General features: G+C 47.1%; 49 protein-coding genes, 2 tRNA genes, 3 rRNA genes and 1 pseudogene (2 of these 55 cut by a window edge). 37 read left to right on the top strand and 18 right to left on the bottom strand.

The genetic code is table 11. The annotated features are described in order from the left end of the window. Positions 1–679: the final stretch of an inorganic phosphate transporter gene (locus tag K4H25_RS12595; protein WP_221020830.1), read on the top strand. It extends 905 nt beyond the left edge of the window; the window shows 679 of its 1,584 coding nt (coding positions 906–1,584); its start codon lies beyond the left edge, outside the window; it ends in the stop codon at positions 677–679. A 359-nt stretch (positions 680–1,038) separates the two neighbouring features. On the opposite strand, the gene guaB is transcribed toward K4H25_RS12595, so the two are convergent. Next, positions 1,039–2,505 carry an IMP dehydrogenase gene (gene guaB / locus K4H25_RS12590; protein WP_173531869.1) on the bottom strand — a complete coding sequence of 489 codons (1,467 nt, stop codon included), beginning with the start codon at positions 2,503–2,505 and terminating at the stop codon, positions 1,039–1,041. A 266-nt stretch (positions 2,506–2,771) separates the two neighbouring features. Between guaB and K4H25_RS12585 the strand changes: the two genes are divergently transcribed. The 7 genes and pseudogenes from K4H25_RS12585 to K4H25_RS12555 all read left to right on the top strand — a co-directional run bounded on the left by K4H25_RS12585 (position 2,772) and on the right by K4H25_RS12555 (position 8,662). Beyond that, positions 2,772–4,220 carry a sensor domain-containing diguanylate cyclase gene (locus tag K4H25_RS12585; protein WP_221020829.1) on the top strand — a complete coding sequence of 483 codons (1,449 nt, stop codon included), beginning with the start codon at positions 2,772–2,774 and terminating at the stop codon, positions 4,218–4,220. Between the two features lie 145 nt (positions 4,221–4,365). Beyond that, positions 4,366–4,662 carry a hypothetical protein gene (locus K4H25_RS12580; protein WP_221020828.1) on the top strand — a complete coding sequence of 99 codons (297 nt, stop codon included), beginning with the start codon at positions 4,366–4,368 and terminating at the stop codon, positions 4,660–4,662. 279 nt (positions 4,663–4,941) lie between these two features. Continuing rightward, positions 4,942–6,117 (top strand): patatin-like phospholipase family protein, encoded by a 1,176-nt coding sequence (locus K4H25_RS12575; protein ID WP_221020827.1) that lies wholly within the window; start codon positions 4,942–4,944, stop codon positions 6,115–6,117. 28 nt (positions 6,118–6,145) lie between these two features. Continuing rightward, complete coding sequence (locus K4H25_RS12570) at positions 6,146–6,664, top strand: disulfide bond formation protein B (RefSeq protein ID WP_221020826.1); 519 nt, start codon at positions 6,146–6,148, stop codon at positions 6,662–6,664. Between the two features lies 1 nt (position 6,665). Further along, positions 6,666–7,166 (top strand): annotated as a pseudogene (locus K4H25_RS12565) (LysR family transcriptional regulator); the annotation flags it as partial. A gap of 68 nt (positions 7,167–7,234) precedes the next feature. Continuing rightward, positions 7,235–8,167, top strand: coding sequence for an IS5 family transposase (locus K4H25_RS12560; RefSeq protein WP_221020333.1), 933 nt, complete (start codon positions 7,235–7,237; stop codon positions 8,165–8,167). An 18-nt stretch (positions 8,168–8,185) separates the two neighbouring features. Beyond that, positions 8,186–8,662: a LysR substrate-binding domain-containing protein gene (locus K4H25_RS12555; RefSeq protein ID WP_255587621.1), complete on the top strand. Its 477-nt coding sequence runs from the start codon at positions 8,186–8,188 to the stop codon at positions 8,660–8,662. Positions 8,663–8,706: 44 nt separating this feature from the next. Here K4H25_RS12555 and K4H25_RS12550 read toward each other — a convergent pair whose 3' ends face one another. Next, on the bottom strand, positions 8,707–9,468 hold the full coding sequence (locus K4H25_RS12550) for an SPOR domain-containing protein (RefSeq protein WP_221020825.1): 762 nt from the start codon (positions 9,466–9,468) through the stop codon (positions 8,707–8,709). Between the two features lie 268 nt (positions 9,469–9,736). On the opposite strand from K4H25_RS12550, the gene ndk reads away from it, so the two are divergent. The 15 genes from ndk (at position 9,737) to K4H25_RS12475 (ending at position 25,312) form a co-directional block, all read left to right on the top strand. Further along, positions 9,737–10,162, top strand: a complete 426-nt coding sequence (gene ndk, locus K4H25_RS12545) for a nucleoside-diphosphate kinase (protein ID WP_173531864.1) — start codon at positions 9,737–9,739, stop codon at positions 10,160–10,162. 98 nt (positions 10,163–10,260) lie between these two features. Beyond that, positions 10,261–11,394 carry a dual-specificity RNA methyltransferase RlmN gene (gene rlmN / locus K4H25_RS12540; protein ID WP_221020824.1) on the top strand — a complete coding sequence of 378 codons (1,134 nt, stop codon included), beginning with the start codon at positions 10,261–10,263 and terminating at the stop codon, positions 11,392–11,394. Then, positions 11,391–12,125, top strand: a complete 735-nt coding sequence (pilW, locus tag K4H25_RS12535) for a type IV pilus biogenesis/stability protein PilW (RefSeq protein ID WP_221020823.1) — start codon at positions 11,391–11,393, stop codon at positions 12,123–12,125. Before rlmN ends, pilW begins: the two co-directional genes overlap by 4 nt. Continuing rightward, complete coding sequence (locus tag K4H25_RS12530) at positions 12,118–13,014, top strand: RodZ domain-containing protein (protein ID WP_221020822.1); 897 nt, start codon at positions 12,118–12,120, stop codon at positions 13,012–13,014. Before pilW ends, K4H25_RS12530 begins: the two co-directional genes overlap by 8 nt. A 4-nt stretch (positions 13,015–13,018) precedes the next feature. Then, positions 13,019–14,293 (top strand): flavodoxin-dependent (E)-4-hydroxy-3-methylbut-2-enyl-diphosphate synthase, encoded by a 1,275-nt coding sequence (gene ispG / locus K4H25_RS12525; protein WP_221020821.1) that lies wholly within the window; start codon positions 13,019–13,021, stop codon positions 14,291–14,293. Between the two features lie 82 nt (positions 14,294–14,375). Further along, complete coding sequence (gene hisS / locus K4H25_RS12520) at positions 14,376–15,644, top strand: histidine--tRNA ligase (protein ID WP_221020820.1); 1,269 nt, start codon at positions 14,376–14,378, stop codon at positions 15,642–15,644. Positions 15,645–15,662: 18 nt separating this feature from the next. Then, a complete protein-coding gene (locus tag K4H25_RS12515; RefSeq protein WP_221020819.1) occupies positions 15,663–16,292 on the top strand; it encodes a YfgM family protein in 630 nt (209 codons plus the stop codon). A 2-nt stretch (positions 16,293–16,294) separates the two neighbouring features. After that, positions 16,295–17,419, top strand: coding sequence for an outer membrane protein assembly factor BamB (gene bamB / locus K4H25_RS12510; protein ID WP_221020818.1), 1,125 nt, complete (start codon positions 16,295–16,297; stop codon positions 17,417–17,419). 60 nt (positions 17,420–17,479) lie between these two features. Continuing rightward, entirely contained in the window at positions 17,480–18,859 is a 1,380-nt protein-coding gene (gene der / locus K4H25_RS12505; protein WP_173531856.1) for a ribosome biogenesis GTPase Der, read from the top strand. A gap of 104 nt (positions 18,860–18,963) precedes the next feature. Beyond that, positions 18,964–19,215, top strand: a complete 252-nt coding sequence (gene hfq, locus K4H25_RS12500; protein WP_173531855.1) for an RNA chaperone Hfq — start codon at positions 18,964–18,966, stop codon at positions 19,213–19,215. A gap of 91 nt (positions 19,216–19,306) precedes the next feature. Then, positions 19,307–20,413: a GTPase HflX gene (gene hflX, locus K4H25_RS12495; RefSeq protein ID WP_221020817.1), complete on the top strand. Its 1,107-nt coding sequence runs from the start codon at positions 19,307–19,309 to the stop codon at positions 20,411–20,413. Beyond that, positions 20,410–21,597, top strand: a complete 1,188-nt coding sequence (gene hflK / locus K4H25_RS12490; RefSeq protein ID WP_221020816.1) for an FtsH protease activity modulator HflK — start codon at positions 20,410–20,412, stop codon at positions 21,595–21,597. Before hflX ends, hflK begins: the two co-directional genes overlap by 4 nt. A gap of 12 nt (positions 21,598–21,609) precedes the next feature. Continuing rightward, entirely contained in the window at positions 21,610–22,488 is an 879-nt protein-coding gene (gene hflC, locus K4H25_RS12485) for a protease modulator HflC (RefSeq protein WP_221020815.1), read from the top strand. A gap of 266 nt (positions 22,489–22,754) precedes the next feature. Beyond that, the gene (locus tag K4H25_RS12480) at positions 22,755–23,900 is read left to right on the top strand and encodes an ATP phosphoribosyltransferase regulatory subunit (RefSeq protein WP_221020814.1); all 1,146 of its coding nucleotides are present in this window, start codon (positions 22,755–22,757) and stop codon (positions 23,898–23,900) included. A gap of 116 nt (positions 23,901–24,016) precedes the next feature. After that, the gene (locus tag K4H25_RS12475; RefSeq protein WP_173531850.1) at positions 24,017–25,312 is read left to right on the top strand and encodes an adenylosuccinate synthase; all 1,296 of its coding nucleotides are present in this window, start codon (positions 24,017–24,019) and stop codon (positions 25,310–25,312) included. Positions 25,313–25,517: 205 nt separating this feature from the next. Here K4H25_RS12475 and K4H25_RS12470 read toward each other — a convergent pair whose 3' ends face one another. The 3 genes from K4H25_RS12470 to alaS form a co-directional block, all read right to left on the bottom strand. Further along, the gene (locus K4H25_RS12470; RefSeq protein WP_221020813.1) at positions 25,518–25,742 is read right to left on the bottom strand and encodes a DUF1653 domain-containing protein; all 225 of its coding nucleotides are present in this window, start codon (positions 25,740–25,742) and stop codon (positions 25,518–25,520) included. Between the two features lie 97 nt (positions 25,743–25,839). After that, complete coding sequence (locus K4H25_RS12465; protein ID WP_221020812.1) at positions 25,840–26,826, bottom strand: S66 family peptidase; 987 nt, start codon at positions 26,824–26,826, stop codon at positions 25,840–25,842. 203 nt (positions 26,827–27,029) lie between these two features. Further along, the gene (gene alaS / locus K4H25_RS12460) at positions 27,030–29,645 is read right to left on the bottom strand and encodes an alanine--tRNA ligase (RefSeq protein WP_221020811.1); all 2,616 of its coding nucleotides are present in this window, start codon (positions 29,643–29,645) and stop codon (positions 27,030–27,032) included. A 365-nt stretch (positions 29,646–30,010) separates the two neighbouring features. Between alaS and K4H25_RS12455 the strand changes: the two genes are divergently transcribed. Next, positions 30,011–30,454: a glycine zipper 2TM domain-containing protein gene (locus K4H25_RS12455; protein WP_221020810.1), complete on the top strand. Its 444-nt coding sequence runs from the start codon at positions 30,011–30,013 to the stop codon at positions 30,452–30,454. 102 nt (positions 30,455–30,556) lie between these two features. Here the strand turns inward: K4H25_RS12455 and K4H25_RS12450 are convergent, their stop codons facing one another. After that, the gene (locus K4H25_RS12450; RefSeq protein WP_221020809.1) at positions 30,557–31,912 is read right to left on the bottom strand and encodes a sodium-dependent transporter; all 1,356 of its coding nucleotides are present in this window, start codon (positions 31,910–31,912) and stop codon (positions 30,557–30,559) included. 278 nt (positions 31,913–32,190) lie between these two features. On the opposite strand from K4H25_RS12450, the gene K4H25_RS12445 reads away from it, so the two are divergent. The 6 genes from K4H25_RS12445 (at position 32,191) to rrf (ending at position 38,789) form a co-directional block, all read left to right on the top strand. Then, complete coding sequence (locus K4H25_RS12445; protein WP_221020808.1) at positions 32,191–33,036, top strand: PA4780 family RIO1-like protein kinase; 846 nt, start codon at positions 32,191–32,193, stop codon at positions 33,034–33,036. Positions 33,037–33,420: 384 nt separating this feature from the next. Further along, positions 33,421–34,954 (top strand): 16S ribosomal RNA (locus tag K4H25_RS12440). Positions 34,955–35,018: 64 nt separating this feature from the next. Beyond that, a tRNA-Ile gene (locus tag K4H25_RS12435) sits at positions 35,019–35,095 on the top strand. A 7-nt stretch (positions 35,096–35,102) separates the two neighbouring features. Beyond that, positions 35,103–35,178: transfer RNA gene (locus K4H25_RS12430), tRNA-Ala, on the top strand. Between the two features lie 377 nt (positions 35,179–35,555). Beyond that, positions 35,556–38,448: ribosomal RNA gene (locus tag K4H25_RS12425) — 23S ribosomal RNA — on the top strand. 227 nt (positions 38,449–38,675) lie between these two features. Then, a 5S ribosomal RNA gene (rrf, locus tag K4H25_RS12420) occupies positions 38,676–38,789 on the top strand. Together the 16S, 23S and 5S rRNA genes with 2 tRNA genes alongside form the textbook arrangement of a ribosomal RNA operon. A gap of 59 nt (positions 38,790–38,848) precedes the next feature. On the opposite strand, the gene K4H25_RS12415 is transcribed toward rrf, so the two are convergent. The 4 genes from K4H25_RS12415 to tsaB form a co-directional block, all read right to left on the bottom strand. After that, complete coding sequence (locus K4H25_RS12415) at positions 38,849–39,886, bottom strand: YeiH family protein (protein ID WP_221020807.1); 1,038 nt, start codon at positions 39,884–39,886, stop codon at positions 38,849–38,851. A 139-nt stretch (positions 39,887–40,025) separates the two neighbouring features. Further along, a complete protein-coding gene (locus K4H25_RS12410) occupies positions 40,026–40,886 on the bottom strand; it encodes a uracil-DNA glycosylase (RefSeq protein ID WP_221020806.1) in 861 nt (286 codons plus the stop codon). Next, positions 40,883–41,326, bottom strand: coding sequence for a ribosomal protein S18-alanine N-acetyltransferase (gene rimI / locus K4H25_RS12405; RefSeq protein WP_221020805.1), 444 nt, complete (start codon positions 41,324–41,326; stop codon positions 40,883–40,885). The genes K4H25_RS12410 and rimI overlap by 4 nt, the downstream gene beginning before the upstream one ends. Further along, complete coding sequence (gene tsaB, locus K4H25_RS12400) at positions 41,326–42,006, bottom strand: tRNA (adenosine(37)-N6)-threonylcarbamoyltransferase complex dimerization subunit type 1 TsaB (RefSeq protein ID WP_221020804.1); 681 nt, start codon at positions 42,004–42,006, stop codon at positions 41,326–41,328. The genes rimI and tsaB overlap by 1 nt, the downstream gene beginning before the upstream one ends. Before the next feature lie 95 nt (positions 42,007–42,101). Between tsaB and K4H25_RS12395 the strand changes: the two genes are divergently transcribed. The 4 genes from K4H25_RS12395 (at position 42,102) to K4H25_RS12380 (ending at position 46,866) form a co-directional block, all read left to right on the top strand. After that, on the top strand, positions 42,102–43,889 hold the full coding sequence (locus K4H25_RS12395) for an extracellular solute-binding protein (protein ID WP_221020803.1): 1,788 nt from the start codon (positions 42,102–42,104) through the stop codon (positions 43,887–43,889). Positions 43,890–44,053: 164 nt separating this feature from the next. Beyond that, positions 44,054–44,749 carry a M24 family metallopeptidase gene (locus tag K4H25_RS12390; protein WP_255587608.1) on the top strand — a complete coding sequence of 232 codons (696 nt, stop codon included), beginning with the start codon at positions 44,054–44,056 and terminating at the stop codon, positions 44,747–44,749. Between the two features lie 18 nt (positions 44,750–44,767). Beyond that, on the top strand, positions 44,768–45,835 hold the full coding sequence (locus K4H25_RS12385; protein ID WP_221020801.1) for an ABC transporter permease subunit: 1,068 nt from the start codon (positions 44,768–44,770) through the stop codon (positions 45,833–45,835). Continuing rightward, positions 45,832–46,866: an ABC transporter permease gene (locus tag K4H25_RS12380; protein WP_221020800.1), complete on the top strand. Its 1,035-nt coding sequence runs from the start codon at positions 45,832–45,834 to the stop codon at positions 46,864–46,866. The genes K4H25_RS12385 and K4H25_RS12380 overlap by 4 nt, the downstream gene beginning before the upstream one ends. 68 nt (positions 46,867–46,934) lie before the next feature. On the opposite strand, the gene K4H25_RS12375 is transcribed toward K4H25_RS12380, so the two are convergent. Further along, entirely contained in the window at positions 46,935–47,633 is a 699-nt protein-coding gene (locus tag K4H25_RS12375; protein ID WP_221020799.1) for a pirin family protein, read from the bottom strand. Between the two features lie 108 nt (positions 47,634–47,741). Here K4H25_RS12375 and K4H25_RS12370 point away from each other — a divergent pair, with 108 nt between their 5' ends. Further along, entirely contained in the window at positions 47,742–48,662 is a 921-nt protein-coding gene (locus K4H25_RS12370) for a LysR family transcriptional regulator (RefSeq protein ID WP_221020798.1), read from the top strand. A 24-nt stretch (positions 48,663–48,686) separates the two neighbouring features. On the opposite strand, the gene K4H25_RS12365 is transcribed toward K4H25_RS12370, so the two are convergent. The 5 genes from K4H25_RS12365 to K4H25_RS12345 all read right to left on the bottom strand — a co-directional run bounded on the left by K4H25_RS12365 (position 48,687) and on the right by K4H25_RS12345 (position 53,855). Beyond that, on the bottom strand, positions 48,687–50,282 hold the full coding sequence (locus tag K4H25_RS12365) for a GGDEF domain-containing protein (protein WP_221020797.1): 1,596 nt from the start codon (positions 50,280–50,282) through the stop codon (positions 48,687–48,689). Further along, positions 50,279–51,754, bottom strand: coding sequence for a tetratricopeptide repeat protein (locus K4H25_RS12360; RefSeq protein ID WP_221020796.1), 1,476 nt, complete (start codon positions 51,752–51,754; stop codon positions 50,279–50,281). Before K4H25_RS12360 ends, K4H25_RS12365 begins: the two co-directional genes overlap by 4 nt. Positions 51,755–52,048: 294 nt before the next feature. Continuing rightward, positions 52,049–52,612, bottom strand: a complete 564-nt coding sequence (locus tag K4H25_RS12355; RefSeq protein WP_221020795.1) for a YceI family protein — start codon at positions 52,610–52,612, stop codon at positions 52,049–52,051. A 105-nt stretch (positions 52,613–52,717) separates the two neighbouring features. Next, positions 52,718–53,272: a YceI family protein gene (locus K4H25_RS12350; protein WP_221020794.1), complete on the bottom strand. Its 555-nt coding sequence runs from the start codon at positions 53,270–53,272 to the stop codon at positions 52,718–52,720. A 31-nt stretch (positions 53,273–53,303) separates the two neighbouring features. After that, positions 53,304–53,855 (bottom strand): cytochrome b, encoded by a 552-nt coding sequence (locus K4H25_RS12345; protein WP_221020793.1) that lies wholly within the window; start codon positions 53,853–53,855, stop codon positions 53,304–53,306. A gap of 258 nt (positions 53,856–54,113) precedes the next feature. Here K4H25_RS12345 and K4H25_RS12340 point away from each other — a divergent pair, with 258 nt between their 5' ends. Beyond that, complete coding sequence (locus tag K4H25_RS12340) at positions 54,114–54,761, top strand: carbonic anhydrase (protein WP_221020792.1); 648 nt, start codon at positions 54,114–54,116, stop codon at positions 54,759–54,761. 94 nt (positions 54,762–54,855) lie between these two features. Here the strand turns inward: K4H25_RS12340 and K4H25_RS12335 are convergent, their stop codons facing one another. Further along, positions 54,856–55,653, bottom strand: a complete 798-nt coding sequence (locus tag K4H25_RS12335) for a Cof-type HAD-IIB family hydrolase (RefSeq protein WP_221020791.1) — start codon at positions 55,651–55,653, stop codon at positions 54,856–54,858. A 149-nt stretch (positions 55,654–55,802) separates the two neighbouring features. Here K4H25_RS12335 and K4H25_RS12330 point away from each other — a divergent pair, with 149 nt between their 5' ends. Continuing rightward, entirely contained in the window at positions 55,803–56,969 is a 1,167-nt protein-coding gene (locus K4H25_RS12330) for a BaiN/RdsA family NAD(P)/FAD-dependent oxidoreductase (protein WP_221020790.1), read from the top strand. A 688-nt stretch (positions 56,970–57,657) separates the two neighbouring features. On the opposite strand, the gene dapB is transcribed toward K4H25_RS12330, so the two are convergent. Continuing rightward, positions 57,658–57,671, bottom strand: partial view of a 4-hydroxy-tetrahydrodipicolinate reductase gene (gene dapB / locus K4H25_RS12325; protein WP_221020789.1) — the final stretch only. The gene runs 787 nt beyond the window's last position; the window shows 14 of its 801 coding nt (coding positions 788–801); its start codon lies off the right edge, out of view; its stop codon occupies positions 57,658–57,660.

Genomic DNA, 57,671 nt, shown 5'->3' with positions numbered 1-57,671 from the left:
CCATGGCGCCAATGATGTGGCCAATGCAATTGGCCCTTTAGCCGCAATTAATGATGCGCTCATTAGTAGTGGCACTAGTTTGCAAGACAGTGCCAGTATTCCACTGTGGATTATGGTGATTGGTGCGATGGGTATTGCACTTGGTTTGGCGTTGTATGGGCCTAAGGTGATTCGTACTGTTGGTTCGGAAATTACTGAGCTCGATCAAATGCGGGCTTTCTGTATTGCGATGGCGGCAACGATTACGGTGATTTTTGCCAGCCAATTGGGTTTGCCCGTGAGTTCGACGCATATTGCGGTTGGTGGTGTGTTTGGCGTTGGTTTCTTGCGTGAATACCTAAAGGCCAACCATGCGCGTACGCTGGATGAAATCAAGGCGCATCATCCGGAAGGCGATGAGACTGCGATAGATACGTTCTTGCTGCGTTTTAATAAAGCCGGCTTAAAAGAAAAAGCCTTGATGTTGCAAGAGCTGAAGCAGCAAGCTAAATCGCAACTTGATCCGGCGCATTTTTCTAAAATGGAGCGTAAAGGCTTGAAAAAAGTCTATCGCCAAGAACTCGTGAAGCGCTCGCAAATCATGAAGATCGCTGCAGCATGGATTGTAACGCTACCGATTTCGGCATTGCTGTCGGCGATGTTGTTCTTTATGTTGCGGGGCATGTTGATGCCGGCTTAAGCCACTCGATGCAAACAGCGCCAGCAATTGTCTGGCGCTTTTTTATTGGTTTCGATTTAGTTATTGCTTGTGTAAATGCTTAAGAGAATCATTTTTGACTCTTTGTAGAATTTGCTTAGCCAGTGAAGCATTGCAGTTGTTGGTCAGCCAGCGCTTACCAGTTCCAGTCCGTTATTTGTGAGCAATTGTCCATTGCCTTTTATCGCTCGGCACTCAGTGGATTTTGTTTATTGCACATTGGGTATTGCTTGGTAGTCTTTATTGCATAATGGCTGTATCTATATACTGATGGCGCTAATTGTTTAAGCGTAAAAAAACCGCTGACGTGTCAGCGGTTTTTTTATCCAAACATTCCAAGATTAATCTTGATGGTAGTTTGGGGCTTCTTTGGTGATTTGCACGTCATGAACGTGTGATTCACGGATACCGGCTGAAGTGATTTGTACAAATTCAGCTTTGGCGTGAACATCGTCAATCGTTGCGCAACCTAGATAGCCCATTGATGAGCGTAGACCGCCAACCAATTGGTGAATCACGGCAGACAATGGACCTTTGTACGGAACGCGGCCTTCGATGCCTTCGGGTACCAATTTATCGGCATCCGCGGTTTTGTCTTGGAAGTAACGATCAGATGAGCCGTTCGCGCCAGACATTGCACCGAGTGAGCCCATACCACGGTAGCTCTTGTATGAGCGGCCTTGGTAGAGTTCAACTTCGCCGGGTGCTTCTTCGGTACCACCGAATAAACCACCCAACATCACCATGTGCGCACCAGCGGCGATGGCTTTAGCGATGTCACCCGAGAAGCGAATGCCGCCGTCAGCGATCAAAGGTACGCCGGTGCCTGCGAGGGCTTCAGCCACATTGGCTACCGCAGAAATTTGCGGTACGCCAACGCCAGCCACGATACGGGTGGTGCAAATTGAGCCTGGGCCGATACCGACTTTAACAGCATCTGCGCCCGCTTCAACCAAAGCTAAAGCCGCAGCAGCAGTGGCAATATTGCCGCCGATGACTTGAACGTGTGGGAAGTTGGTTTTAACCCAACGCACGCGATCCAGTACGCCTTGGCTGTGGCCGTGTGCGGTATCCACCACGATCACGTCAACGCCAGCTTCGACCAGCAATTTAACGCGCTCGTCAGTACCAGCGCCAACGCCAACGGCGGCACCAACACGTAAACGACCTTGTTCATCTTTGGCAGCCAGTGGGTGCTCGCTGGTTTTGATGATGTCTTTTACGGTGATGAGGCCTTTAAGGCGGAATGCGTCGTCGATAACCAGAACGCGTTCAAGACGGTGTTCGTGCATTAAAGCGCGAGCGTCATCGATGCTGGTGCCTTCGCGAACAGTAATCAAGCGCGCTTTTGGCGTCATGATTGATGAAACTGGAACGTCAAGACGCGTTTCAAAACGAATATCGCGGTTGGTGACGATGCCAACGAGCAAACCTTGGTCAATGACCGGCAAGCCCGAGATTTTGTGTTGTTGTGTGAGTTGCAATACATCACGAACCAACATGTCGGGAGCAACGGTGATCGGGTCTTTTACAATCCCTGATTCATACCGTTTTACCTTGGCGACTTCTTGTGCCTGACGCGCTGGGGTCATGTTTTTATGCAAGATACCGATGCCGCCTTCTTGTGCCATTGCAATGGCCAATGGGGCTTCGGTAACGGTATCCATCGCAGCGGAAACCAGCGGCAAATTCAGGCGGATATTGCGCGTGAATTGCGTCGCCAGCGAAACATCGCGCGGCATAACATTGGAATGAGCGGGTACAAGCAAAACGTCGTCGAACGTAAGGGCTTTTTGCACGATGCGCATGAGTAGAATCCTTTTCGCCAAAAAAGCATTATACCGAAACCATGATGTCACGCCTATTGCATTAGTTATGAAAAGGGTGACTGCTGCGCAATGCGGCGTGGGTTTCGCGTGTTGTTTTCATCGAAATTAAAAATTTTCTGTGTAAATTACTGTTGCCACTTTCTTAGTGTGTAATCATTGCATTGGGAGTACAGAGAATCAAGCGCTCAATTGAGTATCTGTCGTCCATATAAAAATAATCATGCAAAAAAACCAAAGGGGGCGGTGTGCCGAGTTTTCCAAAGCGTTTGCGATTGTTGCTGTTGGTGGCGGTGTTGTTAATTGTGGGGTTTTTAACCACCAGTATTGCTAGTTATTTGGTGTCGCGTGATGCGGTTCGTGAAGGCATTGTGGGTACGGCATTGCCGTTGACTGGTGACAGTATTTATTCTGAGATTCAAAAAGATATTTTGCGGCCAGTGTTTATTTCATCGCAAATGGCACACGATACCTTTGTGCGGGACTGGCTGTTAAATGGAGAGAAAGATCCTGAACAATTGACGCGATATTTAAGTGAGGTTAAAGCCAAGAACGGGACGTTTACCAGTTTTTTGGTTTCAGAGAAAAGTCGTAATTATTACCATAGCAGTGGTGTGTTAAAAAAAATTCAATCGGACGATGCACGTGATGCTTGGTATTTTCGCGTTCGCGAAATGAATAAACCGTTTGAAACTAACGTGGATCCCGATTGGGCAAATCGGGCTAAAATAACGATTTTTATTAATTATCAAATTTTTGATTATCAAAATCGATTTATTGGTACCACAGGCGTTGGTTTAACTTTGGATACGATGAGTCGATTATTAAAAACGTACGAGACTCGTTTTCAGCGCAATATTTATTTTGTGAATGAATTAGGTCAAGTGGTTTTAACCGGTAATTCAGCACAAGGTCGAAACTCAATTTTATCGCACGAAGGAATTAGTAGCATTGCAGCGAAAATTTTAAATCATCAATTAAAACCAACGCAGTTAAGTTATCAGCTTAAAGGGCAGTTGATTCAAGTGAATAGCCGGTTTATTCCTGAATTGGGGTGGTATTTAATTGTTGAGCAAAATGAAACGGCTGATTTGCGTCCAGTGCAGCATATGTTTCAGCTTAATTTATTGATTTCTGCACTGATTACTTTATTGGTGTTGTGTATTGCCATTTATAGTATTAATCGAAATCAGCGAAGCTTGGAGGCATTGGCTTCTACCGATGGCTTAACGCAGTTATTAAATCGGCAGGCTTTTGAGGTGGTATTGGGGCAAAAAATTACTGAGTTGACGCGCCGCCCGCGTCCACTATCGGGTATTTTGATTGATATTGACTATTTTAAATTAATTAATGATGAATTTGGTCATCTGATCGGAGATGATGTGTTGCGCAAAGTGGCGGATATTTTGCGGCACACGGTGCGTACTGGCGATACATTGGCGCGTTGGGGCGGGGAAGAATTCATTATTTTATTGGATGATTGCCCGAGGGCGAAGGCGTTGGAGTTGGCTGAACGTTTGCGTTTGGCTGTAGCCAATTATGATTTTGCATTGCCGCGACACTCCCCCGTGACGATGAGCTTGGGCGTGGTTCAATTGCAAGCTGGCGAAACTGAGACTGAATTTTTCCAGCGAGCTGACTTATTACTCTACGCAGCAAAATCAGCAGGCCGAAATTGCGTGATGGCCGATGCTTAGTGGACTCGTTTTGGTGTATTAATAGTTGGCCAGAAAAAGTTTGATATGACTATTTCTTGCTAGCTATTTATGATTCATATTGTAATTGTCAATTTTCGTTCAATTTTGCGAAAACGATCAGCATTTGCAATTTAAGGAGTTTTAAATGCCAACATATCAGTTTTTTAAAAGAAATATCGAGGCGAAGAGTGAAATTCGCTATTTGCCTACCGATCAAGATCAATTTTTTGCCAATAAAGAGCTGTTGCTTGCTCAAGGGTTTGAAGTTGATGGCTATATAATATATGCCGCTAATGAAAATGATGCAATTTCAGTTTTTAATTGTGATATACCTTATGCGCAAATAGAGGTATACAATCCAAATGCGGCTAATGATCTTTCCCATTTATTCGAGGTTGTCATCAAATGGATTAGTAGCCTAGCGAGTAAATTTAAAAAATAATTATCAGTATATCGATATAAATTTTCTCATATATATCAGATAATAAATTAAAAATCGGCCGCTAAAAATTTTATTGAAATTTTTTATAATCCGCTTCGGCCGACTAGTTTTGGAATTTTTCTCAGCAATGCTTTGGCTTGAGGGAATGTTGCGGATGGCTTTAGCTGTTTGATGTTTTAAGGTATCGACCAATGAGCGCAGTGCTTTTAGCGAAGCATGCTGATTGTCGTTGCTGTTCTCGGTGATTGTTGATCGGTTGCTTGGCAGGAGATCTCAGCGATGAAAGCGATTCTCTCAAACACGTCGAACACGGCACTTATTTTGTCCGGTGGTGGCGCGCGGGCGGCTTATCAAGTCGGTGTGTTACTGGCGATAGCTAAAATATTGCCACGCGGTAGTCCAAATCCATTTCCGATTATCTGCGGTACTTCAGCGGGGGCGATCAATGCCGCAGCGATGGCGGTAGGGGCGGGAGATTTTCATCGTGCGGTGCTGCAATTGGCGCGGATGTGGCAAGGTTTGCAGGGTGAATCGATTTATATGGCTGATTTGCCGTATTTAAGTAAAACGGCAGCGCATTGGTTGTTGGCTTTATTGTGTGGTGGTTTGGGCCAGCGAAATCCGCGGGCCTTTTTGGATAATGCCCCTTTGCGTGCTTTATTGACTCGTGAAGTGGATTTTAGCCAAATTGAACAGCATATCCAGAGTGGTGCTTTACGTGCGGTGGCGATTTCGGCGTTGGGTTATAGCAGTGGGCAGTCGGTGTCTTTTTTTCAAGGTGCGGATGATCTGTCTGTTTGGTCGAGAGCGAAGCGAGTAGGGGTACGTACTGAGCTCAATGTCTCGCATTTAATGGCTTCTAGCGCTATACCACTTATTTTTCCGGCCGAGCATATTCATCGTGAGTATTTTGGTGATGGCTCGGTTCGGCAAATCGCCCCTTTGAGTCCGGCGATTCATTTGGGCGCTCGACGCGTGTTAGTCATAGGGGTCGCGCCGCACTCCGATGATGGTCCTGCGCGGCAGCATAGCCCGTCTTATCCCACCTTGGCGCAAGTGACAGGGCAGCTGTTTAATAGTGTGTTTCTCGATAGTTTGGATACCGATTTGGAGCGGATGACGCGAATTAATCGAACCTTGTCTTATGTGCCGCTGGAGGCTCGGCGTACGGGGCAGCTAGAACTGCACCCGATTGAGGTACTAAGTATTTCTCCATCCAAGCCGCTAGAAAAATTAACTTTAAGTTTTAGCCGGGATTTTCCATTGGGAATGCGATTTTTATTGGGCGGATTGGGGGCTTTTCGACGGCAGGGTTCGGTGGTGGCGAGTTATTTATTATTTAGTCAGGCGTATTTGCGGCAGTTGATTCGATTGGGCTATCGAGATGCGATGGATAAAGAAGCTGAGCTGAGTGTTTTTTTGGCTGCAAATTCTAAGGCAAGCAGCGTAGAATAGTTATTTTCTATCTTGTCGGAGTTTGGGCATGGCTTTGTTGCGTTGGCGTGTGGGGTTTTTTGCTCTGTTTTTGCTCTGTGTCGGCATGATGGGGTTTGCACTTTATCACCAGTTTTATCAGTGGCTTATGCCATGTTTACTTTGTGTTTACGAACGCTTATTGGTTATTACATTGGGTTTGCTGAGTTTGCTTGCTGCAATCTGGCAGCCGACTACAAGGCGCGGGGTAATGTGGTTTTCTGGCGTTTATGCTGCAGTGGCATTATGGGGTGCAGGAATCACCGTGTGGCATTTAATGCTGCAATATGCGCCGGCTGAAACGGGGGTTAATTGTGCGTCTAGTTTGCCATTTCCGATTGATTTAAATGCTTTACCTGCTTGGATTTCGGCGGTGATTCGTCCAGTTGGTGATTGCTCGGTCGTGGATTTTTCTTTGTTTGGCATGTCGATGCCATTTTGGCTGCTGGTGGCCTTTGTCGGCTTTTTAGTGCCTTTGTCGTATTTGGCTAAAATCCGTTTGCTTGAAATTCGTCGCCGAGGTCTTTGAGATGACATTGACTGAATTACGTTACATCGTTGCTGTGGCGCGTGAGCGTCACTTTGGGCGCGCAGCCAATAGCTGTTTTGTATCGCAGCCTACCTTGTCGGTCGCCGTGAAAAAGTTAGAAGAAGAGTTGGGTGTAGTGCTGTTTGAGCGCGCAGCCGGTGAGGTTACGGTAACGCCAAGCGGCGAGCGCATCGTTGAGCAGGCGCAGCGCGTGCTTGAGGAAGTGTCGATGGTGAAGCAGCTGGCCGAGCAGGGTAAAGATCCGCTGGCTGGGGCTTTACGCTTAGGCGTGATTTACACCATTGGGCCGTATTTATTGCCGCATTTGATTCCACAGTTGCGCCGTATCGCACCGCAAATGCAGTTGTTACTCGAAGAAGATTACACCGTGCGTTTGGCCGAAATGCTCAAGCAAGGTGAGATTGATCTGGCGATTTTGGCTGAGCCTTTTCACGAAGGGGGTATTTCTACCCAAGCTTTGTATGACGAAGATTTTGTCGTGGCAACGGGCTTTGTTGCACAAATCAGCGGCGCAATGCTGCTGGTAGAATAGCGATATAGAATAGCGATATGAGCAAACCAGCACCCCACAAATACAAAACCACCAACTGGCCAAGCTATCACGCAGCTTTGAAATCGCGTGGCGCATTAATGATTTGGCTTGATCCAGCGCTGAAATGGGCTGCTGAGCCCACTGGCAAGCGCGGACGAAACCCCACTTTTAGCGATGCTGCCATTCAATTCTGCCTCACCATCAAATGCCTGTTTGGCCTCGCATTGCGCCAAGCAACCGGCATGGTTGAAAGCCTACTTCGGCTCGCCAACTTAGATTGGAACGTTCCTGATTCGAGCACGATCTCTCGTCGACAAAAAACGCTGAAAGTCACGATTCCGGCCCGTCAAAGTCAGGGTGGACTGCATTTACTCGTCGATAGCACAGGCATCAAAATGCTCGGTGAAGGTGAATGGAAAACCAAAAAACACGGCGCTGAATATCGTAGGCAGTGGCGTAAAGTTCACCTCGGCATTGATGCCGAAACCCTTGAAATTCGTGCCATCGAGGTCACCGATAACAAAACAGGTGATGCGCCCATTTTGCCGGAATTGATGAATCAGATTCCCGAGTCTGAACAGATTGCGGCGATTTACGGTGATGGCGCTTACGACACCAAAGAATGCCACAATGCCATTGCGGCAAGAGGTGCGGCAGCGATTATTCCTACACGGAAAAATGCACAATTTCGGAAAGAAAATACGGCCGGAGCGAGAGCGCGGAATGACATCTTACGGGCGACCAAATACTTGGGTAGGGCCATCTGGAAAAAATGGTCTGGGTATCATCGACGTAGCTTGGTAGAAACCAAAATGCAATGCTTCAAACTATTGGGTGAACGAGTGATGGCGCGGGACTTTGATCGTCAGGTGGCTGAGTTGCAAGTGCGTGCAGCGATCTTAAATCGCTTCACGCAACTGGGTACGCCAATGACGGTAAGAGTGGGATAAATCCGTCTGGGGTTAGGGGTGACTTACCCTCTAGTTGATTTGTGCAACAAAGCCGTGGCAACGCCTAAAGGGCATGAGTGGGAATTGCTCGATTCGGTGTCGTCCGAGCAATTATCCGATGAAAATGTATTGTTATTGTCGCCGGGCAATTGTTTTCGCGATCAAGTTTTGCAAACCTGCTCCGATTTAAATCGCGAAAGTATGTCAGTGGGGAGTTTGCAGCGGACATTGCAAGGCTCGTCATTAACGACGATTCGGCATATGGTCGCCGGTGGTATTGGTGTAACCGTGCTGCCTGCGACTTCGGTGAGTGTGGCTGATGAAGCTTTGCTGACCTTACGCCCTTTTGCCGAGCCAGTGCCGTCACGGCGTGTGATCTTAGCTTGGCGGCGTAATTTTCCACGGCAGGCGGCAATCGAAGCGGTACGACAAGCTTTGCTGCAATCGGATTTAGAGCCGATTCATCGTTTACCGAATGCGCCGATCAATTCATAGTCTGTGATAAATAGAAATCCACGCTAGCCGGTTTTTTTGTCGCGTTATTGCGTTCTTAGTACCGGCTCAATGCCAAGCTGCCGCAGTTTTTTAACGGCGATCTCGGCTTGTGATTTGCTCTTAAATGGGCCAATTTGTACTCGAGTTTCTAGGTAAGCCGGAATGCCGGCGGTTTGTAGTTGCACGAGTAGTTTTTCGGCGTTATTAGCGTGCAAAAAGACGCCAGCTTGAACGCTATAGCCTTGCTGCCCTGTGGTTGCTGCAGGGTAGTTATTGCTCGGTTTCACGGGCTGGCGAGTGGCTATTGGCGTTGGTACATTGGGCGTTGGTGCATTCATTAGCGGTATTGGCAACGAATCCGACTTGGGCTCACTGCGCGTTTGCTCTGCCACCACGGTGCGCTGTGTCGTTGCGCTTGGCTTGGGGGCTGGATTGCTAATGGCTTGAATCGGTGTTTGATTGTGACTGAGACTTGAGTTCGGACTCGGACTCGGACTCGGACTCGGACTCGGACTCGGACTTGGGGCGAGGGTTGGCAGGCTTGCCACTTCACTGCTGATGCTCGGGTTGGGCGCTGTCGATTCGATCTCGGATGCCACAGTCAGTGGCGTGAGGATTTTTGCTGTTCCCACATCACTGGCGATTTTAACTTCAGGCACGGCATTTTTTTGTTCTTGATCAAACCATGCGATGGCCGCAAGTACAATGCCGATCAATGCGGCTGCGATGCCCAGTCGCCACAAGAGTTGGGTTTTTAATTGCTGCTGTTCTTTTTGCTGCAAGATGGGGTCAAGTCCATCACTCATCTGTCAGGTGCTCGCTATGGTGTTATACTGTTGGGCTATTTGCCTCAGGTTTAAGGCTTCAAGTCTGTTGCTCAAATTCCCTGTGTTGCGGCTAGGTGGATACGATGTGATCCATCTTTTGTGTTGCCGCTAGTTATGGGGGCTTTAATAGGACTTGAATTCAGTCTTCGTGAAATAAATATAATTCGCACGAGGCTAGCTTAAATTACATTATGCTGCAAAGTTTCTTTCGTTAAATTGAAAATAACGACTCACACTGGAGATAAAAATGGCTGTTGAACGTACCCTATCGATTATTAAACCTGACGCTGTTGCAAAAAATGTCATTGGTAAAATTTATGATCGTTTTGAAACTGCGGGTTTAAAAATCGCTGCGGCGAAACTAAAGCACCTAACACGTGCCGAAGCTGAAGGCTTTTACGCGGTACATAAAGAGCGTCCTTTCTTTGGCGCTTTGGTTGAATTCATGATTTCAGGTCCAGTCATGATTCAAGTGCTTGAAGGCGAAAATGCGATGAAATTGAATCGCGATTTGATGGGCGCAACCAATCCAAAAGATGCTGCTGCCGGTACGATTCGTGCAGACTTTGCCGATAGTATTGATGCAAATGCAGTACACGGTTCAGATAGCTTGGAAAATGCCGCCATCGAAATCGCTTATTTTTTCGATGCAGCTGAAGTGTACGCACGTTAAGTTTTAGCTTGTAAGTAGTGGTGGTAAAGACGCTCGCTTGGCTAGCTAAGCGGGCGTCACTGATGAAATAAATGGCGTAAGCCTTGGTGGATAAAGACATGGCAATAAATTTGTTGGATTACGATGCGGAGCGTCTAGGCCAATTGATGGTACAACTCGGAGAAAAACCGTTTCGTGCCAAGCAACTGATGAAGTGGATTCATCAGCGTGGCGTAGCGGATTTCGATGCGATGAGTGATATCGCTAAATCGTTTCGGCAAAAATTAGCTGCCGATGCCTGTATTGCACCACCGGCAATGATGGCCGAACAAATTGCCAAAGATGGCACCCGCAAATGGTTGTTGGATGTGGGCACGGGCAACGGGGTTGAAGCGGTGTTTATTCCCGAAGATGACCGCGGTACTTTATGTGTTTCCAGTCAGGTTGGTTGTGCGCTCGATTGCACTTTTTGCTCGACGGCACGCCAAGGATTTAACCGTAATTTATCGACTGCAGAAATTATTGGTCAGTTATGGTGGGCCAATCGCCGCCTCTCTTTTGATGCGGCGCGCGTCGGTACTGCAACTAATGACGATACACGGATTGTATCGAATGTGGTCATGATGGGCATGGGTGAACCACTGGCCAATTATGATAATGTGGTTGCTGCGATGCGTTTGATGTTAGATGACAATGCGTATGGCTTGTCACGTCGCCGCGTTACCTTATCGACCTCAGGCATGGTGCCGCAAATGGATAAGCTGCGCGAAGATTGTCCTGTTGCGCTGGCCGTGAGTTTGCATGCGCCGAACGATACGATTCGCGATGAGATTGTGCCGATTAATAAAAAGTATCCGCTCAAACAATTGATGGATGCGTGTAATCGTTATCTAGAAAAAGCACCGCGTGATTTTATTACTTTTGAATATGTGATGCTTGATGGTATCAATGATAAGCCTGAGCATGCGCATCAATTGGCGGCATTGGCGCGATCGACTTCGTGTAAGTTTAATTTGATTCCGTTTAATCCGTTTCCGAATGCCGGTTATCAGCGTTCAAGCCGTGAAGCGATTCATCGCTTCCGCGATATTTTATTGCAAGCGGGTTACATCGTTACCGTGCGTAAAACGCGTGGCGATGATATTGATGCCGCTTGTGGGCAATTGGCGGGGCAGGTTTTGGATAAAACCCGCCGCACCGAAAAAATGCTCGAAACTCGGCCGATTATTTTTAAAACAGGAGGCGATGCGTGAAAAATACTTTATTGCTAGTGGCGTTGTGTCTTGGCCTAAGTCATTTTGCACTGGCGAATGAAGATTCTCGCGCAAGCGTTAGGACGCGACTCGCGTCCGAATATTATAAAGTTGGGCAATATCCCATTGCTGTGGATGAGGCAAAAAAAGCCATTGCCGCCGATGCCAAATATGTTTTGGCTTACAATGTGATGGCTTTGTCGTATTGGGCTTTGGGCGATAAAACGACTGCGGCAGATATTTTTAAGCAGGCTTTGAAAATCGAGCCGAGTAATTCAGATGTGAACCACAATTACGCGAATTTTCTTTGCGCTAATGGTCAGGTTCAGCAAGCTGAGACCCATTTTAATACCGCGCTGAGCGATCCTTTGTATCCAACGCCAGAAAACACCATGATGGCGGCGGCCAATTGCGCTTTAAGTAATCAAGATAATGCGTTGGCTGCGCAGTGGTATAAAAAAATCCTGATACAAAGACCAAATTATTTACAAGCTAAATTTCAGCTGAGTAATTTAATGTTAAAGTCGGGGGACTTGCCTGAGGCAAAGCGTTTGTTTGTTGATCTATATCGATCAAGCAAACCGACACCCGTTGAATTGCTATGGCTGGGTGTGAGAGTTGAGCGTGCCATTGGCAATAAAACCGCCGAGCAACGCTATGCCAAAGAATTACTCAGCGCTTTCCCCGATTCAGTAGAAGCCACTAAGTTACAGATTGGAAAATATGACTGATCAGTTTGAATCTTCATCGACTGCAAGCTTGTTACCTGCAGGTCGACAATTACGCAATGCACGAGAAGCTTTAGAATTAAGTCCAGAGCAGGTTGCTAATCAATTAAAACTTGCGGTGCGCCAAGTGCTGGCGATTGAGCAAGAAGCCTTTGATGAATTGCCAAGCAATTTATTTATCCGAGGTTTTGTGCGTAATTATGCGCGGCTGGTGCATTTAGACCCTGAGCCTTTGCTTGAATATTTGGCGCAGGTGTTGCCTACAGAGCAAGTTCCGACCACTTTACTCGATGCGCCTTTGGAAACCAATAGCACGATTCCATTTAAAAATAAGCGTCGGCGTCAACCATCGGCGATGGTATTGATGGGCGTCTTGGGCTTGGCATTGGGTGTGGGCGGCGTATTTTGGTATTTGCAGCAACCGGCTCATCCTGAGTTGGCTTTGCCAGAGATGGAAAGTCAGCCGATTGTGGATGTGACTCCGGCGTCAGCAGTACAAGAAGAAGTTGTTGTATTGGCCAGTGCTGCTAGCGCGATTGCGCCTGTGGCCAGTTCACCTCAGCTTGCTGCCTCCTTGCCCGTTGCCAGCGCACCACAGATTAAAAAAGCGGTTTCGGTGCTTGCGAGTACAGCATCGGCAGTGGCAGAAGCGCATGCAATTAAAATTACCTCGCAGACCGATAGCTGGGTGCAAATTGTGGATGCCAATGGCAATAAAGTGTTGTCCGAGATTATTCGTCCGGGTTACGAGCGCGTTGTGGCCGGTGTGCCGCCTTATCGCGTTAAGGTCGGTAACGCCCCAAAAACCCAATTGTATTTTAATGGTCAAAATGTGGATTTGAGTGTTTATCTCAAGCCCGGTTCTGATGTGGTTAATATGGAATTGAAATAATCGTATGTCGAGCCTGATTACACGTCGTAAAACCCGTCAAGTTCAAGTCGGCCATGTTTGGGTCGGTAGTGATCATCCTGTCGTCGTGCAGTCGATGACCAATACCGATACCGCTGATGCTGAAGGCACGGCAAGACAGATTTTTGAATTGTGGCGCGCCGGTTCTGAGGTGGTACGTATCACCGTGAATAGCCCAGAAGCCGCAGCACAAGTGGCCAATATTAAAACCAAGCTAGAGAACTGGGGCTGTAAAGTTCCGTTGGTGGGCGACTTTCATTACAATGGCGATCGCTTATTGCGTGATTATCCAGACTGCGCGCAGGCCTTGGCGAAGTACCGGATTAATCCGGGTAATGTGGGTAAAGGCAGTAAACGCGACGAAAAATTTGCGTCGATGATTGAAAAAGCTATCGAGTACAAAAAAGCGGTGCGCATTGGCGTGAATTGGGGATCGCTCGATCAAAGCATTGCGGCGCGGATGATGGACGAAAATAGCAAGCGCTCACAACCATTGAGTGCCGATGCGGTAATGCGCGAAGCCTTGATTGTGTCGGCGCTCGAATCGGCTGAACAAGCTGTGAAGTGGGGCTTATCACCCGATCAAATTTTACTGTCGTGCAAAGTGTCCCATGTGCAAGATTTGATCGCGGTATACCGCGATTTGGGTGCGCGCTGTGATTACCCATTGCATTTGGGTTTGACTGAAGCGGGCATGGGTAGCAAAGGGATTGTGGCATCGAGTGCCGCTTTGGCGATTTTGATGCAAGAAGGGATTGGTGACACGATCCGGATTTCGTTGACGCCAGAGCCCAATGGCGATCGCACTAAAGAAGTGATTGTGGCGCAAGAATTATTGCAAACCATGGGTTTGCGTAGTTTTACGCCCTTGGTCACGGCTTGCCCAGGATGTGGCCGTACCACGTCAACCGTGTTTCAAGAGTTGGCACAAGACATTCAAAGCTTTTTGCGTGAAAAAATGCCGGTGTGGCGTAAAGACTATCCGGGTGTTGAAGAGATGAAGGTCGCGGTCATGGGCTGTGTAGTCAATGGTCCGGGTGAATCTAAGCTGGCCGACATTGGGATTAGTTTGCCGGGTACCGGTGAAGTGCCGGTGTGTCCGGTTTACATCGATGGCGAAAAAGACGTCACGCTCAAGGGTGATAATGTGGCCGTTGAGTTTCAGGCCATTGTTGAGCGTTATGTGATGACGCATTACGCTGTGGGTGGATCAAAACGGCGTGAACAGGTCGCAAAAATTATTCCATTAACTTCAATTTGAACGGGTATTGCTCCGTAGCCATATTATTTATTGGGCTGCAATCAAATACCCTTTCTTGATTTAATTTAAAGTTTATAAAAATATGGCTCAAACCATCCAAGGTATTCGCGGCATGAATGATGTGCTGCCGCAAGAATCAAGTCGCTGGCAGTTTTTTGAACAAGTAACTCGAGAATGGTTAGCCGCTTATGGCTATAGCCAGATTCGGATGCCGATTGTTGAATCAACACATTTATTTATTCGTGGTGTTGGTGAGCATACCGATATCGTTGAAAAAGAAATGTACGCCTTTGAAGACAGCCTTAACGGTGAAAAACTGACGTTGCGCCCAGAAGGGACCGCCGGTTGCGTACGAGCCTGCATTGAACACGGCTTACTTTACAATCAAACTCAGCGTCTTTGGTACACCGGCCCAATGTTCCGTCATGAGCGTCCACAAAAGGGACGCTATCGTCAGTTTCACCAAATGGGTATTGAGGCATTTGGTTTTTCAACGCCGGATGTCGATGCCGAAGTGATTGTGATGCTGGCCGATTTATGGCCACGTCTTGGTTTGAAGGGAATGAGTTTAGAGCTCAATTCTTTGGGTGATATTGCAGAGCGCGCGGCGCATCGCGCCCAGTTGATTCAATATTTGGAAGGGTATATCGATATCCTTGATGAAGACAGCAAGCGCCGGCTCTATACCAACCCATTGCGTGTTTTGGATACCAAAAATCCAGCCTTGCAAGAAATGGCTGAAAATGCGCCGCAACTGATCGACTTTTTGGGTGAAGAATCAAAAGCACACTTTGATACCGTCAAAGCCTTGCTTGACGATGCGGGGATTGCCTATACCTTAAATCCACGTTTAGTGCGTGGCCTTGATTATTACAATTGTACCGTTTTTGAATGGACGACAACCCAATTGGGCGCACAAAGTACCGTGGCTGCTGGTGGTCGTTATGATGGTTTGGTTGAACAATTAGGTGGAAAACCTTGTCCAGCGGTTGGTTTTGCGATTGGTATTGAGCGCTTAATGTTGCTATTGGAAATCAACGAAGTAGCGATTCCAGCCCAGTTGCCAGATGCTTACGTGGTGCATCAAGGCGAAGCCGCGGCGAGAAATGCATTTACCGTGGCGCGTCAATTGCGCGCAGCAGGCTTGAATGTCATTTATCATGGCGGCAGTGGTAGTTTTAAATCGCAATTTAAAAAAGCCGATCAATCTGGTGCGCGTTTTGCCGTGGTGATTGGTGAAGGTGAAGTGGCGTCACAGACCGTTAATTTAAAAACACTGACTGGCGAGCAGCAAGGCAAACAAGAAATCGTGCCGCAAGATCAGTTAGCACAAGTGATTCGCAGTATTTAATTTATTCAGGGGATAACCATGGCCGCATTTGATTTACAAGAACAAGAACAAATCGCCACCATGAAAGACTGGTGGCAAAACTGGGGTAAATGGTTGGCACTTGGGATCGTGGCATTTTTGATTTCGTTTGCCGCTTGGAAAGGCTGGCAAGGTTGGCAAAAGCAGCAGATTGCCAAGGCCGCTGAAGTGTATGCGCAAATTGAAAACAATTTGACTGACGATGGCAAGTTTAAAGCCGGTGTTTTGCTATTGAAAAATGAGTACAGCAAAACGCCTTATGCGCCTCGTGCCGCTTTAATTGCCGCTAAATTGAATTATCTCAAGGGTGATGCAGCGGCTTCACGCGCTGAATTGACTTGGGTGATTGATCATAGTCAGGAGGCGGCATTACGCGATACAGCGCGCTTGCGATTAGCCAGTATTTTGGCCGAAGAGAAAAAGTATCCAGAAGCTTTGGCACTATTGAAAACACCAGAAGAAGAGGGTTTTTCTCCGCTTTACGCCGAGCTGCGCGGTGATATTTTGCAAATGCAAGGCCAAACTGCGGCTGCCGCTGATGCCTATCGCCAAGCTATTGCCAAGCTACCAAAAGACGCACCGAATTTGAAATTGGTAGAAATTAAGTTGGATGTATTGGGAGATAAGTAAGCATGAAATGCCTTCGTCCATTATTGCTACTCAGCGTCTTTAGCATTAGTGCTTGTAGTACTACCAGTAATGCGCCTGAACCTGCCCAGTTGCCTGTGGTTACAAGCACCGCAAATCCCAAAATTGATTGGAAATCCTCTGTAGGCGGAAAAACTGAATATCGTTTTCAGCCTGCTTTTAATGGTGAATTGATTGCTGCTGTGGGCGGTAATAATGAATTGGCGTTGTTTGAGCGCGCGAATGGCAAAAAACGTTGGCAAATTAAAATTGCGCAACCCGTTGCTGGCGGTGTTGGTATATCGGGTGGTGTGATTGCGGTTGGTAGCAGCAATGGCGATGTGTTGACCTATGATTTAAGCGGTCAAGCGATTTGGTCGGCTAAAGTCACGAGTGAGGTGATTTCAGCGCCTGTTGTGAGTGATGACTTGGTCATTGTGCGCTCAGGCGATGGCAAAGTCAGTGCTTTTTCGGCTGATAAAGGCGAATTAAAATGGATTTATCAGCGACCACAACCGGCTTTGTTGTTACGTAATTATGCGCCTCCAGTCGTTGCTGATGGCGTGGTGTATGTAGGGCAGGCAGCAGGGCGTTTAACGGCGATTTCGATCGCAGATGGTCGCGTGTTGTGGGAGGCTCCAGTGGCGTTGCCGCGTGGTGCGAGTGAGCTCGAGCGAGTGACTGATATTGTTGCGCCACCCGTAGTGCGTGGCGATATGGTTTGTGCCGTGGCTTTCCAAGGGCGTGTTGCTTGTCTAGGCGCTAAGCAAGGCAATTTGCTATGGACGCGTGAAATTTCCAGCTGGACGGGCTTAGCGATTGATAGCCAAAACGTGTATGTTACCGACGCCAAGGGGCAAATTAATGCCTTTGAACGCACAACAGGCCGCAGTATTTGGCGCCAAGATTTATTAGCTAACCGCTTAATTTCTGCACCAGCGATTTTGGCTGGCAATATTTTAGTCGGTGATTTAGATGGTTATATCCATGTTGTAAACCCAGAAGATGGTCGCTTTGTTGGGCAATTGCCTACCGATGGTGGCCGCATTTATTTAGCACCGCAATCTGATAGTTCGCAAGCGATTGTTCAGACCGGAAAAGGCAGTATTTATCTGCTCAGCACTCAGTAATACCCATCGACATTAGGGCGGCGCAGTTGCACCGTCATATGGATGGAATAAGGAATTGAATTGAAACCAACTATTGCCCTCGTCGGGCGCCCCAATGTGGGCAAATCAACACTATTTAATCGTTTAACCAAAACTCGTGATGCTTTGGTAGCCGATCAGCCTGGCCTGACGCGTGATCGTCACTATGGGCATGGTAAAGTTGGAGAGAAACCTTACTTGGTAATCGATACCGGTGGATTTGAACCGGTCATTGATGAAGGTATTATGTTTGAAATGGCTAAGCAAACCTTGCAAGCCATTGATGAAGCCGATGCCATCGTGTTTATTGTTGACGGGCGTAATGGCTTAACACCACAAGACAAAATGATTGCCAATCGTTTGCGTCAAGGTGATCGTCCTGTATGGGTGGCGGTCAATAAAATTGAAGGCATGAATAGTGCGGTGATGACCGCCGAGTTTCATGAGTTCGGTTTAGGTGACCCAGTTGCGATTTCTGCTTCGCATGGTGAGGGCGTTCGTCACCTGATTAATGAGATCTTGGAAGGTTTCCCAGATCCTGAGCCAGAAGAAGAACAAACCCACCCTAAATTTGCCATCGTCGGTCGTCCAAACGTGGGCAAATCAACCTTGGTGAACGCCATTCTTGGTGAAGAGCGCGTGATTGCTTTTGATGCGCCAGGTACAACTCGTGATTCAGTGGCTATTGATTTTGAACGAAATGGCTCCAACTATACGGTAATCGATACTGCGGGTGTGCGTCGCCGCGGTAAGGTGACCGATATGATTGAAAAGTTTTCGGTCATTAAAACCATGCAAGCGATTGAAGATTGCAATGTGGTGATTTTAGTATTGGATGCAACGCAAGATGTATCGGATCAAGACGGTAAGATTGCTGGCTTTGTATTAGAGTCTGGCCGCGCTTTGGTTGTCGCCATTAATAAATGGGACTCGGCGAACTTAGAGCAACGTGAAATTATTAAACGCGATATGGCGCGTAAGCTCGCCTTCCTTGATTTTGCGAAATATCACTATATTTCTGCTTTACAAGGTAGCGGTGTAGGCGATTTGTTTGGTTCAATTAATCAAGCCTATGACGCGGCGATGATTAAGATTCCTACGCCAAAACTCACGCGTGCCTTGCAGCTGGCGATGGAACGTCAACAACCGCCATTGGCCGGTAAGATTCGTCCAAAAATGCGTTATGCTCACCAAGGTGGTAGTAATCCGCCAGTTGTGATTATTCACGGTAACGCTTTGGAAGCAGTTCATGCATCATATTGGCGTTATTTAGAGCATTTCTTTATTAAAACCTTTAAATTGCAAGGTACACCTTTGCGGGTTCAGTTTAAAAAGACCGATAATCCATTTGAAGGCAAAGAAGCGCCAAATCGTGGACGTCGTGGCCCACAAAGCGCAAAAAATGCACTAAAAAAGCGCTAAAAATTGCGTTATAGTACTAAGCTGCCAATAATTGTATTGTCGGTGTAAGATGTTCCAAGCGAAACCGTACAGACGGAAAACTAATAACAAGTCGGAGAATAATAATGAGTGCTAAGGGACAAATGCTGCAAGATCCGTTTTTAAATATCTTGCGTAAAGAACACGTGCCCGTTTCAATCTACTTGGTCAATGGCATTAAATTGCAAGGGCAAATTGAATCATTTGATCAGTACGTTGTATTGCTTCGCAATACGGTGACTCAAATGGTTTATAAGCATGCCATTTCAACGGTTGTTCCTTCTCGTGCGGTGAATGTGCCGCATGATAATCCTGCCGCAGCCAGTGCAGAAAGCTAATTAGATCGAGCATTCGTTAGCCCCGAAGGCTTCGCTTTTCGGGGTTTTATCTTGCGCGGCGTTTTGTTTTTCTGGAAGTAAAGAGGTATGCATGTTTGAACGCCATCAGGGCGGTGATGAAGCAATTTTGGTTTGTCTGGATTTTGGCGAAGCTGATTTTGCCGACAGCCAAGAAGAATTCATCGAATTAGTAAAGTCTGCTGGAGTTCATCCACTGGCGGTTATTCAAGGTAAGCGTCAGCGGCCTGACCCGGCTTATTTTTGTGGCAGTGGCAAAGCGGATGAAATTGCTGAGGCGGTTTTAGCGCATGATGCTGGATTGGTGATTTTTAATCATCAATTATCTCCTGGCCAAGAGCGAAACCTTGAAAGTAAAGTCAAGTGTCGAGTGCTCGATCGTACCACCTTGATTTTGGATATTTTTGCGCAACGTGCGCGAACTTCTGAAGGTAAGCTCCAAGTCGAGTTAGCGCAGTTAGCGCACATCCAAACGCGATTAATTCGCGGCTGGACTCATCTGGAACGACAAAAGGGTGGGGTGGGTTTACGTGGGCCGGGTGAAACGCAGCTTGAAACCGATCGGCGTTTAATTGGTATTCGGGTTAAGCGCCTGAAAGATCAGTTGCAGATTGTGCAAAAGCAGCGTGCGACACAAAGAAAGCGGCGAGATCGTTCAGGGCAGTTCACTGTTTCCATCGTCGGCTATACCAATGCTGGAAAATCAACGCTATTTAATGCGTTAACCAAAGCGAAGCTCTACGCAGCAGATCAATTGTTTGCGACGCTTGATACCACCAGCCGCAAGCTATACATCGACGCGGATCATTCGGTGGTGATTTCCGATACCGTTGGTTTTATTCGCGATTTGCCTCACACCTTGGTGGCGGCATTTCGTGCAACGTTAGAAGAAACAATCGAAGCGGATGTGTTATTGCATGTGGTTGATATCAATCACCCAATGCGTGATTTGCAAATTAGTGAAGTGAATAAAGTATTAACTGAAATTGGTGCGGAACATATACCGCAGTTGATGGTCTTTAATAAGATTGATCAGCGTGATTTGGCTGCCGAAGTTGAACGTGACGAATATGGTAGTATTCGCAGCGTTAAATTAAGCGCCTTGCGTGGCGAAGGATTAAATCTTTTGCGCGAAGCACTGGTTGAAGCGATGAATCAAACCGTTAAGGAAGATAAATGAGTCAAAATGATCCGCAATGGGGTGGTGACCGAAATAAAAAAGGTGGACCACCGAATTTGGATGAGATTTTTCGTAATATCATCAATAAAATCAATGCTTTGCTCGGTAATAAAATCCCTCAAAATAATGCGCCAGTGAATCAATCATCTGGCTCTGGTGCGACTGGGGTATTTGTGGTCTTGGGTGCTTTGTTGGCTTTGTGGCTGGCATCGGGTACTTATATGGTCGACGAGCGTGAAGATGCAGTTGTAACTCGCTTTGGTAAGTATGTTGAAACCGTGGTTAATCCTGGTTTGCACTGGCATTTGCCGTATCCGATTGAATCGCGCGAATTGGTGAATATGACCGAAATTCGCAGTCTTGATGTCGGTGTTCGTGGCGATGCGGGTTCAAATAGTGAAGCCTCTTTGATGCTGACCTCTGACCAGAACATTATCCAGATTCAATTGGAAGTTCAGTACACCCTCAATTCAGCGAAAGACTTCTTGTTTGACAATCGTTTTATCGACGGCGGTCGTGATGTTGTAAAGCAAACGGCAGAATCAGCCATTCGTGAAGTAGTCGGCCGCAATAAAGTCGATTACGTGCTCAATGAAGGTCGTGGCAAGATTGCAGAAGACACCAAAGAAATTATGCAGTCGCTGCTGAACCGCTATGGCACAGGGATGACGATTGCACGGGTGAATATTTCAGATGTGCAACCGCCAGAGCAAGTACAAGCTGCTTTTGCCGATGCGGTTAAAGCTCGTCAGGACAAATCGCGCTTGATTAACGAAGGCACTGCTTACGCCAACGATGTGATTCCAAAAGCCAGCGGTATGGCTGCGCGTTTGAATGAAGAAGCCGAAGGCTATCGTGAGCAAATCGTTGCCCGAGCAGAAGGTGATGCCTCTCGCTTTAAACAAATCGCCGCTGAATATGTGAAATCACCGCAAGTTACACGTGATCGTATGTATTTAGATGCAATGCAAAGCATGTACCAAAACACAACCAAAGTGTTGGTAGATCAAAAGGCCGGTGGTAGTTTGTTGTATCTGCCTTTGGATAAATTGATGCAAATGAATGGTGCAGCAACGGCCAATGTCGACGCAGCCAAACCAGCGGCAACGTCTTCGGCTCCTGTCGCTGTTAATTCTGAAACTCCAGCGAATCGCGTTAATCGCGGTGAGCGTGACGGTCGTTAAGGAGGAAGGCAAATGAATCGTATTCTTCCTGTGTTATCAGCGGTAATGCTGGTGTTATTTTTAGCTTCATTGTGTTTGTTTACTGTAGATCAACGTCAGTACGCCGTGATTTTCCAGTTTTCTGAAGCTAAACGGGTCATTAAAGATCCTGGCATTCATTTCAAATTACCTTTTGTACAAGATGTTCGTTATTTTGATAAGCGCATTCAAACCATCGATGAGAACATGCCTGCACGGATTCAAACCATTGAAAAAATGAATGTGAATGTCAATAGCTATATCAAATACCAGATTTTCGATGTAGAGAAATACTACAAAGCAGTCGGTATGGATGAGCGAAAAGCGGTGGATCGTCTTCGCAATACCGTTAACAACATGCTTCGCGATGAATTTGGTAAGCACACCGTACAAGATGTGATTTCCGGCAAGCGCGATAAGGTGATGGAATATGTTGGCAAAGTCGCCAATATTGATGCCGAGCGTATCGGTATCCGTGTCATTGATGTGCGTATCAAGCAAGTTGATTTTGAGCCAAGCACTTTAAACTCCGTGTATGAGCGGATGCAGTCTGAGCGTAAAGCAGTGGCCAATCAATTACGTGCTGAAGGTAGTGCTGACGCTGAAAAAATTAAAGCCGATGCTGATAAACAACGCGAAGTCATCATGGCAGATGCGTATAATAAGGCGCAGCAACTTAAGGGTGCTGGTGATGCTAAGGCGGCAGCGATATACTCGGATGCTTATGGCACAACCCCTGAGTTCTATGCTTTTTATAAGAGCCTAGATGCTTATAAACAAAGTTTTGGTAAGAAAAGCGACTTAATGGTGGTTGATCCAAGTTCGGACTTTTTCAAATATATGAAAAACCCACGTGCTGGATCAGGCAAATAAGTTAGTTGTGTAACGGTTGTTGTTTTATTAGGGCTTGGGGCTAATACCTTTTAAAGGTATTATGCCCTTTGCCTTGTCTGCCATTGGGTGTGCAAGTGGATTAAAAATTGCCGCCATGAGTGATCGCCAAATAGCAATTTTGGATTTCGCTTGCTAATGGTTGGCGTATTGATTTCGCTGGTGGTGTAGTAGGTATTGCTACCCACATCTTGTTTTACGCCCGCTCTGTGGGGATACCACAGGCGGGCATTTGATTTGTCTGGACTATGCGCAACTGGATCCTACCCGAATACATTTCCGATGTACTCCCTATGGAGTCGCGTCAACTTGAGACACTACGTCGTTCCTTACTCGATCTATATGCTCGGTATGGCTATGAGCAAGTTGAGCCACCGCTGGTTGAGTATGTCGAATCACTCTTTACTCAAGACGATAGCGCGCTCGATTTAAAAACCTTTAAATTGGTCGATGAGTTATCGGGCCGTCAAATGGGCTTGCGTGCCGACATTACCCCGCAAGTTGCACGAATTGACGCGCATATCTTGAATCGCAAAGGTGTTGCGCGCTTGTGCTATGCCGGATCGGTGGTGACCACGCGACCCGATGGCTTGATGTCGAATCGTCAGCCGCGTCAAATAGGCGCTGAAATTTATGGCTGCGCCAGTATTGGTGCTGATATTGAAGCCATCGAATTAATGTTTGCCAGTTTGGCTTTAACTGGCGTGACTGATTTTTGTCTTGAGATTGGACATATCGGCTTATTTAACGCGATGGCCGATGTGGCGCACTGGCCAAATGATGCCAGACAAGCGGCGTTTAACGCTTTGCAGCAAAAAGATGTACCAGCATTAGAGGCACTAACTGCCGATTTATCTCCGGAGTTGCGCCAAGGCATTTTGGCTTTGCCGCTGTGCTATGGTGGCAGCGATGTGTTGGTGCGTGCTCGTCAAGCTTTACCAGCCATTGAAGCGGTCACTACGGCATTGGATGCTTTGCATGAATTAGAAGCGGCATTGCTGAGTCGCGGAATGACTGTACGCTTTGATTTGGCTGAATCGCCAGGTAGTTACTACCATACCGGTTTGGTATTTAACGCTTACGCCAATGGCTTTGCCAGCGCTGTGGCGCGTGGTGGACGTTATGATCGTGTCGGTGAAAAATTTGGCCGCTCACGTCCTGCTACTGGGTTTAGTTTGGATTTACGTGCCTTGACTTCATTGCCGTTTCCGACGCATCAGGCTGCGATTTTAGCGCCGCAAAGCGACGATATGGCTTTGATTGCGGCGATACGCGCATTACGCAATGCCGGTGAAATTGTGATCGTAGATTTGGGCGTTGATGTTACAGAAGTGCATATTAACCGCTCATTGCAATTGATTGCTGGTCAATGGCAAGTTGTACCATTGCAATAAATTAGTGTTTTCCCTGTAAAGGGCTAGCTGATTGAGCATTTTAAAGTTAAAGTTCGGGCGCGTTGCGTTGCTGTTGCGACGATAGCCATTGTTTTGAATAGCATTGAGGTTTGGAAATGAGCAAAAATGTCGTCGTAATCGGCACACAATGGGGTGACGAGGGTAAGGGTAAGATTGTTGACTGGTTAACGGATCACGCCCAAGGTGTGGTGCGCTTTCAAGGCGGTCATAACGCAGGCCATACATTGTGGGTTGGCGGTAAAAAAACAGTTTTGCGCTTGATTCCATCGGGCATCTTGCATGCAGGTAAAGCCTGCTTTATCGGTAATGGCGTGGTGATTTCTCCGACGGCCTTGCTGCAAGAAATTGATGAGCTCAGCGCGGCCGGTATTGACGTTGCCAGCCGTTTGACGATTTCTGAAGCTTGCCCATTGATTTTGCCGTACCACATTGCTATCGACCAAGCGCGTGAAGCGGCTAAGGGCGAGAAAAAAATTGGTACCACAGGTCGTGGTATTGGCCCAGCGTACGAAGACAAAGTGGCGCGTCGCTCAATTCGCGTGCAAGATTTATACCATCCAGAACGCTTCGCCGCTAAATTGCTGGAAAACCTCGACTGGTATAACTTTGCATTGAAGAACTACTTCAACGCACCAACGCTCGATTTCCAAACTGTTTACGATGAAACCATGGCCTACGCTGAGCGCATTCGCCCAATGGTTGGCGATGTATCGCGTACCTTATATGACATGAATAAAGCTGGCGAGCCATTGTTATTTGAAGGCGCGCAAGGAACCTTGCTTGACGTCGATCACGGTACTTACCCATTTGTGACTTCAAGCAACTGCGTAGCAGGTGCTGCGGCACCAGGCGCAGGCGTTGCACCACAAATGTTGCAATATGTACTGGGTATCGTGAAGGCATACACCACTCGCGTTGGTTCTGGCCCATTCCCAACTGAATTGTTCGACGACGTTGGCGCTGGCTTGGCTGAACGTGGTCACGAGTTCGGTTCGGTAACCGGTCGTGCGCGTCGTTGTGGTTGGTTTGACGCTGCAGCGCTGAAACGCTCAATCCAAATCAATGGTGTGTCCGGTTTGTGTGTGACCAAGCTGGACGTGATGGATTCGATCGAAACCATTAAATTGTGTACCGGTTATATGTTGAATGGCAAAGCCATCGACATCTTGCCAATTGGCGCAGAAAACATTGCCTTGTGCGAGCCAATCTACGAAGAAATGCCTGGCTGGTCTGAATCGACTTTTGGCGTGAAAAAATTCGAAGAATTGCCACTCAATGCGCAAAACTATCTGAAACGCATCGCCGAAATCTGCGAAGCACCAATCGCAATTATTTCGACTGGCCCAGATCGCGACGAAACCATCGTTCTGCAACACCCATACCAAGACTAATCGTCGGTATATATGAAAAAAACCGCTGTGCTTGCAGCGGTTTTTTTACGCCTGAATATCGCGTAAGAGCGGGCTTGCCCGCGAATGCAATTTAAATTCAATACATTTGTGTTTCACATTCACGGTATTCGCGGGAAAGCGCGCCTACGAAACGCATATCTTTGTACGTGGCGACTGGGGCGCTACTCAAGCATATTTTTGATCTTCAATTAGCCACTTTCGTAAACCGCGCTTGAGTGGCGCCATCAATGATCACATTCTCTACAAACATTGAGTACGGCCGCACCCATAGAGCACCTTCGCCATACAATGGCCGATACACCACCAGCCATTCATAAGTTTCACTGTGCCGTGCCAAGTCGATGACTTGGTAACGATTACCTTTGTAATGCTGATATTCGCCAAGGGCGAGTTCTGGGCGTGGGCTCATGGGTATTGCTCTCTATGAATTATTTAGTCAAGGCTACAAGCTGATACATATTATCAAAGCATATACCGTTGATTGCTAAGTTATTATCGCTTTTGCATTAGTGCTGCTTGATCATTATTTCACAGCGTGTGCTTGTTGCGATAATTTCAACCGCGCCACCAATTGGGAATGTGATTTGTGGTGTTGTATGTCCAAAATCTAGATTGGCAATGACAGGGATAGATTTTAATTCTGGCTTTGAATGAATCAGTTTACAAATTTGCTCATGGGTAATCTGTGATGTTTTTTGAAACCGACCAATCACAATACCTTTTACAGAATGAAATGATTTTAGATGAATGATGGATTGTAAATTACGGTCAAATTCACTGAGTGTGTTTTGTTCTAGTAAATTATCTTCTTCGAGAAATAAAATTGCATTTTCTGGCTCTGGTAAATAGCAACTGCCTTGCAATAAATTGAAAGTGCATAAATTTCCGCCAATAATTGTTCCTGATGCTTGCCCCGTGTTGATCACCTGATGCCCAGTGTTAGGATAGAAATCACGTTGATCTTGATTGATGTACCACTCATCATCCGACCACTGTTGGGAATTCGTTATTGAGTATTCTTTTTCACTCATTAAACATTTTTTGAAATATTCAACTGTGTAATCAAGCCCTTGCGCCATACCTAATGTCGAAAAATGTGGCCCGTTATAGGTAATGAGCTCTGTTTTAGCATAAATGGCGTTGCTTAAAGCCGTGATATCAGAAAAGCCACACAGTATTTTGGGATTGGATTTGATGATTGAGTAATCTATTTTATTGAGTAATTGATTTGAGTTATGGCCGCCAATCGCTGTCAAAATGGCTTTGACGGTTTTATCAGAAAACGCAGTATGCAAATCGTCAATTCTGGCTTCAATCGATGATGAGTGAAACTCATCGATTTGATGGCAATTCTTAGAAAAACAAACTTCTAAGCCGATTTCATTGAGTTTTGTAGTGGCAAGTTCGATCACGTGCTGAGAAATGATGCCCAGGCTTCTTGATGGTGCAATCACACAGATTTTATCTCCGCGATTCAATTTGTCTCCTGTCATTTGTTCCTCTGTTTGCTTTATGCTGGGTTAAAAATCTATCGGGTATATTCTTGAAATCCTTATTAATTAAAGGTTTTATTGCTATACCCGTATTGGTGATAGTCGTTATTTATCGTAATATTTCAGTGCGTCGTTTGGTTCGACGATCAGCATAAAAAAACAGCCACCGATTTTGGGTGGCTGTTTGCTTTAGCTTGCTGCGATTACAATTTGCTCTCAACCCAGACTGCGGCCGCTTGCATGGCTTCTTGCAGCTTGGCGGGCTCAGTGCCACCGGCTTGGGCGATGTCTGGGCGTCCGCCGCCTTTACCACCAACCAGTTGTGCCGCGATATTGACCAGTTCACCGGCTTTGATTTTGCTGGTGAGATCTGGCGATACCCGAGCGATGAGGCTGACTTTACCCTCAGTGACACAAGCGAGTAGGGCGATGCCGCTTTCTAGGCGATCCATCAGCTTATTACTCATTTCACGCAAAGTAGCCGGATCAACGTCTTCTACCACACTGCCAATGCATTTCACGCCATTGATGGTGCGCAGGCCCACGCCAATCAGCTGGTCCAATTGACCAAACGCCATTTGACCTTTAAGCGCGCTAACTTCTTTTTGCGTTGCTTTTAAGTCAGCTTGGAGTTTTTCCAATTTGCCAATCAATTCACCCGGATGTGCGCCAACGATAGACGTCGCTGTTTTGAGTTCAGCGTCTTGCGCTTGCACTGCTGCGAGTGCTGCGGTGCCAGTAATGGCTTCAATTCGACGAACGCCAGCAGCAATGCCGCTTTCTGCAACGATTTTGAATAAGCCGATATCGCCAGTGCGTTTAACGTGCGTACCGCCACAAAGTTCAGTCGAGAAGTCGCCCATTTTTAAAACGCGAACTTCATCGCCGTATTTCTCGCCAAACAAGGCCATCGCGCCAAATTTAATGGCGTCGTCGTAGCTCATCAAGCGCACTTGGGCTTCTTCGTTAGCCATGATGACGTGATTGACTAGGTTTTCGATTTTAGCGATTTCGTCGCTTGTTACGGCTTTCGGGTGTGAGAAGTCAAAGCGTGTGCGCTCTGCGTTCACCAACGAGCCTTTTTGCTCCACGTGCGTGCCAAGTACTTCGCGCAGCGCAGCGTGCAATAAATGCGTTGCTGAGTGATTGCGTTGGCTAGCTTGGCGTTTGGCAATGTCGATACTGGCAGTGACTTCGTCGCCAACATTGAGCGCGCCGCTAATGATTTGGCCTTGATGGCCAAATACATCGGCTTTCACTTTTTGGGTGTCGGTCACATTAAAGACGCCAGGGCCAGCAATCACGCCAACATCACCCGCTTGACCACCTGATTCGGCATAAAACGGCGTGTGATCGAGCACGATCACGCCTTCGTCGCCATTTTCTAGCGTTTGAACTGGTTCGCTGCCTTTATACAGTGCGAGTACTTTGGCTGAACGGCTAGCTTCGGTGTAGCCATGAAAGCACGATGCCTCGCCTTCGTAGTTAAGGCCTGCGGTCATTTTGAATGAGCCAGCAGCTTTCGATTGCTTGCGCTGAACGTCGAGTGCGGCTTCAAAACCAGCAATATCCACCGTTACATTTCGCTCGCGGCAAACGTCCGCGGTCAAATCAATCGGAAAGCCGTAAGTGTCGGACAATTTGAATGCCACATCGCCATCGAGTACTTGCTTGCCGCCGGCTAAAACAGTGTCGAGCAAAGCCATGCCGTTTTCAAGTGTGCGACCGAAGATTTCTTCTTCGTTTTTGATGGCTTCAACAATCTGTTCTTGGCGTTGACGCAATTCTGGGTACGCATCGCCCATCACTTCAGCTAATGGCGCGACCAGTTTGTGGAAGAAGTAGCCTTTTTGACCGAGTTTATAGCCATGACGTACTGCGCGGCGAATAATGCGGCGCAATACATAGCCACGGCCATCGTTGGCTGGCAAAGCACCATCGGCGATCAAGAATGCGCAAGAGCGAATATGGTCAGCAATGACGCGCAGCGATGGAGAATCGGTATCCGCTGCGCCGGTTTCGCGTTTCGCTGCGGCAAGCAGATGCTGGAACAAATCAATTTCGTAATTGGCGTGTACGCCTTGCATTACCGCAGAAATACGCTCCAAACCCATGCCGGTATCCACCGATGGTTTTGGTAGTGGATGCAATACACCGGCTTCGTCGCGGTTAAATTGCATAAACACGTTGTTCCAGATTTCGATGAAGCGGTCGCCGTCTTCTTCTGCCGATCCTGGAGGGCCACCCCAGTGATGCGCGCCATGATCGTAAAAAATTTCGGTACATGGGCCACAAGGACCGGTGTCGCCCATTTGCCAGAAGTTATCCGATACGCCTGGGCCTTTATTGTCACCAATGCGAACGATACGATCGCTCGGGATGCCGATTTCTTTATTCCAAATATCAAAAGCTTCGTCGTCCGTGGCGTAGACGGTAACCATCAGCTTTTCTTTGGGAATGGCTAGCCATTCTGGGCCAGTCAAAAATTCCCAAGCAAAGAAGATGGCGTCGCGCTTGAAGTAATCGCCAAAGGAGAAATTACCCAGCATTTCAAAAAAGGTATGGTGGCGTGCGGTATAGCCGACGTTTTCTAAGTCGTTATGTTTGCCGCCTGCGCGTACGCATTTTTGGCTTGAAGTGGCGCGAGTGTACGGGCGTTTATCAAAACCTAAAAAAACGTCTTTAAATTGGTTCATCCCAGCATTGGTGAACAAAATGGTCGGGTCATTCAAAGGGATTAAGCTGGATGACGCCACAATTTGGTGGCCTTTGCTGGCAAAAAAGTCCAAGAACTTTTGGCGAATCTGAGCGGATGTCATGGCGACCTGTGGGTAAGAAGCAAACCGTCGATTTTACGGTAAAAGGCGCTATATCGGTAGTCGTGTTGTGCATACGTCGGCTTTCTAATGCAGGTATGAATGAAAGTTGACGGTAAATGCAGTATTAAGCAGGTAGTTCTTGATGGTTTTGTTGCGTGATGAACTGATTTCAAACGATGGCAATGTAAAGCTTTCCCCTTCTGTTCGCCTTGTATGGTGAATGATATATTTCAATTGTTGTAAGTGTTTGTTTGGTGTTCGCGCTAATGTTTGTGGGTGGTGGTAGACGTAACTCACGCTGATTGTTGAATGGCGGATTGTTATTTTTCATTTTAATAAATTGGCTTTAGCCAAAGGATCTTGCAATGAAAAGCATATTTAAATGGTGTTCGACTGCGCTGTTTGGCTTTATTTTGGCGGGCTGCGCGGGGGTGGGTATGAATCAGCAGCAAACTTATGAAGTTCAGCAAGGGGTTATCGAACAAATTTCTTTGGTGCCTTTAACGCATTCTGATCAATTGGGCGTGGGGGCGGTTTTAGGTGGTGCGGCAGGTGCGGGTTTGGGGAGTTTGATTGGCGCAGGTACTGGGCGCGATGTGGCGATGGCAATGGGCGCAATCGCCGGTGCGGTGGCAGGGAAGTATGGCGAAAATCGTTATGACGGCAATCAGCAGGGGCAGCAGGTTGTGGTGCGCTTAAATAGTGGGGTATTAGTGGTAGTGACTCAGCCGTATGAGGCCAATATTTATAAAGGCCAGCGTGTATATATTGAAGGCTCTGGCTCGAGTGCGCGGATTGCGCCAATGTAGCCCACTAATCGGGGTTTCAAATAAAAAAGCACGAATAAATTCGTGCTTTTTTATTGGGTATATCGATGTAAGTTATGCCTAATAAGGCATGTGGTTATATACCTAGATAAGCCCCAGCCCTTTAAGCATGATGACTAAAATCAGCGTTGGCGTAATGTAGCGTACCAAAATAAACACGGCTTTAATGACGAGGCCATTATTGAGTTGCCCATCATTGCTCAATTGTTTTTGTAGCTGTGGCAAGCCATAAACCCAGCCGACAAATAGACAAATCAAGATGCCGCCAATTGGCATTAAAATGTTTGAGCTGATGTAATCGAAAAGATCGAATGGATTTAAGCCAAATAAAGTCCAGCTGGCTGTTAGTGAAGATGAGAGCGACGCCGGAATTCCAAATAAGCCAATCACGCCCAGTGTGAGTAATGTGGCTTTCTTGCGACTGAACTTAAAGCGCTCCGACAGCATGGCCACCGGCACTTCCATGATCGATAGAATCGCACCCGTTGCTGCAATGGCGGCTAAAACAAAAAACAGCGCCATAAAAAACTGCCCAAATGGCATGCTGGCAAAGACCGCAGGGATGGTCATAAAGACTAGTGATGGACCTGCTGCTGGCTCAAAGCCAAAAGAAAACACGGCAGGGAAAATCGCTAAACCCGCCAGTAATGACACAGACAAATCCGCCAGCATCACACGAGTGGCCGTCAATGGAATGTTTTGTTCTGTGCGGAAGTAGCTGCCATAAGTGAGCATGGTGCCCATGCCGATCGATAGCTTGAAAAAAGCTAAGCCAACAGCAGTCAGCATCACTGAAGCGGTGATTTTGCTAAAGTCAGGCGCAAACAAAAATTTCACGCCTTCCATTGCGCCTGGTAGCGTTAAGCTACGGATGCACAATAAAATTAATAGCAAAAACAAAATCGGCATTAATTTTTTGGCTGCAGCCTCAATCCCTTTGGATACACCCATCATGATGATGGTGCCTGCCCATGCCAATACCACCCATTGCCAAAATAAGGCTTCTAAGGGGTTGGAAACCAGAGCGCCAAATGCCGCTTTGGCGCTTGCGGGGTCGGTGCTGTGGATGCTGCCGGTGATTGATTTGAAGATATAAGCAAATACCCAGCCAGCTACGCCGGTGTAAAAAGCCAAAATCAGTACGGCTGCAATTAGGCCCATATAGCCAATAACAGGCCAAAAGCGCTGCTTTTTCGGTGCGAGTACTTCAAATGTAGTGACGGCATTGGCGCGAGAGGCGCGTCCAAGCATAATTTCAACAATCATCACGGGGAGGGCGACTAATAAAGTGGCCAGTACGTAAACCACCAAGAAACTCGCACCGCCATTCGTGCCTGTCATATAGGGGAACTTCCAGATATTACCTAAGCCAACTGCGGAACCTAGTGTGGCGACTAAGACACCAAATGTGGAGGTGAAACCATCGCGACTTGCGCTCATGCCATGCCCTTGTAGTAAATTGTAAACAACAGCACACTATTCAGAGTTAGCTAGTGTATTGTCCATGAGGGAAAACCCGAGACTTAGGCTTTGATTGATTCAAACTAAGACTTTTAACGGGATTGAAAGAGTACAAAGCCACTTTGCCCGAGTTTGATCGGGTGGCTTTGGTTTGTTTGATTCGCGAGCAATCTCGCGGGAAGCGATTGTAGTGGTTTAACTGATGACTTGTAACTAATTGCTTGAGTCAAAATTCAAATAGGACGTAGACGAATTTAATGAAAACACCAAAGAGATTAGAACCATTGGTGGAAGATGGTTTGGTTGACGAAGTCTTGCGCCAATTAATGAGCGGTAAAGAGGCTACGGTTTATGTTGTGCGTTGTGGCGATGAAGTTCGGTGCGCCAAGGTATATAAGGACGCCAACCATCGCAGCTTTAAAAAGAATGCCGCCTATCAAGAGGGTCGTAAGGTAAAAAATAGCCGCCAAGCTAGAGCAATGGAAAAAGGCTCTCGTTATGGTCGGCAAATGCAAGAAGAAGAGTGGCAAAATGCCGAAGTCGATAATCTTTATCGCTTAGCGGCCGCTGGTGTGCGTGTGCCGACACCGTATATCTGTTTCGAAGGTGTGTTGTTGATGGAGTTGGTGACGGGTGAGGATGGTAATGCAGCCCCTCGTTTAAATGATGTCGAAATGAGTGCCGAGCTTGCACGCTTTTATCATGCCGAGTTGCTCAAGCAAGTAGTTTTAATGCTGTGTGCTGGGGTGATCCATGGCGATTTGTCAGAATACAATATTCTGGTTGATGAGCATGGCCCCGTTATTATTGATTTGCCACAGGCTGTCGATGCTGCAGGTAATAATCAAGCTGCGGCAATGCTAGAGCGTGACGTAGATAATCTAGCTGAGTATTTTGGCCAGTTTGCGCCTGAGCTGAATGGCTCACAGTACGGTAAAGAAATTTGGAAATTGTATGAGGGTGGCTTGCTGCATCCCGAAGTGCAACTCACAGGAAAAATTAAGCAAGATCATCGCAAAGTAGATGTGCGCGGTGTTTTGCGAGAGGTTGAGCATGTGAAAGAAGAGCATTTACAGCGCCAACTCCCCGATTTTCAGCCGTAAAGAGTACTTTTTTGCTGATTTGAGTGAATAGATGCGATAGTACCCTTTGTTTTTTGGGGTTTGCTACGTTTTTTACGTTTATTTAAAATCAATGACTTATCGCGATACTTGGTTTTTATTTGTGTATAGGTGTTGACCGAGCTGCGAGTCTGCCGTATATTTCGGCCTCTCTGCTGCTGACACAGCAAACGAAACAAGCGGTTTTCCAGCTGGTTTCAGTGTCTAAGCCACTGATCTTTAACAAAATACAGCCGATGAGTGTGAGTGCTTGGTTTGCCAGTCAAACAAGTGCTTACACTCAAGATTTAAAAGAAATCTTGGTTTCTAACCAAGTGTTTCTTTGAGTAATGAGTACTAAGCCAAGTATGTAAATTCAGCTAGATTAAACGAAAGAGTTTGATCCTGGCTCAGATTGAACGCTGGCGGCATGCTTTACACATGCAAGTCGAACGGTAACAGGGTGCTTGCACCGCTGACGAGTGGCGAACGGGTGAGTAATACATCGGAATGTACCCAGTAATGGGGGATAACGCTTCGAAAGGAGTGCTAATACCGCATACGCCCTGAGGGGGAAAGTGGGGGACCGCAAGGCCTCACGTTATTGGAGCAGCCGATGGCTGATTAGCTAGTTGGTAGGGTAAAGGCCTACCAAGGCAACGATCAGTAGCGGGTCTTAGAGGACGATCCGCCACACTGGAACTGAGACACGGTCCAGACTCCTACGGGAGGCAGCAGTGGGGAATCTTGGACAATGGGCGAAAGCCTGATCCAGCAATGCCGCGTGCGTGAAGAAGGCCTTCGGGTTGTAAAGCGCTTTTGTCGGGGAGGAAATCCTAGTGGTTAATAACTACTGGGGATGACAGTACCCGAAGAATAAGGACCGGCTAACTACGTGCCAGCAGCCGCGGTAATACGTAGGGTCCAAGCGTTAATCGGAATTACTGGGCGTAAAGCGTCCGCAGGTGGCTTGATAAGATAGACGTGAAATCCCTGGGCTCAACCTAGGAATTGCGTTTATGACTGTCTCGCTAGAGTATGGGAGAGGGGGGTGGAATTCCACGTGTAGCAGTGAAATGCGTAGAGATGTGGAGGAACACCGATGGCGAAGGCAACCCCCTGGCCTAATACTGACACTCATGGACGAAAGCGTGGGGAGCAAACAGGATTAGATACCCTGGTAGTCCACGCCCTAAACGATGTCTACTAGTTGTTGGGCTTTTCGGAGCTTAGTAACGCAGCTAACGCGTGAAGTAGACCGCCTGGGGAGTACGGTCGCAAGACTAAAACTCAAAGGAATTGACGGGGGCCCGCACAAGCGGTGGATGATGTGGATTAATTCGATGCAACGCGAAAAACCTTACCTGGTCTTGACATGTACGGAAGTCCGTAGAGATATGGATGTGCCTTCGGGAACCGTAACACAGGTGCTGCATGGCTGTCGTCAGCTCGTGTCGTGAGATGTTGGGTTAAGTCCCGCAACGAGCGCAACCCTTGCCATTAGTTGCTAACATTTAGTTGAGCACTTTAATGGGACTGCCGGTGACAAACCGGAGGAAGGTGGGGATGACGTCAAGTCCTCATGGCCCTTATGACCAGGGCTTCACACGTCATACAATGGTCGGTACAGAGGGTCGCCAACCCGCGAGGGGGAGCTAATCTCACAAAACCGATCGTAGTCCGGATTGCACTCTGCAACTCGAGTGCATGAAGTCGGAATCGCTAGTAATCGCGGATCAGCATGTCGCGGTGAATACGTTCCCGGGCCTTGTACACACCGCCCGTCACACCATGGGAGTGGGTTTTACCAGAAGTAGCTAGGATAACCTTCGGGAGTCCGGTTACCACGGTAGGATTCATGACTGGGGTGAAGTCGTAACAAGGTAGCCGTAGGGGAACCTGCGGCTGGATCACCTCCTTTCAAGAGAAAGATTGGTAGATTAAGTACTCACACTCATCGGCTGTAGATTTGAAAGAAACGATATGGGTCAGTAGCTCAGTTGGTTAGAGCACCGTGTTGATAACGCGGGGGTCATAGGTTCGATTCCTATCTGACCCACCAGTATCACGGGGGTTTAGCTCATCTGGTAGAGCACCTGCTTTGCAAGCAGGGGGTGAACGGTTCGAGTCCGTTAACCTCCACCATTATCTGCTGTAGAAAATAGAATTCTATGTATTGCACGTTGTTGGGTGCAGTGTATTTTATTCTGGTTTCTAAAATTAGATAAATCGGCTGTTTATATTTAGATATGAATGATTGATTTTAGTAATATCGCTCTTTAACAAAATAGAAGAAGTAATTAATTCCAATAAACATTGTAATGGAATTAAATAAAACAATAACTGCGTGCAGTTGTGGTTGAGTTTAATTTCAAAGTAAAAATATTGGGTTGATTGTATCTGTTCAGTTGTGCTGGTCTCATGCCAGTGGAACTGAACCGCAAGTGAAATGAGAACTCACTTGCAAGTCGCAAATACGATTTCAGTAATCTGAGATACGTTTTACGTGTTTGAGGTTATAGGATCAAGCGAATAAGTGCATCTGGTGGATGCCTTGGCGATGATAGGCGACGAAGGACGTGATAGCCTGCGATAAGCGTGGGGGAGCTGGCAAAGTGCTTTGATCCCACGATTTCCGAATGGGGAAACCCGGCCCTTTTGGGTCATCCTAGACTGAATACATAGGTCTAGCGAAGCGAACCCGGTGAACTGAAACATCTAAGTAACCGGAGGAAAAGAAATCAACCGAGATTCCCAAAGTAGTGGCGAGCGAAATGGGAAGAGCCTGTACGTGATAGCAGTAGACTTAATAGAATGGAATGGAAAGTCCAACCATAGTGGGTGATAGTCCCGTATATGAAAAGTCAATTGTGATACTAAGCGTACGAGAAGTAGGGCGGGACACGAGAAATCCTGTTTGAAGATGGGGGGACCATCCTCCAAGGCTAAATACTCATCATCGACCGATAGTGAACCAGTACCGTGAGGGAAAGGCGAAAAGAACCCCGGGAGGGGAGTGAAATAGAACCTGAAACCGGATGCATACAAACAGTGGGAGCCCTTGAAAAATGGGGTGACTGCGTACCTTTTGTATAATGGGTCAGCGACTTACGTTCAGTAGCGAGCTTAACCGAATAGGGGAGGCGTAGGGAAACCGAGTCCGAATAGGGCGCATAGTTGCTGGGCGTAGACCCGAAACCAAGTGATCTATCCATGGCCAGGATGAAGGTGCGGTAACACGCACTGGAGGTCCGAACCCACTAACGTTGCAAAGTTAGGGGATGAGCTGTGGATAGGGGTGAAAGGCTAAACAAACTTGGAAATAGCTGGTTCTCCTCGAAAACTATTTAGGTAGTGCCTCATGTATCACTGACGGGGGTAAAGCACTGTTATGGCTAGGGGGTCATCGCGACTTACCAAACCATGGCAAACTCTGAATACCGTCAAGTGCGAGCATGGGAGACAGACCTGGGGTGCTAACGTCCTGGGTCAAGAGGGAAACAACCCAGACCGCCGTCTAAGGTCCCAAATGATCAATTAAGTGGAAAACGAGGTGGGAAGGCACAGACAACCAGGATGTTGGCTTAGAAGCAGCCATCATTTAAAGAAAGCGTAATAGCTCACTGGTCGAGTCGTCCTGCGCGGAAGATGTAACGGGGCTCAAATTGATAACCGAAGACGCGGATATGACCATTTATGGCATATGGTAGAGGAGCGTTCTGTAAGCCTGTGAAGGTGTCTTGAGAAGGATGCTGGAGGTATCAGAAGTGCGAATGCTGACATGAGTAGCGATAAAGGGAGTGAAAAGCTCCCTCACCGAAAACCCAAGGTTTCCTGCGCAACGTTCATCGGCGCAGGGTGAGTCGGCCCCTAAGGCGAGGCAGAAATGCGTAGTCGATGGGAAACAGGTTAATATTCCTGTACTTGATATAAGTGCGATGTGGGGACGGAGAAGGTTAGGTTAGCCAACTGTTGGAATAGTTGGTTTAAGTGTGTAGGCGGGTGTCTTAGGCAAATCCGGGACGCTGTTAACGCTGAGGCATGATGACGATTCACTTAGGTGATGAAGTAACTGATACCCTGCTTCCAAGAAAAGCCACTAAGCTTCAGCTTATATTGAACCGTACCGCAAACCGACACAGGTGGGTAGGAAGAGTATTCTAAGGTGCTTGAGAGAACTCGGGAGAAGGAACTCGGCAAATTAACACCGTAACTTCGGGAGAAGGTGTGCCTTATTGGTGAAGAACCTTGCGTTTGGAGCTATATAAGGCCGCAGAGAAATGGGGGCTGCGACTGTTTATCAAAAACACAGCACTCTGCCAACACGAAAGTGGATGTATAGGGTGTGACGCCTGCCCGGTGCTGGAAGGTTAATTGATGGGGTGCAAGCTCTTGATCGAAGCCCCAGTAAACGGCGGCCGTAACTATAACGGTCCTAAGGTAGCGAAATTCCTTGTCGGGTAAGTTCCGACCCGCACGAATGGCGTAACGATGGCCCTACTGTCTCCTCCCGAGACTCAGCGAAGTTGAAGTGTTTGTGAAGATGCAATCTCCCCGCTGCTAGACGGAAAGACCCCGTGAACCTTTACTGTAGCTTTGCATTGGACTTTGAAGTGGTTTGTGTAGGATAGGTGGGAGGCTTTGAAGCAGAGACGCTAGTTTCTGTGGAGCCGTCCTTGAAATACCACCCTGACCCCTTTGAGGTTCTAACCTTGGTCCGTTATCCGGATCGGGGACCGTGCATGGTAGGCAGTTTGACTGGGGCGGTCTCCTCCCAAATTGTAACGGAGGAGCTCGAAGGTCGCCTAGGTACGGTCGGACATCGTACTGATAGTGTAATGGCAAAAGGCGGCTTAACTGCGAGACCGACAAGTCGAGCAGGTGCGAAAGCAGGACATAGTGATCCGGTGGTTCTGTATGGAAGGGCCATCGCTCAACGGATAAAAGGTACTCCGGGGATAACAGGCTGATTCCGCCCAAGAGTTCACATCGACGGCGGAGTTTGGCACCTCGATGTCGGCTCATCACATCCTGGGGCTGTAGCCGGTCCCAAGGGTATGGCTGTTCGCCATTTAAAGTGGTACGTGAGCTGGGTTCAAAACGTCGTGAGACAGTTTGGTCCCTATCTGCAGTGGGCGTTGGAAATTTGAGAGGGGCTGCTCCTAGTACGAGAGGACCGGAGTGGACTGACCTCTGGTGTACCGGTTGTCACGCCAGTGGCATTGCCGGGTAGCTAAGTCGGGAAGAGATAAGCGCTGAAAGCATCTAAGCGCGAAACTTGCCTCAAGATGAGATTTCCCTAGGGTTTTAAATCCTCTAAAGAGTCGTTCGAGACCAGGACGTTGATAGGTTGGGTGTGGAAGCGCAGTAATGCGTTAAGCTAACCAATACTAATTGCTCGTGAGGCTTGATCCTATAACCTGAAGCGCGTAGTGCGACGAAGGATATAATCGACCCAAAGTAGTTCGGTGTGAAAGCGCTGATCTACTAGAAAATACTTAAATGGTGTTTGTTGGTGTGTAGTATAATTACTTCTTCTATTGATTTTACGAGTTAGCGTTGTAGGTTGCGGTCTGAAAAGATAGCGGCTGAATGCGATAACTCTCGTGTAACTCGAAAGAGTTGCACCAGACAGTTTAATGTCTGGCGACCATAGCGAGGTGGTCCCACTCCTTCCCATCCCGAACAGGACAGTGAAACACCTCAGCGCCGATGATAGTGCGGATTGCCCGTGTGAAAGTAGGTCATTGCCAGACTTCCCTATAGAGAAGCCCGATTCGAAAGAGTCGGGCTTTTTGCTGTCTGTGAGATTTAATTAAGATAGTAGCATTCGTGCAAGCATAGTAATGAATACGCCGCCAAAGATAAGATACAAAAATAAAAAGCCCGCGAGGAGCATTGGTTTTAATCCGGCTTGGCGAATCGCACTGACGTGAGTATGCAGACCCAGTGCCGCCATTGCCATTGCCAATAAAATCGTGTCGAGGGTAAGTAATATCTCAATGATGCTCTTTGAGAGTAAATTAAGTGAATTAAAACCGGCGACGAGAATAAAAATAAGCGCAAACCATGGAATGGTTATTTTTCCTCGTTGTGAATGTTGTGCTCCGTGTGTTTTGGCGAGCCACATTGAAAGAATAACTAAAAATGGCGCAAGCATCATAACGCGAATCATTTTAGTGATCATTGCCGTTGCTGCAATATCGTCCCCCATTTCTTTGCTGGCAGCAACGACTTGTGCCACCTCATGAATCGTTGCTCCAGTAAAAACGCCAAAGTCATTGGCGGATAAAATCGGTCCCATTTTTTGATTGAGATAAAATAAGCTCGGATATAAAAAAATGGTAACCGTGCCAAAGATCACAACCGTCGAGACAGCGACGGCGACTTTTGAAGATTGAGCTTTAAGGATAGGTTCAGTCGCAAGTACTGCTGCCGCACCGCAGATTGCACTCCCTGCACCAATTAAAATACTGGTGTGCTGATCTAATTGAAGCCATCGTGTACCAACAATGTAAGCCAGCATAAAAGTGGTGGTTAAAACTAGCGCATCAACTAAGATGCCAATCACGCCAACATCGGCGATTTGTTGAAATGTTATTCGAAAACCATAAAGAATAATCCCCCAACGCAATAAATCACTTTTCGCAAACTGCACGCCATCACCGCAGTGAGAGGCGAAACGCGGAAAAATACTATTGCCTAACAAAATACCAAATATGATTGCGAGTAATAAAGCCGAAAATCCCCATTGCTGCATTAAATGCGTATCACCTAAAGCGATCGAAGAAATAGCAATGCTACCGGTTAGTATTATGCCAAGAGTTATGTTTTTTATATCAATGTGACTCATATTCAATCTCACTTTAAATCGGTTCATTTTTTAGTATAGAAATAAATGCACAGTTTTAAATTAAGAAGAGAGCGAATGCCCCAGATGGGCGGATATAGGTATAAATAAACGCCAGCGAGCTGGCGTTTTTGATTAAAGGTTATTGAAAAATTTGCTTTAAGCGCAATAAATCTTGCCAAGTTTTGGCTTTGTCGTGAACGTTTCTTTGTAAATAGCTGGGATGATAGGTCACGATGGTTGGAATGTTTTGGCATTGCTGCTTAATTTGACGCAATTCGCGAATGGGTGCAGGAGTATTGAGTACGGCTTCAGCAGCAAATTGGCCAATTGCGAGAATAGCGGTAGGTTTAAGTAATGCAATTTGCCGTTGCAATATAGGCGCACAGGCTTTAATTTCTTGGCTATTGGGATTGCGCGAGCCATAGCATTTAACCGCATTGGTGATGAATGTATTTTGTAGTTGAGTTTCACCCAAGCTCATCAGCATTTGATTGACCATACGCTGTGCAGGGCCAAAGAGCGCAAGATTATGCTGTTCTTCCGCTTTATTGGGCGCGTCGCTGACAATCAGCAATTGGGCTTCAATTGCACCGGTTGCAAAAACGGCTTGTTGTCGCTGACTACTGCGCGGGCAAGCGGTGCAACTGGCGACTTCAACGCGTAATTGCTCCCAATTGAGTTGGCTAATTCGGTCACTACGGGCATCAAGTTGGCTGATTTCTTCGCTAGACAAGGCTTGGTGATTTGGATTAGCCGCCTCACGATTTTGTTGTAACAAACGGTGCGCTGCGGCGGCTTTATTTGATTTACTGCCACGGCTGATTGGTGTTTCAGTCAAAGTTTGGGCGGCTGATTCAGGCTCGATACTAGGTGCAGCGTTTAAAACAGGGCTGCTTGCTTCCTGCTCAATCTGCGATGACGTGAGTGTGTGTAACACCTCGTGCCGAATCCATTGTGGATTAAGGCCTAGCTCATTGAGGATGAGTGCGCGGCGATTCATGCCTTGTCCTCCAAATGCAGGGTATAGAGCAGTGCATCTTCTCTACCTTCGCTTGTAGGGTAATACCCTTTGCGTCGGCCTGATGGCGTGAAGTCGTGCTTTACGTATAGCGCACGTGCAGCTTGATTGGACTCTCTAACTTCTAAAAATAGCGTCAAGACGTTATGTTGCAATAATTGAGCTTGTAATGCCGTGAGTAGCTGGCTTGCCCAATGTTGGCGTTGCCATTGTGGCGCAATGGCGATGAGTAGTAATTCAGCCTCGTCCAAAGTCACCATGCAAACCGTAAAACCGATTAATTCATCTTGCTGCCACAGGCCATCGCATTGATGATGATTGAGCGAGTCGAGCCATTGCGCTGCTGTCCAAGGATGTGGATTGGTTGCGGTATCAATGGCAAGCACGGCGGCAAGATCGGCTTCAGTCAGCCGTTTTAGCATTATTTTTGCACCCGTTCATGGGTTTTAAGCGCCACTTTGTCACGTAAATAAACCAGCTCAGCTTCATCAGCAGGACGGCCTTGGCCGGCCGCAAAAATAGGCAAAGCAAGCGCCAGTAATTGCGCAGCATGGGGGAAAATCTCGCTACGAACTGTATCGATTTTGGCCCCTAAACGCGCTTCAAGTGCCGCCGAATATACGCTAAAACCATTGCCGACTCCGGTGTAGCCCTCGCCATCAGGCATAGGTACGTCTTCGGGATTACACACCAAGGCCTCAACGAGGGTAGTCCATTGGCCGTTATGTTTTTCAAACACCGAAAAGTAAACTTGGTTCATGCGGGCATCTAGACAACTCACTACCCGTATTGCGCCAGAAGCCTCAGCAATCGCCAGTAAGGTCGATATACCAACTACAGGTATATTACGAGCAAATGCTAATCCTTGGGTAATGCCACAGCCAATGCGTAAGCCAGTAAATGAGCCGGGTCCACTTGGATAGGCGATGCCTTCGATATCGCGCATGGTGAGACCGCATTCATTCAAAAAAGTCTGTAAATACGGTAGCGTGACTTCACTTTGTTTTTGTCCAACCAGCCATTCGCGTGACACGATCCCACTGGGGGTATCGATGGCAAAAGACAAATGTTCGGATGAGGTTTCAATCGCTAAAAAAGGCATGGTAGACGCAAGTTACAAAGAATGAAGTGTGATTCTAACACGCCAATTGCGTGGCGATTGCTGCCGATTGCCTGAGTCTGGCTTATCATGGGCAAATGAAATCTTACCTACTGCTACTATTGTCTTTATGGCTGCTGCCAGCTTACGCTGAGCATGCAATTTCACTTGGCGATGCGCCTAAGTACGCCGCTGACTTTACTGCGTTTGATTATGTGAATCCAGCCGCGCCAAAAGGCGGGAAGATTATTTTGCCCAATCCGGATCGGCGCAATAGTTTTGACTCATTCAATCCTTTCATCATTAAAGGCACATCAGCCGCTGGCTTAGGAGCGCTCATGTTTGAGTCGCTCGGCGTGATGAGTTGGGATGAAACTGCCACCATGTATGGGCTATTGGCCAAAGACATCAAAGTGGCCAAGGATGGCTTATCGGTGACGTTCGTTTTAAATCCTGCGGCGCGGTTTAATAACGGGGAAAAGGTGACGGCTGCCGATGTAAAACACAGCTTTACCGTCCTCAATAGTCGCTTGGCTGCGCCGCAATATGCGTCGCAATTGCGCGATGTAGCTAGCGTTGATGTGATTGATCCGCAAACCATTGTGTATCGCTTTAAAACTGCCAATCGCGAATTGCCGCAAATCGTCGGTACGCTGCCGGTGTTTTCTCAGCAATGGGGCGCCGGCAAAACCTTGGATAAAATCGCTTTAGAACCGCCGATTAGCAGTGGGCCGTACCAAATTAAAGACTATAAGCTCGGCCAATCCATTCGTTATCAACGGCGCAGTGATTACTGGGGTAAAAATCACCCAACACGGCGTGGGCAATATAATTTTGATCAAATTACCTATCGTTATTACCAAGATGAAACCGCCAAACTTGAGGCGTTTAAAGCCGGTGAATTTGATTTCATCACCGAATATGGTGCGCGCAATTGGGCGCGGCAATATCAAGGCCCTAAGTTTCGCTCGGGGGAAATTAAAAAAAGCGAATTGCGTCACCACAATAGCAGTGGCATGCAAGGCTATGTGATGAACTTACGCCGCCCGTTATTTGCCGATCTTCGCGTGCGGCAAGCCTTAGGCTTGGCGCTCGATTTTGAATGGTTAAATCGCCAATTGTTTTACAGCCAATATCAACGTCTCAATAGCTTTTATGCCAATAGCGAACTTGCCGCCAGTGGCGCGCCGACCGCGCAAGAATTACAACTTTTAAAGCCACTGCAATCGCAATTACCTGCCGCAACATTCAGCACGCTCGCGGCGCCACCCAATACCGATCCGCCCAATTCATTGCGGCAAAACCTCAGGCAAGCGCGCGAATTATTAAAACAAGCCGGTTGGCAATACCGCGATGGCGCTTTGCGTAATGCGCGAGGCGAGGCTTTTGAATTTGAGCTCTTAGATGATGGTGGCCCTATGGGGCGGGTGTTTCCACCGCTGGCCCGCAATTTAGCCAAACTGGGCATCGTCGTTAAACAGCGCGATATTGATTTTGCTTTATACCAACGCCGACTCGATGATTTTGACTTTGATATGGTGGTGTTGCGCTTTCCGAATGTGCAAAGCCCTGGCCAAGAGTTGCTTGATTATTACGGCAGTCAAGCCGCCGACACCAAAGGCAGCAGCAATGTGATGGGTTTAAAAAGCCCCGCGATTGATCGCTTGATTGATCACGTGTTGCTGGCGCCCAATCACCAGCAGCAAATCACCGCAGTCCACGCGCTTGATCGCGCCTTGCTCGCTGGGCATTACATTATTCCGCACTGGTATAGCGCCACTCACCGCGCCGCATGGCGCGACCGCTTTGCGATACCCAAAACGATGCCGCGGTATTACCAAGCGGGGGATTGGATGTTGGCGACATGGTGGCTTGCCCCACATTAAACAGGCTGCGCATCCCGTGATTACGGGGCGGGCGGTGCTCGGAATCCTCATGTACCTTGTGTACATTCCGGTTCCTGTGCGCCGGTCTCCCCGCACTGACGGGCGCTCGCTCGGCTTAATGCGGAGCATATTACGGATAGTTGTTTAGATTTTTTAAGGTCAACGTGTTGGAAAAATTAAATTTACATCGATCGATACAGACCATCGCAAGGTTGGTTTTAGCTGAAATACCTGCACATATTACAGCGCAAGACACTGAGGCAAGTATTGCCATAAAGGCTACAGAATTAATGGCTTTGCACGGTATACATACCACTTGGTATTACGATTACCCCGCTTTTGTATTGCTCGGTAGTCGTAGCCAGCTATCGATTTCAGGGCGTGACTATGTGCCGTCAACTGAATTCGTCGGTGAAAATAATTTGGTCACGATTGATTTGAGCCCATCACAGGGCGGAGTGTGGGGCGATTGTGCGCGTACCATTTGCATTGAAAATGGCTGTGTTACGAATGCGCCAGTATCGGTGGAGTTCCAACGTGGCTTGATTGCAGAGCAAACTTTGCATGCCGAACTATGCGAGATTGCTCGCCCAGATATGACGGGCGCGGCGTTGTTTGATTGGGCGAATGCACGGATTAAAGCTCTGGGTTTTCGTAATCTCGATTTTCTTGGTAACGTCGGTCACAGTATTGCAACGCGGCGCAAAGATCGATTTTTTATCGAGCAAGGTCAACAGCAGTGTTTAGGTGACTTAATGTGTTTCACCTTTGAGCCACACATCGCGTCTGATGATCGTTGGGGTTTTAAGCATGAAGAAATTTATGCGTTTGATGCTGATGGATTGTTAAGCGCTATTTAACCGGAAAAGGCATAAGACATGCTGCAATACATCCTAAAACGATTATTCCTGATGATCCCCACCTTGCTAGGTGTGCTGTTGGTGAGTTTTATCGTGATTCAATTTGTTCCTGGTGGGCCGGTGGAGCAGATGGTGTATCAGCTTAAAGGCCGCGGGGCTGCTGAGGCGGCGGGCAATACCTCGGTTGGGTCGTCAAGTAGTTATCAGGCGGCGCGGGGTTTAAGCGAAGAGCAGCTGAGCCAAATCAAGGCGCAATATGGTTTTGATCAACCGGCGCCGGTGCGATTTTGGCAAATGCTGAAAAACTACGCGACGTTTAATTTGGGCGACAGCTGGTTTCGCCATGCCAGCGTCACGCAATTGATTTGGGATAAATTGCCGGTATCGATGAGCTTGGGGATTTCTAGCTTGCTGCTGACCTATTTGATTGCGGTGCCGCTGGGCGTGGCCAAAGCACTGCGCCATGGCTCGCGTTTTGATGCGGTGACCACGGTGATGCTGATGGTGGGGTATGCGATTCCCTCCTTTGTGTTGGGGGTAGTGCTCTTGGTGTTATTCGGTGGTGGTTCATTTTGGGCGCTATTTCCGTTGCGTGGCTTAACGTCGGATGATTTTGCGACGATGTCTTGGTCGGCGCAGCTGATGGATTTTTTCTGGCATTTGGCCTTGCCGGTGACTGCCATGGTGGTGGCAGGCTTCGCAAGCTTAACGATGCTGACCAAAAATAGTTTTTTAGAGGAGATCCATCAGCAATATGTCAGCACAGCGCGGGCCAAGGGTTTGACAGAGCGCCGCATCTTTTGGCGACATATTTTACGCAATGCTGCGCTGCCCTTGGTGGTGGGCTTGCCCGAGGCGATGATTGGTGCTTTTTTTACCGGCAGTTTATTGATTGAAACGCTATTCTCGCTCGATGGTTTGGGGCTGTTGGCTTACGAATCGGTGATTCGCCGCGATTATCCAGTGGTCTTGGGTACGCTGTATTTCTTTACTTTATTGGGTTTACTTGGGCGCTTGCTGTCGGATATTGCGTATGTGGTCGTTGATCCTCGCGTGCAGTTTGGTGCGGTAGGGGGTAGCACATGAGGGCGCAGCATTCATCCAACGGGCCTTGGGCGCGAGCTTGGGGGCGGTTTAAGTCGCAACGGCGTGCCTTGGTCAGTTTATGGCTGTTGGGGATTTTATTGGGCATCAGTTTGCTGGCTGAACTGGTGTCTAACGATAAGCCGTATGTGGTGCGTTATCAGCAGCAACTGTATTTTCCGCTGTTTAAAACCTATCCAGAAACCACGTTTGGTGGCGATTTTCCGACGCCAAGCGATTATCTTGATCCATTTATGCAGCAGCAATTGGCCAGCGAGGGCAATTGGGCGATCTTTCCGCCAAATCGTTACGCCGCTGATACGCTTAATTATTTTGCCAGTGCGCCCAATCCGGCGCCGCCATCGCGCGACAATTTGCTCGGAACGGACGATAAAGGACGTGATTTATTGGCGCGATTATTATATGGCTTTCGCACTTCGGCATTGTTTGCGCTGGCATTGACGCTAACTGGCTCGGTGCTTGGCGTGGTGATTGGCGGGATTCAGGGCTATTTTGGCGGCCGCGTGGATTTATTTGGCCAGCGGATTTCAGAAATTTGGGCCGCATTGCCTGAGCTGTATTTATTAATTATTTTTACGGCAATTTTTGAGCCCAGTTTGAGCTTATTGCTGATTTTGATGACGCTATTGGGTTGGATGGGTTTAGCCGATTACACGCGCGCGGAGTTTTTACGTCATCGCAATCGAGAATATGTGCTGGCAGCGCGCAGTATGGGGTTGAGTGATTGGCAAATTATTCGTCGCCATGTGTTACCCAATAGCTTAACGCCAGTGCTGGCGTTTTTGCCGTTTCGAATGGGGGCGGCGATTTTGGCGCTGACCAGTTTAGATTTTCTTGGGCTGGGTGTGGGCCAACAAACCGCTTCGCTAGGGGAGTTGCTGGCACAAGGGAAGGCCAATTTAGATGCGTGGTGGATTTCGATGTCCACTTTTGCCGTGTTGCTGACCTTGATGTTGTTGTTGGTGTTTATTGGTGAAGGGCTACGGCAAGCACTTGATCCGCGCAGCAAGTGAATTGAAATGACGCCGGTCACCACAGCAAGCCAAACCTGAGCTTTAGTGGTGACCCGCAGTCAGATGGATTAAAACACATCAAAAACTAAGACTTCCGCCGCTTGGCCATTTTGGATTTTGAGTGCGTCTTCTTGTTTAAGCATGATGGCGTCGCCCGCATCGAGGACTAAACCATTGATTTGAACCTGCCCTTTGGCGACATGAAGATAGAGTTTTCGACCCGGCAAAATCGGCATTTCGGCGTGTTCTTCGCCGTCAAACAATCCCGCGTACAGCTTCACATCTTGCAAAATGGTCACCGAACCCGCTTCACCTGTTGGGCTGGCGATCAGGCGCAATTGCCCGCGTTTATCCGCGTCGCTAAAGGTTTTTTCTTCGTAAGACGGGGCGCCGCCTTTTTGCGCTGGCAAGATCCAAATTTGTAACAAATGCGTTTCAGTGTCGTTACTGGGATTGTATTCGCTATGGCGTAGCCCTGTGCCCGCGCTCATTCTTTGCACATTGCCGGGTAAAATCACCGAGCCATTGCCCATACTGTCTTTGTGGGCAATACCCCCAGATAACACGTAGGTAATAATTTCCATGTCTTGATGCGGATGCATGCCAAAGCCCATGCCCGGTGCAATTCGATCATCGTTGATGACGCGCAGTGCGCCATAATACATATGGGCAGGATCGTAATATTCGGCAAATGAAAAACTAAAGTGAGAGTCGAGCCAACCATGGTTGGCGTGACCGCGTTCAGTGGCTTTTCTTAAGGTAATCATATTAAGCCCTTCATTAATTTTGAATGATGTATGCCATAATATGCTTAGGATTGCTGCAGTGATAGCAAAAAAATAGCACGATATCATTCAAATTTTTGGAATAAGACTATGCTACGTCTTTCGATCGAAGCGTTAGAAATCCTCGATGCCATTGCGCGGCGCGGCAGTTTTGCTGCGGCTGCCGCTGAGGTACATCGCGTGCCCTCGGCGGTCACCTATATGGTGCGAAAATTAGAAGATGATTTGGGCGTCGAGATTTTTGATCGCAGCGGTCATCGCGCGCAGTTAACGCCGGCAGGGCTTGAGCTACTCACCGAAGGGCGACACTTACTATTGGCGGCCGGTGAGCTCGAATGCCGCATTAAGCGCGTGGCGACGGGCTGGGAAACTGAGCTGGTGATTGCGGTGGATACCGTACTGCCCTTTGATTTAATTTGGCCGATGATTGCGCAATTTGATGCGTTGCAATCGGGCACACGCTTGCGTTTTATTGAAGAATCATTAGGTGGTTCTTGGGAGGCATTGCAAGAGCGCCGCGCTGATTTAGTCATTGGCGCCATTAGCCATTTGGGCAATCATTCGGCAACGCAATCGAGCCATGTGTTGGGTGAGCTCAATAGTGTATTTGCCGTTGCACCGAGCCATCCTTTAGCCAGCGTGAGTGAGCCTCTGGCCGCGAACATGATTCAGCAATATCGGGCGATTGTGGTGCCTGATTCTTCGCATCATTTATTGCCGTATACGATAGGTTTATTGTCAGGGCAGCAAACTTTACGCGTGCCCAGTATGCAGCATAAATTGAACGCGCAAATTGCCGGACTGGGGTGTGGTTATTTGCCTCTGGCGCTGGCGGCGGCGCCTTTAGCCGACGGGCGCTTGGTGGCCAAAGCGGTGGCAGAGGTGAGCCCGCCGATTCGAATGTGTTTTGCTTGGCAAAATAATAATGTTGGTCATGCATTAAAATGGTGGCTTGATTTCTTGATGCAAGACTCAAGCATTAAACAATGGCTAGCTCGCGGTTTGAATTAACGCGGTTTGCGCGTCGCTTGGTGTTTAAAGTTCGACCCGATTACGACCTAAGCTTTTGGCACAATACAGCGCTTGGTCGGCACGTTCAATTAAGCTACTGAGGCTGTCGCCTTGATGCGCTTGCGCCACGCCAATACTGATGGTCACCGCTCGATCACCGAGGCTGGCTGGCCATCGGTGTTTTTCTACTTGGTGGCGAATTCGTTCCGCGACTTTGGCCGCCGAAAATAAATTTAAGCCGCGCAAAGACAATAAAAATTCCTCGCCACCATAGCGCACCGGCGTGTCGATATCGCGGCAAGCACGTTGCAAAATAAAGCCCAGTTCCCGCAAGACTTCATCGCCGACTAAATGCGAAAAATCGTCATTGATTTTTTTAAAGTGGTCTAAGTCCAATAATAAAATCGATAATGGCTCTTGTTCGCTAATGTTGTGTAATTGCTGTGGCAAATGGGTATCTAGCCAGCGGCGGTTGGCCAGCTTGGTGAGTGGATCTTGCTCGACCTCGGTGCGTAATTGATCGAGTTTTTGGCTTTGCTGGGCTTGTACTGCAATCAGTTGGCGGTTTTCTTGGCGGCTAATTTCAAGGCTAAAGCGGGTTTCTAGCAATGCCAATTGCTTGAGAATGCGCGGTTCTAATTCTAAAATCGGCGCGCGTTTAGCGAGACCATGCTCTAAATCATGCGCCGCTTGCAAAGCCAATAAGGCTTGTTTGGCTTGTCCCATTTGCTCGTAAAGTGTTGAAAGTGCCAGTAAACAGTCGCGCAGTAATTGCGTAAATTCACTGTCTTTGGCGATGGCCTGCGCTTCAAGCAGACATTGTTCCGCCTCTGAATAACGTTGTTGCTGGGTGTAGATCAAACCCAGTTGATGCCCGCATTTGATTTGTGCCCAGAAGTGGTGTGTTTGTTCGGCGTAGGCTAAAGCTTGGTTCAGGTAGTGAATGGCATCGTCGTTTTGATTCAGTTGCAATAGTGCTTGTGCGCGCCAAAGAAAAGATTCTGCGAGTTCATGATGAAATTGATGTTGCTGGATAATCGGGTCGGCTTCATCGAGTAATCTTAGGGTATCTGCAGGGCGCTTAAGCCACATCGCATCTGCAGCCAGATACAGTCGAATTGTGCAGTAAATATAGGGCGTGGCAATATTGCGACAATATTGCAGGGCTTGCAGATGCAGTTTATAGGCGCGTTCATGTTCATCGGCGGCATTAAAAATACCACCAATGGAAATAAATGCGGCGATTGCGGTGGTGGTGTCGCCTAGTTCCAGTCCGAGTTCAATACAAGTGAGCCACAATTGAATCGATTGTCGATAATTGCCCATTGTGTACATTTGATCGGCAAGTTGATTCATGATTTGCAGACGTTCTAAAGCCAAATCAGCGCCTTGCGATAAATCGAGGGCTTCATTGAGCGTATTACTTAAGGCATGGCTTTGGCCTAATTCAGTTTCTGCTTGGGCTTTGAGTAGTAAGAGTGCAATTTTTTGCTTCGGATTGACGCGTGGATTGGCGCTATTCATTTCATGAATCAAGGCCAAAGCCGGTAGTGGCGCATGTTGCTCTAAATTGTGGCTGATTTGTTGCAGCTGACTACTAAATAAGGTGGCATGGTTCATGATAGGGCGGCGTCCGAAAAAAGCTTGGCCTCGATTTGAGTCAAAATATCCATCTGCGTATGGGGTGCTTGAGCGAGCATCGCCGCCGTGCTCACTGGCTGTGTTTCCCATGGTAATAATTGCAAAATTTGATCGAGATGACGTTGTGTTTGCAATAAATCAGCGCCGCTGATCGCCGGTGTGAGTAGGGCGTAGACCCCATCGGCGTAATGGCAAAGCACACTGCGCTCGCAACAGAGGGCCGACAGTAGAAAAAGCCGTTGCTGATGGTTATGGCTATTTTGGGCCAAGCTAAATCGAATAAAAATTAAGCCGACCTCAGTTTTATCTTTAATAAATTGTTTTAACTGGGCGAGCCAAAAATGACGAATAAGTACTTTATTGAAGTCGTCATTTTTTTTGACTTCAATTGCATGTTTAAGTAATTGCTGCTCTTTTTCTATTTTTTGAGCCAATTGCATTAATGGCAATGAGTTAAAATTATGCAAGCCGTATTGTTGCTGTTGGGCGAGCGCGCCTAATTCTAATTGTCGATGTGTTTTAAAGTGATTTAAAGCCTCATCCCAATGTTCTTTTTTTTCGGCGTATTGCGAACGGATTAAAGCAATTTGGCTTAAAAACCCATACAAATGAAAATGCTCAGCCAGTGCGCTGGCGTGATTGAGTGATGAGCTGGGATCCATATTTTTAGCTAATGCCACTTGCGCCAAACTCACTTGCGTGAGGCATTGAGCCCAAGCGAGATTGTCGTGTTCGGCAATTTGTTGCCATGCTTGCAGGCACTCTGCTTGCGCTTGATCAGTCAGATTGAGAGATAACCACACCCGAGCGCGGTAATTATAGATTTCGGCATACCATGTTGGATTGGTGTATTTACTCACATGGCGATCGGCTTGTGACAGGCTCTTTAATGCATCTTCAAACAAGCCTTGTTTTAAATGTTCCCGACTTAAACAAATTGCCGCTTTGGCGGCCAATTGCGCGTCGTTAATTTGATTGGCACGAGTTAATGCTTCATTGAGTGCCGCTTGTGATTTTTCGTATTGCAAATCGAGCGCCCATAAATTGCCTAAACCAATGAGTACTTCAATTTGTAATGGTTCAATACGTAAAGTGCGGAGTAATTTAAGGCATTTGTACCATGCGCTTAAAGCATGGGTATAGCTTGATTCTGCAACGTGGATGAGGGCTGAAAGGTGATACCCTTCTGCCAATAAATCGTCGGCGTGATTTTTCTTGGCATAGTGCAAGGCTTGGCGTATGGCCAGTTTGGCCGCAGCATAATCCATATCAGCCCAATGAAATTGAGCTTGCAATAAAATCGCTTCAGCAATGCCGTGCTGATATTCAATGGCTTGGGCGCAAGTTTGAATCAATTGCGCTTGCTGCAGCAAGGCTTTGGAGGTGACTGGGGGTTGTTGTTTGAGTGCTAACAATTGCAGATCAATAGATAAAATATTCTCAGCCATCATGACGATTTATTTCTTTAAAAATCGAAATTAAATCCGATTCATATATTGATGAAGTGATAGCTTGTAGTGTAACTGATTTGCACTACATTCTTGTATTTATAAATAATTTAATCGCAAATTCAGCATATTTAAATACAGTTGATTGATAAGATGGTTTTATTGCTTTGCCGCTCTTTTCGCGTGATTTACGTATTGATTTTGCGTTTGAAGTGCATAAGCTAAGCTCGATCGCTTAGCTTATGCAAATGAAGCGTTCATTTGGGAGAAAAACCGCCATTGCTGGCGGTTTGGTGTTTATTGGCTGGCTTCTACTTGAATGCGTAAAGTCACTTCGTCGCTGACTGCAGGGACATAAGCGCTCATGCCAAATTCACTGCGTTTGATCGTCGCGATTGCATCTGCGCCGCAGGTTGGTTTTTTGCTCATCGGATGTGGGCTGCATTTGAAATCAGTGACTTTTAATGTGACGGGTTTGCTCACGCCTAATAAAGTCAATTGACCGACCACACTGACTAATTGATCACCCGCAAATTTAAAATCATTGCTTTTGAAGGTCATGGTTGGGAATTTTGCGGTATTAAAGAAATCTTCGCCCTTTAAATGTGCATCACGTTTTTCCCAACCCGTGCGTAGGCTAGTGGTGTCGATGGTGATATCGGTTGCACCTTTTTTTGCCGCCAGATCCAGCGTGATGCTGCCACTGGATTTATCAAATGAGCCGCGTTGTGTTGAGTAACCTAGATGTTTTACTTCAAACGTAGGTAGGGTATGTGATGGATCAATGGTATAGACCTCTGGTGCGGCAAAGGCAGTTGCAGCCAGAGAGACAAATAGAGCCGAGCGAATGAATTGATGCATAGTGAAAACTCCAGTGGGTAAGTCGATAGAGAGGTACAAAATTTGATACTCGCGGTTAACGTTTAACATGTCTTGCGAGGATCAAATCTTTAACGGCGCTACGGATTAATCTGCTTTGCCTGTGAGCAGCAGTTTGTATTTCACAATGACTTCGTCGGCCACTGTGCCGGTGTCGGCCCAAACGCCGTCACCAATTTTGTATTGCAGGCGCAGCACCGGAATGCTGCCTTCAAGCAATAAGTCGTTACCAAGCGCTTTAGCGGTCATGGTGCCGCTAACGTCATGACTGATGCCTTTCATTGTGAGCTTGCCTTTAGTTTCAAATTTACCACCGCCTAATGCTTTAACGCTGGTGGCGGTAAATGTGGCTTTAGGATTACTCGCAATATCAAACCAAGCTTTTTTCTTGGCTTCGCCGTTGCCGTCAGGGCCACCCACATCAATGCTGGCTAGATCGACCAGGATTTCCGCTTTAGCGGTCTCTGGTTTGGCGGGATTAAAATTAATTTTGGCGGTAAAGTTTTTAAAATTGCCGTCAACAGGGGTATTCATTTGCTTAAAAGTAAAGTTCAGCTGACTTTTTGCGTTGACTAAACTTTGTGCGGCCATCGCGTGACTGCCAATCAGTAATAAGCTTGCAGCAATTAAGGAACGAAACATCGTGCTCTCCAATATTCAGAATGATGATGATTTATTTGTGATTTAAAAATGGCAGCATCCGCGCCAAAGTGCTGTCTTTATCAATGAGCTGATGTTTAATCGCCCCTGCGATATGCAAGACGATCAACGCCAATAGTGTGTAAGCGATTAACTCATGGGCTGAGACGAGCAAATTGCCGACTTGTTCATTTTTTGCGATTAAATCGGGCAGTTTGAATACGCCGAAGTAGACGACGGCAAAGCCTTTAGCTGAACTCATCAGCCAGCCGACTACGGGCAATAAAAACATCAGAAAGTACAGTAAATGATGGACGCCGATGGCGAGTTTGCGCTGGATTACCGGTAACTCGGGGTCGACAATAGGGGTACCCCTGATGAGTTTATAGCCAAAGCGAACGAAAAATAAGCCAAGCACGGTAATACCGGTCCATTTATGCCAGTTAATCATTTTGAATTTATCTGGCGATAAGGGCATATCGGCAAAAAACCATGCCAAAATAAATCCCGCAATGATCAGTAGTGCCATCAGCCAATGCAGGCTGATTTGCAAGGGATCATAATTTTTGGGCGCTGAATGTTTCATTTTGATTGTTCCTTATTCAGTATTTCTGAATTGTGTAGGCATCATAAGCGTTCATGATCTTTACGAATAGCGTAAATACTTGTGTGTTTCGTTCAAATATTTTGAACTTAGGTGTCATGCTTGTTTTGGGGTATTGGAAATACGAGTCAATATACGATGACTTTTTGTTACTTCACAATCGAATACGCTTGAATACGCACACCTTGCGGAAAACCAGTAGAATTGCGCGAAAATCAAAATAGCAATAGGGGATTTCAAGTGGAAGAGATTGAAAAGTTTATTGGCGGATTTCGCCGCTTCCAACATAAATATTTTGGTGAGCATCGGGATTTATTTGCCGAGTTGCAATCAGGCCAAAATCCAAAAACATTATTGATAGGCTGTTCTGATTCACGCGTTGATCCTGCGCTGCTAACCGATTGCAATCCAGGGGATTTATTTATTGTTCGCAATGTGGCCAATTTGGTGCCGCCGTATGAAATTGATGGTGCTTTTCACGGGGTTTCATCGGCGATTGAATACGCGGTTGAGCATTTAGAAGTCAGTAAAATTATTGTGCTTGGTCATTCTGGATGTGGCGGGATTCAAGCCTTGATGGAAGCGAGTGAGCCGAAAACCGAGGCTAATTTTATTGGTCGTTGGGTGAGAATTGCTGAGGCGGCTAGAGATCAAGTCAAACGTGAATTGGCACATAAATCACCCGATCGACAAATTCGCGCGTGTGAAATGGCCGCCATTATCGTTTCTTTGGATAATTTGATGAGCTTTCCGTTTATTGCTCGTCGAGTTCAAGAAGGGTCGTTGAGTTTAATTGGTTGGTATTTTGATATTTTGCGCGGGGCTTTATACGATTTTGATCAAGAAAAAAATGCGTTTCAAGCCTTGGTGACGTCGTTAAAAGAATAAAAATGGCTTTGAGTGACTCAGCGATCGGCCTAAAGGTTGGTCGTTGAGTTGCTCAAAGCCATTTGAATAGATTGGGCTATTTTTTTGCGTTAACTTAAAGCTTAAAAATCTGTCTTAATTGCTGCGCTACGCCATGTTCATCATTGCTACCAATGACTGGCGCATTGGGGTGGGCGGCTTTAAGTTTGGGGCTGGCATTGCCCATTACAAAAGGATGCCCGGCCACCGCCAGTAGCTGAATGTCATTTTGTCCGTCACCAAAGGCGTAGCAATGTTCGGCATCAATCGAGAGACGAGCTAAAACTGCGGTTAGCGCGTGTCCTTTGGATACGGTCGGCGCCATCACTTCTAAGCAATCATCAGCAGAAAACGTAATATAAATCTGGTCGCCAAATCGATCGATGATTTTGCTTTCAATGGCGGTGAGCGTGGCGTGATCGCCGATGTATAAAATTTTGGCGATGTCTTCGCCGTTGTGGTGTTTTAAGTCGGTTACTTGATAGCCAAACCCTGAGTCTTTGTAATACACCCCCACTAATTCTGGGCATTCCCGTTCTACCAACCAGCCGGCATCCACATAGGCATTGAGTAATGAGCCATTAGAAAACTCAGGCTGCATTAAAGCGCGTGCGAGTTCTGGGGCTAGATTTTCGGCAAAAATCTCATTGTTTTCGGGGTCATGAACGCGTGCGCCATTCGAGGTAATTAAGTGCGCTTTCACGCCGAGTGTTTCTCGAATACCTTGTACATCTAAAAAATGACGCCCTGTGGCAATTGCAAGGTGTACTCCTTGCAGCGCAAGGGCTTGGAATGTGGCTGCAGTGAACGCATCGACTTTGTGCTCGTGGTCCAGCAAAGTACCATCCAAGTCAGAAACAATCATTTTTTGCATGGGTTCAATCCTAGGGATTTATCAGTGTGCTGTAATTTTACGCCGCAAAGCGATTGAATGCGTCAGTAATAATGCCATTGGGGTTCAGCTTTAGCGGTGAGGGGGGGATGAAAGCGGTACAATTGGGGCTAAATATAAGGACGGTTTTGATGAATAAAACGGATGTCATTGTGATCGGCGCAGGCGCCGCAGGTCTGATGTGCGCGGCCACCGCTGGCCAGCGTGGTCGTAAGGTGGTCTTGATGGATCACAGTGAAAAATTGGCCGAGAAAATTAGAATTTCTGGCGGTGGACGTTGCAACTTTACCAATCTCAATGTCCGACCAGAATGTTATCTCTCAAATAATCCGCATTTTGTAAAATCAGCGCTGAAGCAGTTTACGCAATTTGATTTTATGGCTTTATTGGATAAGCACGGCTTAACGTACCATGAAAAAACCCTAGGGCAATTGTTTTGTGATCAAAACTCCCAAGGCATTATTGAAATGCTTAAAGCAGAAGTCAATTTGGGTGATGTGACTTGGCGTATGGGTACGGAAGTCATTGCGGTGGTACAAGTAGAGGGACAGTTTCAAGTCACGACTGCGACCGAAGTTTGGCTTAGTGATGCATTGGTGATTGCGACGGGCGGTTTATCTATCCCGCAAATTGGCGCTACAGCCTTTGGCTATGAGGTAGCCAAACAGTTTGGGCTCAATTTACAACCTTTGGCGGCAGCATTAGTGCCTTTGACTTTTCAGGCCGAGGATTTGTGGACAGAACTCGCCGGTGTTGCCTTAGAGAATGTCGTGGTTAGTTGTGAAAATACATCATTTCGCGAGTCGATTTTATTGACGCATAAAGGCCTTTCTGGTCCGGCTATTTTGCAAATATCTAGCTTTTGGCAGGCGGGAAAAACGCTCGAAATAGATTTAATACCGGACCTAGATTTGGCTGATTTTTTAAGAACAGCCAATCGAGACGCCTTGTTATCGACCGTTTTAGCTGATGTATTACCAAAACGATTTGTAGGGGTATGGTTGGCTAAGTATGGTGAGATAAGGCCACTCAAGCAATACTCTAGTAAAGAGTTGCAGCGATTAGAGGTTGAACTGCATCAATGGCAAATTAAGCCATCAGGTAGTTTGGGTTATAAAAAAGCTGAGGTGACACGCGGTGGTGTCGATACCGATCAGTTGCTTTCTAAGTCAATGATGGTGCGAGAAATTCCGGGTCTGTATTTCATCGGCGAGGTCGTTGATGTGACCGGATGGCTGGGCGGTTACAATTTTCAATGGGCCTGGTCATCAGGATATGTTGCAGGAATGAATATTTAGGATTAGAGTAATACTACAGCAACAAAAGAGCAGTCTTCAATGATGATCTTATTGCTGATCTTGGCTAAACAATAGATAGGGGGCAATATTAAATTGATTCCAGTGTCATGTGTTTGGTGCCTAGCATTTAATGCTAATTAAGATCAATCTTTTGGTCTCTGCCCATGGTGGCTTTATTTAGTTTTGTATTGCAAATTGAGAGCAATCGAGCTAACGCTTTCGAAGGGAATGAAGTTACATTCCGATGTTCTTTAAGTCGCACTGGTTTTTGTAGTTGAACTTGTAGCAAAGGAGGTCATATTTGATTGATTCCGATGTTTTTAGTTTACTCAACCTAGCTGGCTAGTTCATGCCATTTCTGGTCATTGTTATGATCATTGCCGTAGTGCCGTATTCTGTAGTATGAACACAATTGAGTTGTATTAATTTACGGGGTGTCGATCGGGCACCCCATTGATAAACCTTTAATTTGTTTCAAATGATTCATACTTTTTAGTTTAAACGTGCAGGTTGATTTTATACTTGTGTTTTTATTTTAATGATTCAGCACTTTTTATAAACTGAAGTTTGTTTTTTGATCAAGTTTTGGTTCTATTTATTGAAAAATGTTTTTGCATTAAAAAAACGAGGCTTAATGCCTCGTTTTTTATTGTGTACTCATCAAAATAAATGCGAATAATGACTCGTGTTATTTTAAGCCTA

This window comes from Deefgea piscis, assembly GCF_019665785.1.
Taxonomy (GTDB): domain Bacteria; phylum Pseudomonadota; class Gammaproteobacteria; order Burkholderiales; family Chitinibacteraceae; genus Deefgea.
This window is presented reverse-complemented; position numbering and strand designations above follow the sequence as displayed.

Excerpts from the sequence above, each read along its gene's own strand:
- guaB (WP_173531869.1), bottom strand. The coding sequence starts at position 2,505 with ATGCGCATCGTGCAAAAAGCCCTTACGTTCGACGACGTTTTGCTTGTA.
- K4H25_RS12580 (WP_221020828.1), top strand. The coding sequence starts at position 4,366 with ATGCCAACATATCAGTTTTTTAAAAGAAATATCGAGGCGAAGAGTGAA.
- K4H25_RS12575 (WP_221020827.1), top strand. The coding sequence starts at position 4,942 with ATGAAAGCGATTCTCTCAAACACGTCGAACACGGCACTTATTTTGTCC.
- K4H25_RS12570 (WP_221020826.1), top strand. The coding sequence starts at position 6,146 with ATGGCTTTGTTGCGTTGGCGTGTGGGGTTTTTTGCTCTGTTTTTGCTC.
- K4H25_RS12560 (WP_221020333.1), top strand. The coding sequence starts at position 7,235 with ATGAGCAAACCAGCACCCCACAAATACAAAACCACCAACTGGCCAAGC.
- K4H25_RS12550 (WP_221020825.1), bottom strand. The coding sequence starts at position 9,468 with ATGAGTGATGGACTTGACCCCATCTTGCAGCAAAAAGAACAGCAGCAA.
- ndk (WP_173531864.1), top strand. The coding sequence starts at position 9,737 with ATGGCTGTTGAACGTACCCTATCGATTATTAAACCTGACGCTGTTGCA.
- rlmN (WP_221020824.1), top strand. The coding sequence starts at position 10,261 with ATGGCAATAAATTTGTTGGATTACGATGCGGAGCGTCTAGGCCAATTG.
- K4H25_RS12530 (WP_221020822.1), top strand. The coding sequence starts at position 12,118 with ATGACTGATCAGTTTGAATCTTCATCGACTGCAAGCTTGTTACCTGCA.
- ispG (WP_221020821.1), top strand. The coding sequence starts at position 13,019 with ATGTCGAGCCTGATTACACGTCGTAAAACCCGTCAAGTTCAAGTCGGC.
- hisS (WP_221020820.1), top strand. The coding sequence starts at position 14,376 with ATGGCTCAAACCATCCAAGGTATTCGCGGCATGAATGATGTGCTGCCG.
- K4H25_RS12515 (WP_221020819.1), top strand. The coding sequence starts at position 15,663 with ATGGCCGCATTTGATTTACAAGAACAAGAACAAATCGCCACCATGAAA.
- bamB (WP_221020818.1), top strand. The coding sequence starts at position 16,295 with ATGAAATGCCTTCGTCCATTATTGCTACTCAGCGTCTTTAGCATTAGT.
- hfq (WP_173531855.1), top strand. The coding sequence starts at position 18,964 with ATGAGTGCTAAGGGACAAATGCTGCAAGATCCGTTTTTAAATATCTTG.
- hflX (WP_221020817.1), top strand. The coding sequence starts at position 19,307 with ATGTTTGAACGCCATCAGGGCGGTGATGAAGCAATTTTGGTTTGTCTG.
- hflK (WP_221020816.1), top strand. The coding sequence starts at position 20,410 with ATGAGTCAAAATGATCCGCAATGGGGTGGTGACCGAAATAAAAAAGGT.
- hflC (WP_221020815.1), top strand. The coding sequence starts at position 21,610 with ATGAATCGTATTCTTCCTGTGTTATCAGCGGTAATGCTGGTGTTATTT.
- K4H25_RS12480 (WP_221020814.1), top strand. The coding sequence starts at position 22,755 with ATGCGCAACTGGATCCTACCCGAATACATTTCCGATGTACTCCCTATG.
- K4H25_RS12475 (WP_173531850.1), top strand. The coding sequence starts at position 24,017 with ATGAGCAAAAATGTCGTCGTAATCGGCACACAATGGGGTGACGAGGGT.
- K4H25_RS12470 (WP_221020813.1), bottom strand. The coding sequence starts at position 25,742 with ATGAGCCCACGCCCAGAACTCGCCCTTGGCGAATATCAGCATTACAAA.
- K4H25_RS12465 (WP_221020812.1), bottom strand. The coding sequence starts at position 26,826 with ATGACAGGAGACAAATTGAATCGCGGAGATAAAATCTGTGTGATTGCA.
- alaS (WP_221020811.1), bottom strand. The coding sequence starts at position 29,645 with ATGACATCCGCTCAGATTCGCCAAAAGTTCTTGGACTTTTTTGCCAGC.
- K4H25_RS12455 (WP_221020810.1), top strand. The coding sequence starts at position 30,011 with ATGAAAAGCATATTTAAATGGTGTTCGACTGCGCTGTTTGGCTTTATT.
- K4H25_RS12450 (WP_221020809.1), bottom strand. The coding sequence starts at position 31,912 with ATGAGCGCAAGTCGCGATGGTTTCACCTCCACATTTGGTGTCTTAGTC.
- K4H25_RS12445 (WP_221020808.1), top strand. The coding sequence starts at position 32,191 with ATGAAAACACCAAAGAGATTAGAACCATTGGTGGAAGATGGTTTGGTT.
- K4H25_RS12415 (WP_221020807.1), bottom strand. The coding sequence starts at position 39,886 with ATGAGTCACATTGATATAAAAAACATAACTCTTGGCATAATACTAACC.
- K4H25_RS12410 (WP_221020806.1), bottom strand. The coding sequence starts at position 40,886 with ATGAATCGCCGCGCACTCATCCTCAATGAGCTAGGCCTTAATCCACAA.
- rimI (WP_221020805.1), bottom strand. The coding sequence starts at position 41,326 with ATGCTAAAACGGCTGACTGAAGCCGATCTTGCCGCCGTGCTTGCCATT.
- tsaB (WP_221020804.1), bottom strand. The coding sequence starts at position 42,006 with ATGCCTTTTTTAGCGATTGAAACCTCATCCGAACATTTGTCTTTTGCC.
- K4H25_RS12395 (WP_221020803.1), top strand. The coding sequence starts at position 42,102 with ATGAAATCTTACCTACTGCTACTATTGTCTTTATGGCTGCTGCCAGCT.
- K4H25_RS12385 (WP_221020801.1), top strand. The coding sequence starts at position 44,768 with ATGCTGCAATACATCCTAAAACGATTATTCCTGATGATCCCCACCTTG.
- K4H25_RS12380 (WP_221020800.1), top strand. The coding sequence starts at position 45,832 with ATGAGGGCGCAGCATTCATCCAACGGGCCTTGGGCGCGAGCTTGGGGG.
- K4H25_RS12375 (WP_221020799.1), bottom strand. The coding sequence starts at position 47,633 with ATGATTACCTTAAGAAAAGCCACTGAACGCGGTCACGCCAACCATGGT.
- K4H25_RS12370 (WP_221020798.1), top strand. The coding sequence starts at position 47,742 with ATGCTACGTCTTTCGATCGAAGCGTTAGAAATCCTCGATGCCATTGCG.
- K4H25_RS12365 (WP_221020797.1), bottom strand. The coding sequence starts at position 50,282 with ATGAACCATGCCACCTTATTTAGTAGTCAGCTGCAACAAATCAGCCAC.
- K4H25_RS12360 (WP_221020796.1), bottom strand. The coding sequence starts at position 51,754 with ATGATGGCTGAGAATATTTTATCTATTGATCTGCAATTGTTAGCACTC.
- K4H25_RS12355 (WP_221020795.1), bottom strand. The coding sequence starts at position 52,612 with ATGCATCAATTCATTCGCTCGGCTCTATTTGTCTCTCTGGCTGCAACT.
- K4H25_RS12350 (WP_221020794.1), bottom strand. The coding sequence starts at position 53,272 with ATGTTTCGTTCCTTAATTGCTGCAAGCTTATTACTGATTGGCAGTCAC.
- K4H25_RS12345 (WP_221020793.1), bottom strand. The coding sequence starts at position 53,855 with ATGAAACATTCAGCGCCCAAAAATTATGATCCCTTGCAAATCAGCCTG.
- K4H25_RS12335 (WP_221020791.1), bottom strand. The coding sequence starts at position 55,653 with ATGCAAAAAATGATTGTTTCTGACTTGGATGGTACTTTGCTGGACCAC.
- K4H25_RS12330 (WP_221020790.1), top strand. The coding sequence starts at position 55,803 with ATGAATAAAACGGATGTCATTGTGATCGGCGCAGGCGCCGCAGGTCTG.